This window comes from Campylobacter sp. RM16704 (genome assembly GCF_000816245.1).
Taxonomy (GTDB): domain Bacteria; phylum Campylobacterota; class Campylobacteria; order Campylobacterales; family Campylobacteraceae; genus Campylobacter_D.
The window spans coordinates 283,500-341,170 of sequence record NZ_CP007769.1; the positions used below are offsets into that span (position 1 = coordinate 283,500).

The following is a 57,671-nucleotide window of genomic DNA, read 5'->3' on the forward strand; positions in this document are numbered from 1 at the left end:
AATAAAACTTTACTAGCAGGCAATGGAGGAAGTGCAGCTGATGCACAGCATATAGCTGGAGAGTTTGTGAGTAGATTTTATTTTGATAGGCCTGGTATTGCAAGTATTGCCTTAAGTACTGATACGAGTATTTTAACAGCCATTGGTAATGACTATGGTTATGAAAATTTATTTGCAAGACAAGTGCAAGCACAAGGTGTGAATGGAGATGTATTTATAGGAATTTCTACAAGTGGAAATAGTAAAAATATCTTAAAAGCTTTAGAAATTTGTAAAGAAAAAGGAATTTTAAGTATAGGTTTAACCGGAGCTAGTGGTGGTGCTATGAATGAACTTTGTGATTATTGTATAAAAGTACCATCATCTTGTACGCCAAGAATCCAAGAAGCACATATTTTGATAGGACATATCATCTGTGCTATAGTAGAAGAAGAACTTTTTGGCAAGGGGTTTGATTGCAAGCTATAGTTTTAGCAGGGGGGCTTGGCACAAGATTAAAAAGTGTGGTGCAAGATCTCCCAAAGCCTATGGCACCCATTAATGGAAAACCATTTTTAGCTTTTGTTTTGGAGTATTTAAAAAAACAAGGAATCACTGAAATTGTTTTAAGTGTTTCGTATAAATATGAACTCATCCAAGAGTGCTTTAAAGATGAATTTAATGGTATGAAAATATACTATAATATCGAAAAAGAGCTTTTGGGTACAGGTGGAGCTATAAAAGATGCTTTGAAATTTATACAAAATCAAGCCTATGTTTTAAATGGAGATACTATTTTTGATATTGATCTAAAAAAACTTGTTTTAAATGATAGTAGAATTTGTATCGCACTAAAACAAATGCAAAATTTTGATAGATATGGTACTGTAAATGTTGATAGCCAAGGCATTGTAACATTTTTTGAAGAAAAGGTATTTAAAAAGCAAGGTTTAATCAATGGCGGTATATACTTGCTGAAAAAAGATATTTTTGATGAGTTTGATTTAGAGAAAAAATTTTCTTTTGAAGAATTTTTACAAGTAAATTACAAAACATTAAAAATTCAAACTCAAATTTTTGATGATTATTTTATTGATATTGGGATACCACAGGATTACCAGAAACTTATCAGTTATTTAAACGGAGCTTAATATTATGACAGCTTATATACATATTGGTAATTGGAAAACAGGAAGTACAACTATACAAAATTTTTTAACTTTAAATTACAATAATTTAATTAATTTAGGATTTTTATACCCTAAAACATTAGGCATGAAAATAAACCATCCATTATTATTAAAAATTTCTAGAGAGCCAAAAATATCTAAGTTGTATATTTTAAATTTAAAAAAAGAAATAAAAAAAAGTGGTTGTAAAAATATTATTTTTTCTCATGAAGACCTTGTTTTATTAGTAAAAAATATAAACTACTTATATGAACTAAAAAATTTTTTAATCTATTCAGGATTTAATAAAATATATATAATTTTATATATAAGAGATACTTATGGTTTTCTAAATTCTTTGTGTTCGCAAGAAGTCAGAGCTTGCCATTTGCATACTGCAAGAAATACTTTAGCTAAAAATTTTGGTATGAAAAATTTATTTGATTACAAAACGATCACTAATTCCTACTCTCAAGTCTTTGGTAAAGAAAATTTAATCATAAAGTTATTTGATAAAAATGAATTTTATCAAGGAGATTTATTAAAAGATTTTTTAAATGTTTTTAATATTAAAATGGATGGTAGTTTTATAAAACCAAACAAAGAAATCAAAAATAAGTCGCTAGATCTACTAGGGATTGAGTTAATGACTAGATTGAGAAAATACCTAGATTTCCCATGGCTTAAAACGCAAAAAATATACAATGAGTATTTTACTTCCAATGATCCTTGTTTAAAATTTCAACCTCCAAAAGAAATAATGCAATCTTACATCGATTATTTTGAAGAATCAAATGAATGGGTAAGAAAAGAATTCTTTCCTCATAAAGAGAGATTGTTTCCTAAGAAAGATTTAAGTAATTATAAAGAAAACTATGAGCTCAAAGAAATGAAACCAGAATATTGGGATAAAATAGCTGAATTTATAGCTGATATTGTTAAAACTAAAAATCAAAATATATATTCTAAATACGACACAGCCAAATCTCGTATCCAAAACCAACTCTCATATAAACTAGGTCAAGCTATGATAGCAAATTCAAAATCTTTCTTAGGTTATATAAGAATGCCATTTGTTTTATCTTATATTTATGATAAACACAAACAAGAACAAAAAATCTACCAAGAAAAAATAAAAAAAGATTCTTCTTTAGTATTACTTCCATTAGAAAGCTATCCTGATTATAAAGAAGCCTTAAAAGAAAAAGAATGCTTAACATATAAGCTAGGTCAAGCTCTTATACAAGCTAATAAACTTGGTATGAGGGGGGGGGTATATCAAATTGCTGTTTGAGATTAGGAAGTTGAAGAAAGAATTTAAGGAAAAAAATGCTTAATTCTCATTTAGAATATTTAGAATCAGATTCTATTCATATTATCCGTGAAGTGATAGCTGAGTTTGAAAAGCCAGCTATGCTTTATAGTATAGGTAAAGATAGCTCGGTTATGCTTCATCTTTTACAGAAAGCATTTTACCCAAGCTTACCTCCACTTCCTTTAGTGCATGTAGATACCACATGGAAATTTAAAGAGATGATAGAATTTAGAGACAAACGTGCCAAAGAGCTTGGCATGGAGCTTATAGTCTATCAAAACCCTAAAATCAAAAAATTAAATCTTTCTCCATTTACACATGGCTCTTCTATGCATACAGATATTGCCAAAACACAAGGTTTAAAACAAATGCTTGATTTGTATCAGTTTGATGCAGTATTTGGTGGTGCAAGAAGAGATGAAGAAAAATCGCGTGCAAAGGAAAGAATTTATTCTTTCCGTGATGAAAACCACTCATGGAATCCAAAAAATCAACGCCCAGAATTATGGGATATCTACAATGGTCGTCATAAAAAAGGTGAATCCATAAGAGTTTTTCCACTGAGTAATTGGACTGAGCTTGATATATGGCAGTATATTTACAAAGAAAATATTCCCTTACCAAGTCTTTATTTTGCTAAAAAGCGACCGGTAGTAGAATATATGGGGGCTAAAATTTTAGTTGATGATGAGCGCATGCCAAAAGAACTTGCCAAAAATGCCAAAGAAGAATCGGTTCGTTTTAGAACCTTAGGTTGCTACCCGCTAACAGGAGCTATAAATTCAAGTGCTAGCAATGTTTTAGAAATCATCGAAGAGCTTTTGCTTTCTAAAACAAGTGAAAGACAAGGTAGGCTTATAGACACTGATGAAGAAGCAAGTATGGAAAAAAAGAAAAAAGAGGGGTATTTTTAATGAAAACAAATGTAGAAAAATACCTAAAAGAACATGAAAATAAAGAGCTTTGTAGATTTATCACTTGTGGTAGTGTAGATGATGGCAAATCTACCCTTATAGGTAGAATGCTTTATGATGCAAAAATGCTTTTTGAAGATCAAATTTTATCTTTAGAAAAAGATAGTAAAAAGCTTGGTAATACAGGAGAAAAGCTTGATTTTGCGCTTTTGGTGGATGGCCTTGCAAGCGAGAGAGAGCAAGGTATAACCATAGATGTAGCATATAGATTTTTCACAAGTGAAAAAAGAAAATTCATCATAGCAGATACCCCAGGCCATGAACAATACACTAGAAACATGGCAACGGGTGCTAGCACAGCTGATATAGCTATCATACTTATAGATGCTAGAAAAGGAGTTTTAACTCAAACTAAAAGGCATTCTTATATAGCGAGTTTGCTTGGTATAAAACAATTTATTATTGCTGTTAATAAAATGGATTTGATTGATTATAATCAAGAAATTTTTAATACAATCTGCAAAAATTATCAAGCAATTTTGCCATACTTAAAAAATCATGAGCATATTAAAACCCATTTTGTTCCTATATGTGCATTAGATGGAGACAACATAGCTTTTAAAAGTATTAATATGCCTTGGTATAATGGAAAAACCTTATCTAAGCTTTTAGATACTTTGCCTATTGCTACTAGTTTAAGCGATGAGTTTATCATGAGTGTGCAATATGTTAATCGTCCTCATTTAAATTTTAGAGGTTTTTGTGGAAATATTGCTAGTGGTAATATAAATACTAAAGATGAAGTTATGATTTTGCCTTCCTTAAAAACGAGTAAAGTAAAACAAATCATCACACCTAACATTAAAAGCCTAAATATACCTGATAAAAATGAAAAAGTTCAAAGTGCTAAAAACGCTAGCTTTCCAAGTGCTATAACTTTAATTTTAGAAGATGAGATAGATATTTCAAGAGGTGATGTAATAGCTTCTAAAAATCATAGCATAGAAATTTCAAATTCTTTCAAAGCTATGGTAATATGGATGAGTGAGGTTAGGTTTAATTTAAATGAAAACTATCTTATCAAAATAGCAAATTTAACCACTAATGTAGTATTTGAAAAAATTGATTTTAAAAAAGACATTAATACTTTCAAAGAATTTCAAAGCGATGAATTAAAACTCAATGATATTGCTAAATGCGCCTTAAAGCTTAATAAAAAAACAGCCCTTAAAGCTTATAAGGACAATAAAACTTTAGGAAGCTTTATCATCATAGATAAATACTCTAATGAAACCTTAGCAGCGGGTATGGTAGAAGAAATTTTAGCAAGCGAAGAAAAGAGTAGAATTTACACTCAAGCAGAAATAGAACTTAATGCTTACATTAGAAAAAACTATCCTGAGTGGGGATGTAAAAAAATATGAAAATTATTGTTGCATTAAGTATTTTAGTTTTGCTTATTTTGTTAATTAGCAATAAAATTAAACCTTTTATTTTATTTGGTAGTGTAGCTGTGCTTTATTATCTTTTGGGGTATTTAAATTTAAATACTTGGCTTAGTTCTTATACAAGTGAATCTTTGATAGTGCTTATTTTGCTTTTACTAATTTCCCTGGCTATAGAAAAAAGCGTTGTGATAAGTTGGTGTTCTAAATTCATCATAGGTAAAAATTATCATCTATCACTTTTAAAGCTTGGAGTTGTTACAGTTGGTATTTCAGCTTTTTTAAATAATACTGCAGTAGTGGCAAGTTTTATGAGTATTATAAAAAATAACAAATTTCAAGTTCCTTCTAAACTACTCATCCCACTTTCATATTTTTCCATAGTTGGTGGAACGATGACTTTGATAGGCACTTCAACTAACTTGATAGTCAATTCTTTTGTAGTGCAAAATGGTTTAGAAAGTTTAAAGATTTTTGATTTTTTTGCGGTGGGTTTTTGTATAAGCATTGGCGTGCTTATAGTGCTTTTGATTTTTAGCTTTTTATTGCCTGAGTATAAAGAAAGAGAAAATGTCATCAATGAGTATTTAATCAATGCTAAAGTATTGAAAAATAGCTCATTAGCGGGGAAAACTATACAAGAAAATGGCTTAAGAAATTTAGAGTTTTTGTTTTTACTTGAAATTCAAAGAAAAGATGAGCTTATCACCCCTGTTAGTCATAATGAGCTTATTAAAGAAGGTGATGAGTTAATTTTTAGTGGAGATGTTACACATTTAGAGACTTTGAAAAAATTCGATGGCTTGCAAATTGGCTCACAAGATTTAAAATTAGAAACATTAAATTTAATAGATGTTGTTATAAATTCTGAGTCAAACTTGATAGGAAAAAGTGTTAGGGAAGCAAACTTTAGAGCTAAATTTGATGCTGGGATTGTAGCTCTAAAAAGGGGCTCAAAAAATATTTCAAAAATTGGTCAAAGTTTATTGCGAGCTGGAGATAGGCTTATTTTAAGCATAGGTAAGGATTTTCACTCAAGAGATAATATCAATAAAAACTTTTATATTATCTCAAATATCATACAAAATCAAAAGTTAAGTAATATCCAAAGTTTTATAGTGATTTTTGCGTTTTTAGCCATTATTGCTTTATCTGCTTTGGAATTAGTGTCTTTGCTTAAAGCGTTACTAGTGTTTCTAGCTTGCTTGTTTATATTTAAAGTCATAAGTTTTGATGAAGTAAAAAGACGCTTTCCTTTGGAAATTTTTATCATAGTAGGATCTTCTTTGGCTATTACTAAAGTTTTAGTTGATAGTGGTTTAGCTAAAGATTTGGCTGAGTTTATTATAGGAACTTTTGGGGTGTATGGATTATATGGTAGTTTTGTAGGGATTTATCTTCTAACTTTGCTTTTAACTGAAATCATCACCAATAACGCTGCCGCAGCTTTAGCTTTTCCTATCGCTTATAGCACTGCTTTAGCGCTTGAAGTTAATCCAACTCTGTTTATATTAGCAGTTGCTTATGGAGCAAGTTGTGCTTTTTTAATGCCGCATGGTTATCAAACTCACTTGATGGTAGGTTCAATTTGTGGGTATAAAACTACTGATTTTATAAAAATAGGATGGATGGTTTCTTTGACTTATTCAGCTATTGTTTTAACTATAACTCCGGTATTTTTTAGCTTTTAAGGAAAAAAATGAGTAAAAATTTAACTTGGCATGCAAATAGCATTACAAAAACTCAAAGAGCTAAACTTAAAAATCAAAAACCATGTGTTTTATGGTTTAGTGGGCTTAGTGGTGGTGGCAAATCTACTTTGGCAAATGCAGTTGAAAAAAAACTTTTTAAGCAAGGTTTTCATACTTATCTTTTAGATGGGGATAATGTGCGTCATGGACTTAATAAAGATTTGGGCTTTGATGAGGTTTCAAGGGTAGAAAACATAAGACGCATAGGAGAAGTATGTAAGCTTTTTGTGGATGCCGGTATGATAGTACTTTGTGCTTTTATATCGCCTTTTGAAAAAGATAGAAAGCTTATAAAAGATCTTTTAGATGGTGATGAATATATAGAAATATTTGTTGATACACCTTTAGAAATTTGCGAAAAAAGAGATCCAAAAGGACTTTATAAAAAAGCAAGAAATGGAGAAATTAAAAATTTCACAGGTATAGATAGTCCTTATGAAAAACCTAAAAATCCACATATACACATAACAAAAGAAGATCTTAATGCGAATATAGATATGATTTTGAGATTTTTAGATGGGAGAGTGTAGATGACTGCTTATGTGCATATAGGAACTCCAAAAACAGGAACTACAACTATACAATATTTTTTAACTCAAAATGCTAGATTGCTTGAATTAAAAAATATAATTTACCCACTTTCTATAGAATCTTTATATCAACATTGGGAGCTTGTTAATCTATGTTCTGAAATTTACCAAAATATAGACTCATTTCATAAAATAATAGAATATTCCGATGTTTTCAGAAAATTATCATTGGAAATATTAAATCATCCAAATAAATCTTTTTTATTTTCAACAGAAGGGTTAACTTGGTGGGTTGATGATGTAAAAAAAATTAAGATTTTAAAAGGAATATTTGATAATTTAGGGTTCAATAAAGTATATATAATAGTATATTTAAGAAATATTTATGATTTTACATTATCTATGACATCGCAGAGTGTTAAAGAAAATTATACTTCACCTTTTGATGTATTTCCTTGGAATTATTTTAAGAGACATATTTTCGATTATAAATTTATATGTAAATGCTACTCTGAAGTTTTTGGCAAAGAAAATATGATAGTAAAATTATTTGATAAAAATGAATTTTATCAAGGAGATCTGTTAAAAGATTTTGTTCATGCTATAGGCTTAGAGTGGAATAATGATTTTACTGTACCTATAAAACAAAATAAAAGTATGGATTTATTAGGAATGGAGTTGTTTAAGAGAATTAATAAATTGTCTTTTGAATATAGTCAAATAAATTCATTTGTTCGAAGTTATTCTGAAAAATATTTTGATTCAAAAGAAATTTTATTACAATACAAACCATCTAAAAAAATAATAGAGTCTTACATCGATTATTTTGAAGAATCAAATGAATGGGTAAGAAAAGAATTCTTTCCTCATAAAGAGAGATTGTTTCCTAAGAAAGATTTAAGTAATTATAAAGAAAACTATGAGCTCAAAGAAATGAAACCAGAATATTGGGATAAAATAGCTGAATTTATAGCTGATATTGTTAAAACTAAAAATCAAATTATTATAGATAAAACTAATATTATTCAAAATAAAGATAAAATTATTATCAAGCAAACCACTCAAATAAATTTTTTACAAACAACTATAAAAGAAAAAGATGATATTATAAATTCTAATATAAATCAGATTAATCAATTACAAAATAATATAAAAGAAAAATCAACCCAACTTGATCAAATTCAATCTAAACTATCCTTCCAAACTAAATATGGTACAACTAAAACAAGAATTCAAAACCAACTTTCATATAAACTAGGCCAATCTATGATAGCAAATTCTAAATCTTTTTTAGGCTACTTAATAATGCCTATAGCGTTATTAAGTATAATAATTTCACACAAGCAAGAACAAAAAATCTACCAAGAAAAAATAAAAAAAGATCCTTCTTTAAAATTACCTCCTTTGGAAAACTATCCTGATTATAAAGAAGCTTTAAAAGTTAAAAACCATCTTTCATATAAACTAGGTCAAGCTCTTATACAAGCTAATAAAAATTGGTATGGGGGGGGGGTATATCAAATTGCTGTTTGAAATTAGAAAGTTGAAGAAAGAGTTTAGACAAAGAAAATAATTTTGATATAATCTTTCTTTATGTTATTAAAGAGAGATTATGAAATTTTACACCACATCTAAAAAACTTAAAGAAAATATTAAAAATTTTTATCAAATAACTTTATATCATTCCTATAAAAATGTCATTAAAGAAGATGTTTTTATGGGTTGGGGTAGAAAAAAGTCAGGTTTAAAAGCCGTAGAGCTAGCTAAAAAGCATGATGCAGAATTTTTGCTTTTAGAAGATGGTTTTTTACGCTCATTAAATTTAGGTGTAGAAAAAAGTCCGAGTTTTTCTATAGTTAAAGATGATGTGGGAATTTATTATGATGCCACAGCTCCATCTAAGCTTGAAGATATTTTAAACACTTATGAGTTTAGCTCTGAAGAACTAGAGCAAGCAAAAAAAGCTATAGAACTTATAAAAAAAGAAAAACTTAGTAAGTATAATAATAACCTTTGTGTGCCAAAAGAGCTTTTTAGTGCTAGTGAAGAACGCGTATTAGTCATCACTCAAGTAGCAAATGATGCTTCGTTAAAATTTGGCTTAGCTGATAGTTTTTCAACCCAAGATATCATAAAAGAAGCTATTAAAGAAAATCCAAATGCTAAAATATACATTAAAATTCATCCTGATGTGTTAAGCGGTAAAAAACAAAGTGATTTTAATGTGCAAGATTTGCCAAATAGATGTGTAGTTATAAAAGAAAATTATAATCCCATAGAATTGCTAAGTTATTTTAAAAAAGTCTATACTAAGACTTCTGGCATGGGCTTTGAAGCTTTGATGTTAGGACGAGAATGTGTGTGTTATGGTATGCCTTTTTATGCAGGCTGGGGTTTAACACAAGATAAGTTAGAGTGTAAAAGAAGATTTAAAAAAAGAAGTTTAGAAGAAGTTTTTTATGCAGCTTATATTTTATATAGTGAGTATTTTAACCCTTATTTAGATCAAAAAAGTGATATTTTCGATACTATTTTTACTTTGGCAAAGTATAAAAAGATAGAACAAGCTAATTCAAATACTTTGTATTTTCTAGGTTTTACTTTGTGGAAGCATTGGTTTATGAAACCATTTTTTAAAGCCAAAAATAATAAAATCATTTTTTTAAACTCACTAGATGAGCTTTATAATGCTAAGCTAAAACCTAAAGATAAAATTTTCATTTGGGGTAAAAAGTATGATAAAGCTTTACTAACTAAAGATTTTAGAAATGAAATTTTCTTAGTAGAAGATGGCTTCTTACGCTCTGTTTTTTTAGGCTCAGACCTTACACGCCCTTTTTCTTTAATAGTAGATAGCAAAGGTTTATATGTAGATCCAAGTAAACCAAGTGATTTAGAAGATATTTTGCAAAATCACATCTTTGATAAAAATTTAAAACAAAGAGCTAAAAATCTCATCGCCACTATCACACAAAATAAATTTTCAAAATATAATGGATTAAAACATGAAAAGCTAAATTTTAGTACAAACAAAAAAGTGATTTTAATCCCTGCTCAAGTGGAAGATGATGCTTCTATGATTTTAGGTGGTGCAGGTTTTGATACTTTAAAACTTTTGCAAAGTGTAAGAGTGGCAAATGAAAATGCTTTTATAGTTTTTAAACCTCATCCTGATGTTTTAAGTGGTAATCGCAAGGGTTTAAAAGATAAAAGCATTATTTTAAAATACTGCGACGAAATTATCGAAAGTGTTAGCATAGATAGTGCTATAAATGCGAGTGATGAAGTACATACTATAACTTCTACAAGCGGTTTTGACGCTCTTTTGCGTGGTAAAAAAGTAGTAGTGTATGGTATGCCTTTTTATGCAGGCTGGGGTTTAACCCAGGATTTACATAAAATTCCAAGACGCACAAGAGTACTTAGTCTAGAAGAGCTTGTTGCGGGAGTTTTGATCCTTTATCCAAGGTATATTCATCCAAAAAGTAAAAATTTATGTGAAGTTGAGCTTGCATTAGATATAATGTTAAAAATGCAAAAAGATTATTTTTCTAAGTTTTATTTGCGTTGGTTTATAGATATAAGAATTTATGCATTAAGAAAAATAAGAAGATTGATAGAATTTATTTTGATTAGATGAAATTAAGTAAGAAATTAAAAAATTTTTCTGGTAAAAATGTTTTATTACTCCAAGGACCTGTGGGAAGTTTTTTCCGTAAAATTGCCACAAAAATCCCAAAAGCTAAGGTTTATAAAGTAAATTTTAATGGTGGAGATTTTTTCTTTTATCCTTTTAAAAGCATTAATTATACTAAAAGCTTAGCTGAGCTTGAAGATTTTTATAAAAAGCTTTTTGAAGAAAAACAAATTCAAATTATCATTATGTATAATGATTGTAGAAAGGTGCATGAAATAGCCATTAATGTAGCTAGGCAAATGGGTATTGAAGTGTGGATTTTTGAAGAAGGTTATATAAGACCAAATTTTATTACTTTTGAAAAAGATGGAGTTAATGCAAACTCTAGCTTGCCAAGAAGCAAAGAATTTTATTTAAGTCAGAAAAAATTTGACAAAGATTATAAAATTAAAACTTTTTCAAATACTTTTAGAAATATGGCTTTTACTTCATTTTTATATTGGCTTTTTGCCTTTTTATTTTCTTGGTATTTTAATAATTCTTTGCACCATAGAAGTTTAAAATTATTTGACTTTTTACCCTGGCTTTGCTCGGTGTATAGAAAAAATAAATATAAAATCACAGAAAAAAGTTTAAATGAAAAAATTCTTTCTTTAAAACAAAAGTATTTTTTGGCTATCTTGCAAGTGCATAATGATACTCAACTGTCTCATCATTATAAAAAAACTACAGAAAAATTTATAGAAGAAGTGATTGTTTCTTTTGCTAATCATGCTAAGGCAAAGTCTTATTTGGTTTTTAAACATCATCCTATGGATCGTGGTTATAGAGATTACACTAAACTTATAGAGGATTTGAGTTTAAAATATAATGTCGAGGGTAGAATTTTATATGTACATGATTTGCATTTGCCTATACTTTTAATCAATGCAAGAGGTACTATAGTTATAAATAGTACAGTAGGACTTTCTGCTTTATATCACAATAGTCCTTTAAAAGTTATGGGAAAAGCATTTTATGATATAGAAGGTTTGACTTATCAAAAAAGTTTACATACTTTTTGGAAAGAATGTAGAGCATATAAACCTGATGTAGTTTTACATACTAAATTTAGAAATTATGTGATATATAAAACTCAAATCAATGGAAGTTTTTTTACAAGTACTGGTTTAGATTAAAATTTCTTTTTATAATTTTTAGCAATCTTTCTAAGTTTAAATGGCAAGTTTAAATAGCCTATTTTAAAAGGAGTTCTAGAAGCTTGCAAAAGTGCATTGCCTAAAAGATAAGGCAAGTGTGTTTTAGCTATTTGAGCGTGTTTATAGTCTGCATAAGCTTTTAGCGGTGGTAGGTTTTTTTGCTCTTTTTGGTGTTTAAAATACTCTTTTTTAACTTTTCTTAATTCAAAAGGTATTTTTAGACACCCTATATATGTTTTGCTATTTTTTACAATAATTTCACCGAGTTTATAGCTTAATCTTTCTTTTATCCTTAAACTTGCTCCATAAAGTTTGCTATTTTGGTTAATATATATTTCATATTCATTTTTTAAGTCCTTTAGATTTAAAAAACACAAAAGATTATGGTTTTGGCTCTGTAAAAATGTTTGTGTATCAAGTTTGATTAGTTCGTGGTATTCTAATATTAATTCTTTATAAAATGCTATAGGTGGGATTAAAATTTCATTAGCATCCATGATATGATGGTAGTGGGAGGGGGTAATTTTGTATTCATTTTTTTCATTGCTTTCTTTTTTTACAAGTAAAATTCCTATCAAATCTACATAATCAAGTCTAGGGATATTTTCGTTTGCCAAGCTTAAACCTGAACTTTCTTCACTTTGCTTGGTGATTTGTGTATTAACACATAAAAAAGTTTGTTCATCACAAAATGCTTTTTCATTTTGTATATCTTGAAAAGTATTAATAAGTCCAAAATTTTTAGTAAGATCAAAGGATGAATTTTTAATACTTATAGATGATATGGTATGAGTTGTTAGATTGGTTTGATTCCAAGTATGTATGCCTAAAATTTGATAGTTATTTAGTTCTTTTGGAAAAATGATTTTTTCATTAGCCTTAATCCTTACCACTTTTTCACAAAAAAATGAGTTTTTATGCTCTATCTTAGACAAATTTGATGGTGTAAATACATAAAATTCTTTATTAGAACAAGTGATATTTTCTTTGGATTTTTTAAAAGTATGCAAATTTTTTATAATATTTTTTCCAAGTTCTTGCATAGCTAATGGCATAGGATGGAATTTATAATTTTGATCAAAATCATATAGGTTGTTTTTTTGATAGTAAAGATCCACATCAATTAAGTTAAATCCATAATAAGCACAATTTTTTCGATGTGTTTCATTGATGGCTTTTGATTTATCATTACAAGCTGGTATAGGAAGTATGAGTACTATGGTGGTTTTATTTGCTTTATAAAGTTCTTCATAAAAATAATCAATATTTCTAAGTATAACTTTTAAGTTCATAGGACTTAGATAATCATTAATATTTGATTCACTAATGATATAATCACTTTTGTATATATTTTCTCTATGGCGTATTAACTCATAAAGATTTTGCAAGGAAGTACTAAGTCCTAAAGCATAATTACATAATGTAATATCTTTATCTTCAAGGCCTATTCGAAGTCCATTTTTGACTACACTATTACTTCCACCTAATAAAACTATATTCATTAATTTCTTCTTTGTTGATACTTTTATTTATTTTATAAAATATTTTTTAATGAATAATTTAAGAGTAAAAACACCCCATTTTACCTTTAAATAAGCATTTGACAAAGATAATAACTTTAGCTATATTTTTAAAATTCATTTTAGATTTATGTGGGATTTGATGGATAAAATATGCAAAAAAAGAGATGTTTTTTATATAGCTGGTTATGACCCTAGAGGATATAGGCATTATTATACTATATTTAAAAAAAATCTTTTTTTGCAAAATGAGCTTTTATCTTATGATTATACTTTATCAAAAAGTCAAGTTAAAGAAAATACTTACCCATTTTGGCAAATTCAAACTTCATATACAAACATTACTTATACTTTTTTAAATTGGAATGATATAGTAAAAAAAAACTGGTCAGAAGGTATTAAAGATGCTTTGAGTGATTGTTATAGTTTTTTTAGAATTTACACTATTACAGGACTTTTTTTAAAATTTGGCAAAGAGTCGCCTTATCAGCTTATTACAGGGTATTATCCATTTTTTTATGTGTTTTTGAGTTTGATTTTTACTTTAGTTTGTGCTTTTAGCATTTTTATTTATTTGCAAAATTTTCATGTTATTTTAGGAATTTTAGCTTGTATTTTTTCATTGGTATTTTTACCAAGAATACTTTATAAACTAGGAAAAAAACTATCTGTTTTTTGGATAGCTAGAATTTGCTCTTTTTGTGCTAATTGGGAAAAAAATGCCCAAGGTAAGCTTGAATTAAGAATGAATAATTTTGCTAAGGTTATTTTTGAAAAATTAAAAGAAAATATGAATGATAAAAATTATGAGCTCATCTTAAGCGCTCATAGTGTAGGAACAGTTCTTTGTATAGATGTCTTAGCAAAAGTGCTTAGAAAATGTGAAAAAGAAAATATCCCTTTTGAAAATTTAAAGGTTTTAACCTTGGGTGAATGTATACCTTTGGTAAGTTATCAAAAAAGATCACTTGATTTTAGAAAAGACTTAGAATATTTAGGAAGTAAAAATTTAATATGGTATGATTTTACTTCTATTATTGATGGTGCTTGTTTTGCACAAGTTGATTTTATGCACACAAGTGGAATAAAAGCTGATTTTAGCCCAAGATACCTTTCAGCTAAATTTCATACTTTATATAAAAGCAAAGATTATAAAAAAATTAAAAAAGATAAATACAAAGCACATTTTTTGTATTTATTTGCTACACAAATTCAAGGAACATATAATTTTTTTGAATTTATTGTAGGTAAAAATAAATTAGAAGAAAAAATAAAATAGGAGAAAACTATGGGTCAATGTCCTTTTCATCCCAAACCTTATAAAAACAAGGCTTCTACACTAACCACTTTTTTATTAAAAAGAAGATCGTGGCTTGATGGGCTTTATGAGCGAAGCTATAAGATGATGATGGGTAGAGTTAAAATGCCCGGTTTTGATCTTTATGTGGTAAATGATCCAAAAGAAGTTAGGCGTATTATGGTAGATGAAGTTAGAGAGTACCCAAAAAGCCAACTTTTGCATGAGCTTCTTGAACCACTTTTGGGTATAAGTATTTTTACGACAAATGATAGAGTATGGGAAAAGCAAAGAGAGCTTTTAAGACCATCTTTTGAAATGACTAGAATTTCTAAAGTTTTTGATTTGATGAGTGATGCTGCTTCTGATATGATGGCTAGATTTAACAAATACGAAGATGGTGCTACTATCGAAGTAGATGAAGCAATGACTTTTGTAACTGCTGATGTGATTTTTAGAACTATCATGTCTTCAAAACTAGATGAGCAAAAAGGAAAAATTGTTTTAGATGCTTTTGTAACCGTGCAAGAACAAACGGTTAAAACAGCTATGCGAAGAATGTTTCGTTTTCCAACTTGGCTTTCAAATCTTTTAGGAGAGAAAAAAAGATTAAAAGCAGGAACAACTATACGAAAAGTTTTATCAGATATTATAAAACCAAGATATGATAATGCTTTAAATGATCAAGGAAAATACGAAGATATTTTATCATCATTACTCATGGTAGTCGATGCAGACACTAATGAAAGATTTTCTTTTAATGAAATTTTAGATCAAGTTGCTATGCTTTTTTTAGCAGGACATGAAACTACCGCAAGCTCTCTTACATGGACATTGTATATTTTGAGTATGTCACCAAACGAACAACAAAAAGCTTACGAAGAAATTATGCAAATTGCAGGTAAAGAAGAGTTTAAAATAGAACATATCAAAGCTATGAAATATCTTACAAATATTTTTAAAGAAAGTTTGAGACTTTATCCTCCAGTAGGATTTTTTGCTAGAGAAGCAAGAAATGAAAGCAAAATGAGAGATAAACTCATCAAAAAAGGTTCAGGTGTAGTAGTAGCTCCATGGCTTATACACAGACATGATAATTTTTGGGAAAATCCACATGAGTTTGATCCAAGTCGCCATGATGATAAAAGTAAAATAAAAAAAGACACTTATATGCCTTTTGGTATGGGTGAGCGTGTGTGTATAGGACAAGGTTTTGCTATGCAAGAAGCAATTTTAATTTTAGCTAATATTTTAAGGACTTATAAGTTAGAATTAGAAGAAAATTTCGTGCCTGATATTGTAGGAAGACTTACTATAAGATCGGCAAATGGTATGAATATAAGATTTATCAAAAGGTAAAAATGAAAGAAAAATTAGCAGGAACAATATTACTTTGTGCTATTGTTCCTTTAGCAGTAATTAGTTATCTTTTTATTGTTATAGTGGGTACTTTTGGTAATCCTGCTAGAGTTAGGCAAGGTGTAAGAGCACTTGATCATTTTGTTAATGCTACTTTGTTTAATGGATATGCTTGGGAGTCTTTATCTTCTCATGCTTGGAGAGAGCGTGATAAAAAATGGGCAAAAATAGTTATAAAAATAACAGATTTTTTTGACAAAGATCATTGTCAAAAAGCTAATAAAAGAGAACAAGAAATTGTGGATCTAGCTTTAAAGAAAAAACTTACCGAACAAACTGTCGGCAAGCAGCTTTAGTTTAGTTTTCTCCAAATAAAGCTTTAAGGTTTTTAAATGCTTCTTCTTTATTAGTGGTTTTTTCTTCAGAAGTAATTTCGTTTAATTGTATTTCATAACCGAGTAACATACTAGCCAAGCGTATATTAATTCCATTTTTTCCTATGGCTTTACTTTTTTGTTCACTATTTATAGTTACTATGGCTTTTTTATCTTCAATACTAACTGAATTAATAATAGCTGGAGCTAAGCTTCTAGTGATTAAAATTGCCATTTCATTAGAATACTCAATACAGTCAATATTTTCGTTTTTTAACTCTTTACTTACAGCATTAATTCTAACTCCTTTTATACCAACTGTTGCACCTACTGCATCAATACTAGAACTATTGGTTTGTAATATAATTTTTGCTCTTTCACCTGGAATTCTTGCACTTGCATAAATATTAATAAGCCCATCCTTAATTTCAGGAACTTCAGCTTTTAATAGAGCTTCTAAAAATTTAGGACTAGTTCTGCTAAGTTCCATTCTTATACCAGATTTGTCAATATATACGTGTCTAATAACGGCTTTAATTACATCACCAACTTTAAATTTTTCACCTTTAATGCGATTTTTTCTTGGCAAATAGGCACGAAATTCATCAATTTCTACATAAGTATTTTCTTCACTATCTACCCTTACTACGCTACCAAATACCATATGCCCTACCATTTTTTGATATTTTTCATAGATTTTTTCTTCTAAGAGTTTTTGAATATTGTATTCTAATTCTTTGTGTAAAGTATTTACTGCAGTACGACCTAAATTTTCTAAAGAACACTCATAAGTTAACTCATCACCAATTTCAACATCTTTAGCTTCAACTCTTGCTTTACTTAAAGCGATAAAATGCTCATTTTCATTTTGCAATCTCTCATCATTATCAGCTACTACAATAATTTTTTGATAAAGCTGTAAATTTTTACCTGAATCAACAAAAAATTCATATTTATCTCCATAAATTTTCTTAGCAGTATTAATAAGTGCTTTTTTAACTCTTTCTCTTACATCTTCTATTTGTAAATTTTTTTCATTAGCAATAGACTCAATTATATCTGTGATTTTTTCCATAATAACAATACAACCTTATTTTGGATTTTTATTTTTGAAGAATAAAATTATATCTTTAATAAGTTTAATTAAAAGTAAAATTTGATATAATTTCAGATTAAAAAAACTTGAGGATGATGATATGGATTTAAAAATAGCAAGAACCTCTGTTGATGAAAAGCCAAAAAGTATAAGTTTAGAGAATATTGAAAAGGCTGTAGATAAAGAAGGTCAGAAATTTTTTTATTTTGATAAAGACAATGCTCATAAGCAACTAATTGCTTTGGTGGAGCATTTTGAAAAAAAAGGGAAATGTGTTTATTATAGAACTATTAAATATGGTTTAGATGATGCAGATTTTATGTATGAGGTGCATATTCTTTGAGTAAAAAGCTTTTTATACAAACTTTAGGTTGTGCCATGAATGTTAGAGATTCAGAGCATATGATAGCTGAACTTAAAGAAAAAGAAAATTATGAATTAACTCAAGATGCTAAAGAAGCAGATTTGATTTTAATTAATACTTGTTCAGTGCGTGAAAAACCTGTACATAAGCTTTTTTCAGAAGTTGGAAGCTATGAAAAAATCAAAAAAGATGGAGCCAAGATAGGAGTTTGCGGTTGTACAGCTTCGCATTTAGGAGATGAAATTTTTAAACGTGCTCCAAATGTGGATTTTGTTTTAGGTGCTAGAAATGTATCTAAAATTACACAAGCAGTTAATACTCCAAAATTTTTAGGAAATGATATAGATTTTGATGAAAGTAGTTATGCTTTTGCGGATTTTCGAAATAGCCTTTATAAAACTTATATCAATATCTCTATAGGTTGTGATAAACATTGTACTTATTGTATAGTACCACATACTAGAGGAGATGAGATTTCAATACCTTTTGAGATTATTAAAAATGAAGTATTAAAAGCTGTTTCAAAGGGTGCTAAAGAAATTTTTTTGCTAGGGCAAAATGTTAATAACTATGGTAAAAGATTTTCAAATACTCATGAAAAAATAAATTTTTCAGATCTTTTGGAAAAATTAAGTGAAATCGAGGGCTTAGAGCGAATTCGTTTTACAAGTCCTCATCCTTTGCATATGGATGATAAATTTTTAGAAGTTTTTTCTAAAAATCCTAAAATATGTAAATCTATGCATATGCCTTTGCAAAGTGGTTCAAGCGAAATTTTAAAAGCTATGAAAAGAGGTTATACTAAAGAATGGTATTTAGATAGGGCTTTAAAGCTTCGTTCTATGTGTAAAGATGTAAGCATTTCCACTGATGTTATCATAGCGTTTCCAGGTGAGAGTGATAAAGATTTTGAAGATACTTTAGATGTACTTGAAAAGGTAAGATTTGAACAGATGTTTTCTTTTAAGTATTCTAAAAGACCACTAACTAAAGCCGCAACTATGCCAAACCAAATTCCTAATGATATAGCTTCAAAGCGATTGAGTATTTTACAAGAAAAACATACTGAAATTTTAGATGAAATTGTTGCCAAGCAAAAAGATAAAGAATTTGAAGTCTTATTTGAAGAATTAAGAAATGATGGTTTTATAGCAGGTAGAAGTGATAATAATTTTTTGATTCAAGTAAAGGGGAGTGAAGAGTTATTAGGACAAATGAAAAAAGTGAAAATCACCAATCCTAGGCGTATGGTGTTAAATGGTGAAATCTTTTAAGATTAATCTTTTAGCTTTTGGAATTTTTTTATTACAATGGTTAATTTTTTTAACATGTAAAAAAGTTTATTTGGGGCAAAAATTATCAAAAAATCCATGTGTGATACTCTTTTGGCATGGAAGACTTGCTTTAATGCCTTTTGCATATCATAAAATGGGGGTTAAAGATAAAAAAGCTTATGTAATGATTTCTCATCATAAAGATGGTGAAATCATCGCTAGAAATATTGCTTTATTTGGTTTGAATACTTTAAGAGGTAGTACTAGCAAAGGTGCTTTATCCTTATTAAAACAATCATTTAAAGTTATTGATCAAGGTGATGATGTTATCATTACTCCAGATGGTCCTAGAGGACCATATCATAGTATTTCAGATGGTTCTGTTATGATAGCTTTAAAAAAAAATGTTCCACTTTTTTTGTTAAATTATGAAGCAAGTTCTTTTTGGGAATTTAAAAGTTGGGATAAAATGGTCTTACCTAAACCATTTTCTAAAATAACCTATAGACTTAGCGAAGAAATTCAGATACAAAATTTGAATTTAAAAGAAGCTAAAGTATTGATAAAAGAAAAATTTGATATGATAAGTCAAATGGATAGAGGATAAATATCATGTTATCTTTTTTTAGAAAGTATATATTACAGCTTTTAGTTTGTATTTGTTATGATGAAAAACAATATATTATAAGATGCCATACCTGGAAGAAATCTCAAGCAATCGACACTTTTGAAAAGAGTTTTGAGGATAAAGAAAAAGCTATAGAATATGTAAAAAATCTAGCTAAAGATTTTCAAATTTATTATATAAGTGCTTTTTTCACCCCCATTACTCAAGGCGTGATTCCAAGTTCTAATTTTAAAGACTTATCAAAATTTGGCGTAGATGAAAATAATGTTAAATGTATTGCATTTAATAATAGCTTATTATATGCTTCTAATACTTCTTTGCATTCTTACCAAGAAGATTATGAGAGTTTTGGAGGATTAGATTTAGTTTATTCTCCTTTTTCTTTGCTTTATTATTGTATAAAAAATAAGGGATTTGAAAAAAAAGTAGGGCTTTATGTATACAGATACCATGATTTTGTAGCTATGTTGATTTGTAAAAATGATTCAATTTTATTTGGTAGCTATTTTAATATAACAAGTCAAAATTATGAAGATGATGAAAATTTTTTAGATGAAATTAAAGAAGAATATTCTGCATTAGATATAAACGATGAAGATGATGAAGACGATAATGAACAAAATTATGATTTAAAAAGTCTAGAAGAAATGGGTCAAGATCTTGATAAATTGAATGAGTTAGAAGAAGAGCAAGAAGAAATTCCAGCAGAATCTTTAGAAACTTTTAGTTCTGATATGAAGATGATAGAATATATTATTTCAAGCGTGAAAGAGTTTTATGATAATCCTTTATATGAAAATAGTTTTCTAGAAGAAATACTTATATTTGATGAGGAGAATTTTAGTCATACCTCTTTGGATTATTTAGAAAATGAGCTTTTTATTAAGCCAAAGGTAGAGCTTGTTGATACTTTAAATTTGATGAATGAACTTATGGTAAGGGACTTAAAATTATGAAATATAGTCTAATTAAACCTAAGATAAAACCTGTTTTTAATCTTTTTACACGAATTTGGATTTATTTTACTAGTATTAGCATTTGCTTAATTTTTACAGCATTTATAGTAATTATATTTAAAAATTACTATACTTTAGCACAACTAAATAGCAAAAAAGAAGAGTTAAATCAAATTATAGCTCAAATTAATACTAACAAACTCAAATATCAAGAATTAGTTAGACAAAACAATAAAGCAGAAATTGTTTTAGGTAATTTTGAACAAGAAAGAGAAAATGGTAAAAATAGAGTTTTGTTAAAAAGTATCCAAAATCTTTTTACTTTAGTCCCTAAAAGTATTTCTTTAGATGAAGTACTGATAGAAGATAGTTCATTAACTATAAGAGGTATAACTCCTACCAAAGAAATGTTTGCTTTACTATTAGAAGCTCCATTAAGAAGTATTTTTTCAAATTCTCAAACAAGTTATTATCAGTTAGAAAATGGTTGGTATCGCTTTGTTAGTGTAAATATTATTATTCCAGAGGAAATGTATGAACAAAAATGATAAAAGCTTAGAAGAAGCAGATATACTAAAGATATTAATTTACTCTTTTTCTTTTGTTGTAATATGTGCAATATTAATTTTATTTTTAATTGTTCCTTTTTTAAAAGATTATAAAATGGAATATTCAAGATTAGTAAAGCAACAAATTCAAAACACTAAAGCATTAAATGAATTGCAAGCTATAGAAAATGTTATTACAAAATTTCAAAATACCAATGCACAAAAATTATCTCAGCTTAATGCTGATTTTTCTCAAAAAGAATTTACTGATTTTATGAAAAATTATTTTGATGATGTAAAAATGACTTTAATCCCTATAAAAAAAGAACAAGAATATTTAAAATATCAATTCAGTATAAATGCTAAAATGAAAAATCCACAAGCTTTTTACTCATTTTTAAATGATCTACAAAAATATAAAAACTTAATAGAAGTTTCTACACCGGTAGAATTTAAATCAGAAGAGCAATACATAAATGTTAAATTCAAAATTAAAGTATTTTTTGCTTCTTCTGTTATTCAAAAATAATAACTTCATTGTTTTTATAAGGATTTGTGTTTTCTTGTATATTTGTCTTATTGATAAGTTCTTCTTCTTGATATTCTAATTTATCATCATTTGTTTTGTTTTCATCTTTAAATTCTTGTATATTTGCTTTTAAATTTGATGTAATTTCTTTATAGAAAGCAATAAATACTTTATCAATTTCTAAAGCACTAGCTGCAATACTTTCATTCATTTGCGTTGGAACGGCACTATAAACTTGTCTAAAACTTTCTATTGTAACATCACCTTTGGTAGGATAATTCAAATTTATTGGCTCATTTAATTTTGTAGAGCTTGTTGTAGTATTAAATGTTTGGTCTTGTTTTAAATTGATAAAATTGTTTTGAGCTTCTAAAATAATCATAAAAGAAGATTCAATATTGTTACCACCTAGAGTTGAATTTCTTAAAACTTTATCTTCGTATAAATTTGCACTAATAATGGTACTAAAAGTATAATCAGGATTTTGATCATCTATAATATAGCCTTTGCTTTGAAGTAATGCTTTACTATCTTCTAAAAGTTGTTTTTTGAGTAATTCTAAGCTTTTATTGATTCTTTGATTTAGAGTAGATTGTTCAAAATATGAACTATAAAAAGTATTTTTTATTATCTCAACATCAGAAATTTTAACTTTTGGGCCGTTTTTATTTATATTATTATGTTTTTCAAATGTATTTTTAAAATTTGGCATAGATATATAATAAGTTTTTTGATTGCTAGTACATGCACTAAAAAATAAAACCATACTTAAAAAAAATAGTATTTTTTTCATATTCTTCTCCTTGTATTTTCATAATTATAACAATTTTTTGTTATATTATGAGTTTTATATCAAGGGTATTTTTATGGATTTTTGGCAGAATATTTATACAAATTTTGATGTAGTGGCTTTTGAAATTTTTGGTTTAAAAGTGCATTGGTATGGTATTATGTATGTATTAGCTTTGCTTGTTGCTTTAATGGTTGCAAAATACTATGCTATTAAAGATAATATGGGAATTTCTAAAACCATGCTTGATAGTTATTTTATATGGGTAGAAATTGGGGTGATTTTGGGTGCAAGAATAGGTTATATTTTAATCTATGATGCACATACTTTGTGGTATCTTACTCATCCTTGGCAGGTTTTTAATCCTTTTTATAATGGAGAATTTGTAGGGATTAGAGGTATGAGTTATCATGGAGCTGTTGTGGGATTTTTAATAGCTACTTATGCTTTTTGTAAAAAAAATAAACAAAATTTATGGAAATATTTAGATTTAGTAGCTATTAGTGTGCCATGTGGCTATATTTTTGGGCGTATAGGAAATTTTTTAAATCAAGAATTATTTGGCAGAGTTACTGATGTGTCTTGGAGTATTTACGTAGATGGAATGTTGCGTCATCCTTCACAGCTTTATGAGGCATTTTTGGAAGGCTTTGTGGTTTTTACTATTTTATTATTGATAAAAAAATATAAAAAGTATAATGGAGAATTGATTGCTTATTATACGATTTTATATGCTATAGCTCGTTTTGTATGTGAATTTTTTAGAGAGCCTGATTTTGATATAGGCTTTGTTGCTTTTGGTATGAGTATGGGTCAAATACTAAGTATATTGATGTTTTTATTAGGACTATTTTTATCTTTTTATTTAAGAAATATTAAAAAGAATTTATAAATTTTTATTTTTTTTAAGAATAAAAGTTATACAATTGCTCCGATATTAAAATTTATCAATATTTTAAAAGGAGTAAATATGAGCCAACTCATTGAAGGTTTTTTAGGCAAGAATATTGATGGTAAAAAAAGTAAAATGCCAGCAAAACTTGACTATATTCAAAGTGCAACAGGCTTGATTTTAGGTTTGTTTATGTGGGCACATATGTTTTTTGTTTCTACCATTTTGGTTAGCGATGATTTTTTTGATTCAGTAGTTCATTTTTTAGAGCTTAAATTTATCATTAATAGTCCTATGATGAGCTATATTACTTCTTTCTTAGCAGCCTGTGTTTTAGTTATTTTCTTTGTACATGCAGGTCTTGCAATGAGAAAATTTCCAATTAACTTCAGACAATATCAACTTTGTAGAACACATTTAAAATACATGAATCACGGTGATTCTTCTTTATGGTGGGTTCAAGCGGCAACTGGTTTTGTAATGTTTTTCTTAGGTTCTGCACATTTGATTTTTGTAATCACAAATGCAGATAAAATTAGTGCTGATATGTCAGGTGATAGAGTTATAAGCCATTTTATGTGGTTATTTTATATTGCTTTGTTAATCTGTGTTGAATTGCATGGAAGTATTGGTCTTTATAGACTTTGTGTAAAATGGGGTTGGTTTGAAGGAGAAAACGCTAAAGAAAGTCGTAAAAAACTAAAAAAAGCAAAATGGTTTATCAGTGTTTTCTTTTTAGTTTTAGGTGTATTAAGCTTAGCTGCTTTTGCAAAAATAGGCTTTAGCAATTATCAAAATAATTCTGTAGCACAAATAGTAAAAACTTATGATGGAGCTAAATATGAATATACAATATAGTGATGCTTTAGTTATTGGTGGTGGTCTTGCAGGTTTAAGAGCTGCTATTGAAGTTGCAAAAAGCGGTCAGAGTGTAACTTTATTAAGTATTTGTCCAGTTAAAAGATCTCACTCAGCTGCTGTACAAGGTGGTATGCAAGCTAGTTTAGGAAATAGTGTTAAAGGTGAAGGTGATAATGAAGATGTGCATTTTGCAGATACAGTAAAAGGGTCTGACTGGGGCTGTGATCAAGAAGTTGCAAGAATGTTTGCCCAAACTGCTCCAAAAGCTGTGCGTGAGCTTGCTGCTTGGGGTGTGCCTTGGACTAGGGTTACAAAAGGACCTAGAACTGTAGTTATCAATGCTCAAAAAACAACTATAGAAGAAAAAGAAGAAGCACATGGTCTTATAAATGCAAGAGATTTTGGTGGTACTAAAAAATGGAGAACATGTTATATTGCTGATGCAACAGGACATTGTATGTTATATGGTGTGGCAAATGAAGCGATTAAACATCAAGTTAAAATCATTGATAGAATGGAAGCAGTAAGAATTATTCATGATGGTAAAAAATGTCTAGGAGCTATTGCTAGAGATTTAACTAATGGAGAATTAATCGCTTATGTTGCTAGAGGAACTATGATTGCAACTGGTGGTTATGGTAGAATTTACAAACAAACTACAAATGCTGTTATTTGTGAAGGTACAGGAGCTGCTATTGCACTTGAAACTGGACTTTGCAGACTTTCAAATATGGAAGCAGTTCAATTTCACCCAACTCCAATCGTTCCAAGTGGTATCTTACTAACTGAAGGTTGTAGAGGTGATGGTGGTATCTTAAGAGATGTTGATGGTTACCGTTTTATGCCTGATTATGAGCCTGAGAAAAAAGAACTTGCAAGTAGGGATGTTGTAAGTCGTAGAATGATGGAGCATATTAGAAAAGGAAAAGGTGTAAAAAGCCCTTATGGAGAACACTTGTGGCTTGATATTTCAATTTTGGGTCGTGCTCATGTTGAAAAAAATCTTCGTGATGTTCAAGATATTTGTAAAACATTTAATGGTATTGATCCTGCTGATGAGGGTCCAAAAGGTTGGGCTCCGGTTTTACCTATGCAACACTATTCAATGGGTGGTATTAGAACAAAACCAACCGGTGAAAGTCAATGGTTAAATGGTCTTTTTGCGTGTGGTGAAGCAGCTTGTTGGGATATGCATGGATTTAACCGCTTAGGTGGAAATTCATGTTCAGAAACCGTTGTAGCAGGCATGATCGTAGGAGATTATTTTGCACAATATTGTAAAGAAAATGGTAATGATATTGATACAAATGTTGTTAAATCTTTCCTTTCTAAAGAGTATGATTATTTAAAATCTCTTGTAAGTAAAGAAGGAAAACATGATGTATTTGAAATCAAAAATAGAATGAAAGATATCATGTGGGAAAAAGTAGCTATCTTTAGAACAGGTCAAGGTCTTGAAGAAGCTGTTAAAGAGCTTGAAGAGTTATATCAAAAATCACTTGATCTAAAAGTGCATGATAAAGAATTAAAATGTGCAAATCCAGAGCTTGAAGAAGCTTATAGAGTTCCAAGAATGTTAAAAATCGCTTTATGTGTAGCTTATGGAGCACTTTTAAGAACAGAAAGTCGTGGAGCACACTATAGAGAAGATTATCCAAAAAGAGATGACTTAAATTGGATGAAAAGAACTAATACTTACTGGGTAGAAGGTGAAAGTATGCCTAGAATTGAGTATGAAGATCTTGACATCATGAAAATGGAAATTCCACCTGCATTTAGAGGTTATGGTGCTAAAGGAAATATTATTGAAAATCCATTGAGTGAAAAACGCCAAGCAGAAGTAGATGCGATCCGTGAAAAAATGGAAGCAGAAGGCAAAGGAAGATATGAAATTCAAAATGCTTTAATGCCTTATGAACTACAAGCTAAATTTAAAGCACCAAATCAAAGAATAGGAGTTGATTATGAGTAGAAAATTAACAATAAGAGCATTTAAGTATAACCCATTAAGTAAAATTTCTAAGCCTCATTTTGTTACTTATGAGCTTGAAGAAACTCCATTTATGACAATTTTTGTGTGTTTAACTCAAATTAGAGAAAAAATGGATGCAGATTTGAGTTTTGACTTTGTTTGTAGAGCAGGGATTTGTGGAAGCTGTGCTATGATGATTAACGGTAAGCCAAAACTTGCTTGTAAAACTTTAACAAAAGATTATCCAGATGGCGTTATAGAGCTCATGCCTTTACCAGCATTTAGACACATTAAAGATTTAAGTGTTAATACAGGCGAGTGGTTTGATGGTATGTGTAAACGCGTTGAAAGTTGGGTACATAATGAAAAAGAAACAGATATTTCAAAACTTGAAGAGCGTATTGAACCAGAAGTAGCTGATGAGACTTTTGAGCTTGATCGTTGTATAGAGTGCGGAATTTGTGTTGCTTCTTGTGCGACTAAATTAATGAGACCTGATTTTATTGCAGCTACCGGTCTTTTAAGAACAGCTAGATATTTACAAGATCCACATGATCATAGAACCATAGAAGATTTTTATGAATTAGTAGGTGATGATGATGGTGTATTTGGATGTATGTCTTTACTTGCTTGTGAAGATAATTGTCCAAAAGAACTACCTTTACAAAGTAAAATCGCTTACATGAGAAGACAGCTTGTCGCTCAAAGAGACAAATAATCCTAGCCCCCAAGAAAAGGGGGCTTTTAAAACACTACTAAAACAAATTTGGCAAAATCATAGCGTATATCTTGATATAAATACTCTTTTTGATGAAAGTTTGGTTGATACTCAAAAAGCAGCAATCATTTTAAGCACTAATCTTGATAATTATGAAAGATTTAGTGCTTTAAATGAATTTAAAAATTTAATGAAAAGTTTAAATTTACGCTTAGATCTTTATAGCATACAATATGCTCAAGTTTGTTTTATTAATGCTTTAAATTTAGGAATTTTAGACAAAAATGAGCTTTTAAAGGCTTTAGAAAAACTTCAAAAAATTACTGATAATACTTTAGTTTATACTTTTGTGTCTAATCAAATAGTTATCCAAAAAGATTATAAACAAGAAGTTAAAAATTCTCATCAAACATTAGATTATATTAATCAAAACTTGCAAGAACTTTGTGAAGATGTAAAAGTTCAAAAACTTTTACAAGATGCTTTGCTTAAATTCAGTAATATTGATTTTTCAATCGCAGTAACTGGAGTGGTAAATGCTGGAAAATCAAGTATGCTAAATGCACTTTTAAAAAAAGATTTTTTAGGTGTTTCTAATGTCCCAGAAACTGCAAACTTAACTATTTTAAAATATGGTCAAAATCAAAGAGCAAAGATTTATTTTTGGGATAATCAAGAATGGCAAAATATTTTAATAAGCTCTAAAGACAATCAAGATATGCAAGAACTTATAAAACAATTAGAGCAAAATTTTAACCTAAATGAGTATATTGAAAAAGAAAATAAAAATATAGAAATAAATTTTGATGAATTAAAAAACTACACTAGTGCAAAAAATAAAATTTCAGCATTAATTAAAAAAATAGAACTTTTTTCAACACTTGATTTTTTAAAAGATAATGTTTATATAGTTGATACTCCAGGACTTGATGATGTTATTATTCAAAGAGAGCTTTTAACAAAGGATTTTATTAAAAAGGCTGATTTTTTAATCCATCTTATGAATGCTTCTCAAAGTCTTAGTCAAAAAGATTGTGATTTTATTATAGAATGCTTGCTAACTTCAAGAGTAAGTAAGCTTTTAATCGTTCTTACTAAGGCTGATTTGCTTAGCCAAAAAGATTTACAAGAAGTAATTGGCTATACTAAAAATAAACTCAAAAATACTCTAATGCAAAAACAATTAAACCAAGAATTATTAGATAGTGTAAATTTTGTGTGTATTTCTTCGAAATTAGCTAATGATTTTTATCAAAATAAAGGTGGCAATTTAGAACAAAGCAATATTTTAACACTACAAGAGCAAATAGCTAAAAGTTTATATAGTAAAAATAAAATTGCTTTAAATGCTTATAAAAAAGAATTATTATTGCATTTAGAAAAAATCGAAGAAAAAATCAATTTTTCTAATAAAATATTAAATTATGAAAATTTTGAACTTGATAAGCAAAATAAAACAATAATTGATGATTTTAAATCAAAAAAAGAAAAATTAAATCAAGTAAAAGCGGAATTAAATGCTATTTTTAATACAAAAAATGAAAATACTCAAGAAGTTTTAACACTTTTACATTTATTAGCTAAGAAGTTAAAAGAAAAACTCATAGATGAGTTGAAGTATAATCAAAATAATAAAATCAAAAACAATACTCAAAGATTAAATACTATCATAGATACGACTTTAAAAGATGGTATTTTTGATCTTTTAAGAGAATTAAAATACCAAAGTGAATATAAAATTAGCGAGATTAAAAATATATTAAGTATTAAATATGATTTTTTAAAAGATATTTTAGAGCAAAATTGTGATGATTTTAAAAGTAAGGTTGAAGCAAAAATAGAAGGTATTTTTAATGATAAGATTTTTTTTGCTTTAAAATCAGATCTTTTAGAAAGCATCATGCAAAATAAAGATATTTATAAATTACAAACTACATTGGAAGATCAAATTTTAAAACAACTACAAACTTTTGGTATAGAAACGATAGCAAATGAGCTAAAAAACAATCAAGAATTTTTTACAAATTTAGAGTATAGTTTAAATTTATATGAAAAAGAACAAGAAGAACAAATTAAAGACTTGAAAGATTTGATTTTACAAATAGAACAAAATGAAAAAAATACCAAAGAGCTTTTAGAAAAAAACAATGCAAAATTACAAAGCTTAAAGACTTTAAAAGCGGAGCTTTTAAATGCAAAGTGATTTGATTAATGAATTTTTAAAAGCTTACGAAAATGCTTATTGTAAAAGTTTTGATGATAGTTTTGAAGGAAAAATCCTTGCGATAAAAAATGCCTTTTTAGAGCCAAGTTTGCATTTAAACGATACTTTTCTTAAAGATCTTGAAATGATTATAGCTAGTTATAAAAAAGCTGTTAATGTAGCTATTATAGGGCAGTTTTCTAGTGGTAAATCTACGCTTTTAAATTTAATTTTGCAAAAAGAATGTTTGCCAACAGGTGTGGTTCCTGTTACCTTTAAGCCTACTTTTTTGCGTTATGCTAAGGAGTATTTTTTAAGAGTTGAATATGAAGATGGTAGTGATGAGGTTGTAGATATAAGTGAGCTTTCTAAATTTAGTGATCAAAGAAATAAACTAAAAGAAACCAAAAGTTTGCATCTTTTTGCACCTATTGAGCTTTTAAAAAATATTACTTTGATAGATACTCCAGGGCTTAATGCAAATGATATTGATACGCTAACTACTTTTAAAGAACTTTCTTTTATGCATAGTGCAATTTGGCTTAGTTTGATTGATAATGCGGGTAAAAAAAGTGAAGAAGATGCCATAAAAGCAAATGCTAAGCTTTTAGAGCGTGGTGGAATTTGTGTGCTTAATCAAAAAGATAAACTAAGTCAAGAAGAGCTAGAAAATGTTTTAAACTATGCACATTTAGTGTTTGATAAATATTTTGAAAAAATCATAGCAATTTCATGCAAAGAAGCAAAGTTTGATTTACAAAAGTCAAATTTGCCTTTGCTTTATGAGTATTTGCAGGAGCTTGATTATGAGCGTATTAAAAAAGATTTTATCAAAGAAAAGCTTAGTGATTTGTGTGAGCTTTTATCAAATCAATATAATTTGTTTCAAAATGCTCTAGAGCAACTAGAGCTTAAATTTAACGCTATTTTACAAACTTTTGAAGCAAATGAGCTTGAACAAAAAATTAAGATTTTAAATCACAATTGTTTAGATAAATTAAAATTAGTGGGTGAAAAAATCTCCCAAGAAATTTTAAAATTTATTAAAGAAAAAGATAGTAGTTATTACAAAGAAGCTAAGGGTTTGTTTAAGAAAAATCTTTATGAGAAAATTGCTTATAAAGCACCGTATCTTTCAAGTGATGATGCATTTTTGGCTATGTTTTATCACTCTGAAACAATGAATAAAGAATTTAAAAAGCTAAAAAATGAAATTGCTTTAGAATTTAGTCAAATTAAAGATGATTTTTCACAACTTTTTACTAATTTAGAAGAACAAATTTTGCTTTTTAAAGCACAATTTTCAAATTTACAAAAAGAAAATGCTTTGGAGAGTGAAAAAGAATTTGCTAGTTTTAGAAGTTTTGCTAGTGCTAGTGAGGAATTTTTTGTAAAAGATTTTAAGCAGTTGTTGTTTAAAAGTCAGCTAGAACTTGATTTATTTTTAGAAAAACTTAATCTAAAAGCATTGGCAAATTATGAAAGTGCTACTAAGCTTACTTTGGGATTTTTTAGTGCTAAAATGAATGCAAGTAAAGAATTTTACGAGCTTGATAGTACAGAATTTAGCTTATACCATCCAAAAGCAAGTGAAGTTCATCAAAGAGTATTAACCGAGCTTAATGTCTATGAGTTTGAAGACTTGCTGTTAAATAAGCCTGTGGTTTTGAAAATTTATAAAAATTATGTGCAAAGTTTTATTGATTTTATCGAAGCTAAAAGGCAGATTATTTTAAATTTAAAAAACGAATTTGAGACTAAAAAATCAATGATTTCTAGCATCAAACTTCAAATTTCTAAACTTTAAAATTTTCTAATAATATTTTTTTTAAGATTTTAAAAATTATATATTTGAGAGTTTTTTTACACCATTTGTTATAAAAGTATGCAAAAGCTTATTTTTTATATTTCTTGAATTTGTAAGTTCTAGTATTTATCTTTATTTGTAGTGGATAAATAGAAATAGGCTAAAGATTTTTTCTAAGCAAAGAGCTGATTTCTAAACTTTTTGCTTTATTTTGAAGTAAAATTTCTTCTAAAATTTCTAAATTCTTTGGCGAAAGAAATTCAAGAAGTTCTAAGAGATTGCTATAGTTTTGGTGAGAAATTTTGTTTTTATAAAGTTTGCGGACAATTTTAAAATTTTCTTCTTTTTTATCACTGAAAAGCTCTTGTTCAAAAACCCCTAAAGCATCAGCAATAAAAGGTATCATATCTGCTTTTATGTCGATATTTCCATTTAAGTAAGCATAAATACTTGAAAGTGTAGGAATTTCTCCTGTTTTATTTGCTCTCATTCCTAAATTTATTAAGCGATTAGCTAGTTCTTTTTTGCTGATGTTTTTCTCTTTTAAAATTTCATTGATTCTATTGACAACTTTCATTTTCCTACTTTTAATCTATAGTTTATCTGTAATTTTAAGCTAGTTTATTATTGTAAAAGTATAATTTAAGTATTGATTATCTATAATATTATAGTTTTTCAATAAAAACTAGGAGTTATATTTGGCAAAATTATCTATCATCATTCCTTTTGGCACAAGTAAAGAGCGTCCTTATATCAAAGAAAGAGTGATAAACAAGGCAAATGAATATAAAAGTGATGATTTAATCGAATATATTTTTGTAGAAGGTTTTTCATCTTTAGAACACAATGAGCTTAAAAGTCTTATTGAAAGTAAAGGACATCGTTATTTTAAAGATGAAATACAGCAAATCAATAAGGCTTTTTCACTAGGACAATGTAGAAATTTAGGCATTATTAATGCAAAAAGTGATGTAGTAATGTCCTTGGATGTTGATTGTGTGATAAGCGAAAAAAATTTAGAAAATATTTTAGAGTTAATAAGTATAAAAGAAATAGATAAAAATCCTAATGCTTTTTTGGTCTTACCTTGTGTATTTTTAAATGAATTTGGAACTGAATTTTATTTAAATCAAAATTTTTACAATAAAGATATATTTTTTAAAAATGATCTCATTAGCGGAAAACGAGAATTTGTTAAATATTCTTTATGAAAGCCTCTTCTTCTGTCATTTTTAATCGCTTTAAATTTTTAGAGCTTGGTGGCTATGATAAAGATTTTAAAGGCTGGGGAAGTGAAGATTTTGATTTTCTAACTAGGCTTTTAAAAAATTGTGCTGAATTTGAAGCAATGCCTAGGGATTTAAGTTATTTTGCTAAAAACTGGGATTTTAATGAATTTAAAGGTTTTAGGGCGTGGTTTTCTTTAGCGGCAGAAGAAGCAATATTGCAAGGAATATATATTTATCATCTTTGGCACATTGAACCCAATCAAAATGGATATTTTAATAATAGAGATTCTAATCATCAAAAATTTTATCAAAGATTAAAAACTTACAAAAATATTTTTGATGGCCCTGATAGCTTAATAGAAAATGAAGCTAAAAATCGCAATGTTTTAGTATTTTTTCGACAAAACTCAAATATGCATAATAGTTTGCGAGCAATAATGCCTTATTTTGAAAAAACCATTTCAGCTAAAGAATACTATTTTTTCGATGAAAAAGATAGATTTGATTCTAAAAGTTTTTTAAAATTTTATCATCAAAATAATATCACACATATCATTTTTTCAAATTCTCACGCTAATGTGTCGGCGGAAAAATAAAAATACACCTTAGAAAAATAAAAATACACTTTTTGGTGTAATTTTAATTTTCCACAAAGCTTAAACTTAAAATGTAATTATTATATTTATTTTACTTTATTTTTCCAAAAATCAATATTTTTTTATCAATTTTGGATTTATTTCAGCTTCTTTTATTAAATCATTTATACAATCAATTCTTTTTTGCCTAGATTTAATGGTTTTTAGTTTCTTAGCGTCTTCATAATACTTAACACATTGATTTTCAAAAAGACTTACATCATAATTATCTTTTAAAAACTGAATGATATCAGCAATTAAACCATAAGCTTTAGGGTGTCTTTTTTGTATTTTTTCTTTCATTTCTAATGCAAGTTTTTCTATCTTCTGCAGTATCTTTATTTTTTGATTTTAAAGCTATATCAACGCTTTCTTCTGCAATTTGAATAAATCTTAACACTTCTACATATTCATCATTTATTATTTAAAAGCAAGTTATGTAAAAATTTTTCTTGCTCATTTATAGAAAGGCTTTTGTATTCTTTATATATTCCTTTATATGAGTCTTCTATTTTTTCTAAATCTTTTTGTTCTTTTTTTATTTTAAATTTCTCATTTATTTTTTGCATTTTTTGCTTATATTTATTCCAAATTTCTTTTAGCGACTTATTTGATATGTCTTTATATAAAGGGTTTAAAGAGTGTAAAATTACTCCATTATCTTGTTTTAAAACTTGTTTGATAAAAAGTCCATCTTTAGTATTGACTACATAAATACTTCTATCTTTGATAATTGGTTCCATGCTTTCACCATAGCAAGTAATAAGCTCACAATCTTTTGTTTTAAAAAAATCTAATATCTTTTGATCTATTAATATGTTTTCAAAGTCTAAAATATCATTAATACCACCTCCACCTAAGCTAGCATTGGTTTTATATAGTTTTAAAATTTTATATTTGTATTCACATTCTAATTGATCTTTTGGAGAGCTTCCATAAAAGAAGTAATTAATACTAATATTTCTTTTTTCTAAGAAATTTAAAATATGTGCATAAGGAATGGAGTTTCTAAACTTCATTGAGTTAAATGTGTCTGGGTGGATACCTAATTCTTTAGCTATATCTTTTGTTTTTAAATTATTTTTGCCTTCACTTGCAAGTATGTCTTTTAACTTCTCAATTACTTCTTGCATTTGCATGTTAAATCCTTTTATTTTAATTTAAAAGAATTTAACAAAAAATTACAAAAAGCAATGAAAAGATTTTATTTTGAAAGGTTTAAATTATTCTATTAGTAGCTTTCTTAATACACTATTTTGTGAATTTATATATTTTAAAACAACACTTTTTTTTATTTTATTTTCATCTAAATCTAAAAAATCTAAATAAGCTTGAAATAAATTATTATTTAAATCATCATCAAATTTATGACTTGCAACCATATTCATAGAAAAATGATTAAAAAATTTCTTACAAAAATCGTTATTATTTTTAAATAGCTGTACTAATTCTTCTTTTTTAAAAAAATTATATTGCTTGATTGATTCGGGATAAAAACTACTTTCTATATTCTCATAGCTATTAATAAAAGCATTAATATTTTCATACTTGCTTGTTTTGTATTTTTCTTTGATATCTTCATAATAACGCTTCCATTTTTCATCTTTTAATAATTTTAAAAGATCTTTATCTGATTTATAATCATCGCGAAAATCAAATTCTAATTCTTCCATAACAAGAGCTTCTATATAGTGTTTATTGATTTTTTCTTCTATGTTGCTTAATTTTTTATTTGTAATTTGCGCATAGGTTGAAAGTAAAATTTGATAAAAACCATAAGAATAATGTGTCATTCCATTTTTTGAATAAAAGTCTATTTTTAGGAGTGAATTTTCAATATCTTTTACAAATTGTTCATCATTTAAATTACCTACCAAATATTCTATCTTGCAGTTTTGAAGTTTATAATAAAGATCAATTTTTAAAGTTTGATAAAAATCGCATCTTAGTTGATATTTTTCTTCTTTATTTAAATAAAACATATTTTTTAGATATTGTTCATAAAGATGGTAGTTTGAGGAAAAGTCATTTTTTTCTATTGTAATAGAAAGATATTTTTTAGTTTGAAATATTAATGATTTATAACTTAATTTTAGAGCATCTGAAAATGTTTTTTTATTATCATACTTGCAAAACAATAAAAAACAATGCTTGTTAAAATAATCTATATGCTCTAACACATGATATAGTAATCTTAGATTTCCATTGCATTGTTCCTTATATCTTTCGAAAATAATATTTTCAATAATATTTCTTATCTCATCTGTAATTTTAGTATATTTATTTACTTTATCTTTGATAATTGCTTTTGCTACTTCATCATTGTTTTTTATGGTTATTTCACAATCAATAACTTTCTCTTTGTATATTTGATACCAGTTTTTACTATTATATTGTTTAGCTTGTTCTTCTTTATTATTTTCAGTCAAAATGCCATCTTGTTCTTTTAATTCTTCCTCGTGAAAAATTACAACAACATTGCATTCTTTTTCTTCTTTGAGTAAATTCACAAGTCCTAAAATTTCTTTCAAAGATAGATTATCAGATCTTCTTTCTATGTTGTCAAAACACACAATAATATTATTAAAATCATCTTTTTTAGCAAAAGAAAAAATAGCATTAGGTTCTATTTTTATAAACTCATAACTTGCTTTTTCTATAAGCTTGCTTACAATATTGGAAGCTTTTTCTGTAATAGAATTATAAGTTCCATATAATTTAAAAACTATTTCTTCTAATATTTGCTTATAACTTTCTTTACCAAAAAGATCTATATAAACAATCTTTTTATCTGCATTTATTTCAGAAAGTTTATTTTCAACTTGCTTCCATAAATAAGTTTTACCTATACCCCAAGATCCATTTATAGCCAAACATTTTTTAGAGTTGCTATCTAAAAAATTTGCAATATTATCAATCTTATTCATTATATATTCCTATAAAATATTATTTATATAATTTTACAAAAATATTTAAGTTTTATATGTAACTATCCTCCAAACCTTAAAGTTATAGATAGTTACATACTATTCTTGTGTAAAAAGTGGTTAAACTATGATTATATAGCGTTTTATAAAGATAGTTACATTAAAAATAAAATATAAGCTTGTTTTAAGTAAAAATGTAACTATCTTTAGAGAGTAAAACATTTTTTAGGATTAAAAAATTTAAAACTAAACTTGCCTTTATCTACCTTTTAAACAACATTTAATCACTTTCTTGGGATAAAACGGATATTTTGGGATATTTGGGATATTTTACGCTTTGGATTTGGAAAAATAAAAAGTCGTTTTTATATGCTCTAAAAGCCTATTATTTGGGAGTTTTGCTAAAATTATTTATAGATAGTTACATATTCTTTTTAAAATACCCCTTACATAATGAAAAAAGACTTGAAATTTTTAATTTTGCAAGAGAAGAAAATTTGCCTTTTATTGTTTATGATAGGTGTGCTTTACCTGATTCTTGGTTTTTTGACGATAAAGGTTTTAATTATGATTCTACTTCTTATGATGAAAAAAATTGGAACAAAGCTTTAAATGAAGAGCAAAAGATCAAAACACTTGCCTACATAGAAGAAGTCTTAAAAGGAGAAAAATTTCTAGAAGAGCAAGGATTAAGCAAAGGAAGTGATAATCTAAAACGAAAATTAGGCTTAAGACATAAAAAGATTTTCTTTGTGCCTTTGCAAGTTGAAGGTGATTCTGTGCTTAAAAATTTTACTTATGAACCATTTTTATATGAGAATTTTTTAAATATTTTAAATGAACTTGCAAAAAAGCTATTTATAGAAAACATTGTATTTGTGGTTAAAAAACATCCTTTAAGTTTGGACTTGGATAAAAAACCTTATGATAATTTAGTTTTTGCACCTGATGATACAAATTTAAACGACCTTTTAGGGCTTTGTGATGCTGTTTTAACTTTAAATTCTGGAGTTGGTGTTTATGCAATTTTAGCTAAAAAACCTTGTATAATTTGTGCAAATGCGTTTTATAGGTTTGATAATCTTAATTTACAAGCAAACAATGAAAAAGAGCTTTTAGAACATATCTTAAGTATATCTCAAGGAAAATTTAATTTTGATGAAGAAAAAGCCTTAAGATTTATATATTATTTAAGATATGAATTTTACAGCTTTGGGAAAAGTTATTATAAAAAAAGTGAAGAAAATGGACGCATTTTTACTAGAGTTTATAGAATAGAATTTTATTCTTTGGTGCTTTTTGGCAAAAAAATACTTGATTTTAATAGCGTAGAAAAACAAAATTATAAACTTAATTCTCCTATTTATAAACCTTATATTTATGAAATTAAAGAAAAAAAATTAAAAGGAAGTTTAAAGGATAATTTAATTGTTACTACACAAGCTAAATTTTCACATTTTAAATTTTACAGACTTTTTAGAAAATTTATCACCAATCCAAAAGATTTCATAATGGATAGCAAAAAACCTTTTATGAAACCTGTCAAATTGATTTTAAGGAGGGCTTTATGAAGTATCCTTTAGGGATTTTGCTTGCTGCTACCAAAGATAGTGCTTTTACCATAGGAACTTTACTTATAAATATCAAAGATAAAATGGATATTTCACAAATGATATTTTATATCATCAATGATGGCTTTAGTCAAAACGATAAAAGAATTATGCAAGAACTTGTGCCAAATATCAAATTTATAGATTTTACAATAGATGATTTTGAGACAAATATTAGAAAATTCAATACTGATTTTAAACTCGATAGACAAAGCACTGTATTAAACCGCTATACTCATATGTCTTATGCAAGATTTGAAGCTTTGAAATTTTTAAAAGAATGTGAAAGTATTGTTTATCTTGACTTTGATATGCTTTTGCTTAAAGGTGTTGATGAGTTAAGAGAAGTTAAAAATAAGGGATATGATATTGCCTGTTTTAGAGGCTCTGCTACAATGAGTATGGGGGGGGGTAAGCTTACTCCTATAAAATTCACTCACACCAATAACTATTCAGCAGGCATCATTGTTTTTAACGATAATCTTAAAAATTCTCAAGAATTTTATGATTTTATTTATCAATTTATTGCTGAAAATGAAGATTATTTTCTTGAAGTTAAACTTGGTGATCAGTTTTTGTTTTCTTTGTATTTGCTAGAAAAAGATTTAAAAATTTACGAATTAGATGATAATTATTATGGCAATATTTCTTGGATAAAAAGTAAAGATGCTTCTATTATACATGCTTGGGGGCAAAATAATCGTTTTTGGAATAATAAACTTTGTGCTCTTGCTTGGCCTTCTTGGAATGTGTATTATCAAAAATGGTTAAGTTTAGGTGGAAGTGCTTATGAGAAAGGTTTTGTAAGTTTTTTAGAAGTTCCACAAAGTGGTGGGGAAGTATTTCAGTATTTTGAAAAAATTGCTTTGGCTAAAAGAATTTCTCAAATCAAATTAGAAAAGCAAGAACTAATTATCGATATTGATTTTAATAAAAAAATTAAATTTCATCTTGCTTTTGTTGAAGATTTTGTCTTTTATGTGTATTCAAAATCAATTTTTACCTTTATACTAGAATGCGAATTTCAAGGTAAAATTGTACAAAGTATTACTATAAAAAGGCTTGAGCTTGAAAAAGCTTTAAAAGAATTTATTATTAGCAATTTAAATAAATATCCAATTTAAGCAAGGAAATTCCTTGCTTAAAAACTTATTTAAATATTGGAATGATAAAAAAGCAATAAATATTTATCTATTAAAAAATCTAATAAAATTTTAAGAATAATTTAATAATTAAAATAATAAAAAGCTATAAAGCCTTATTTAAAAATTTGCAAATTATAGTATTTTATTAGGGAATAGGTTGCAAAAGTTCATGTAAGCTTGTATTAATTTTTCTTTAATGTCCAAAATATTTAGCACTATTAATAATAAATATTTTTCATAATTTTTATTTATAATTACAAACAAATTAAAATTTTATTATAAGATATTATACTAGTGAGAGTTCTAATATAAAGTATTTTAAGAATAATGCATAAAATACTTTATATTTTTTTTGTTATCGCTTTTTTTCTTTATTTTTTTTCCATAAATGAAGTGCAACACCACAGACACCACCAATAATAGCAGCAATGATAAGATTTGTAATAAAATCCATCGTATTCCTTTAAATGTTTTAATTAACAAGATAATTTTACTATAATATATCTTAAAAATATTATATGGATTTATTGTTTATATTTTTTTGATTTTAATATCTTTATATCTTAAATTTATAATAAGGCAAATAAAGGGAAGAAAAATGGTAGAATTGTTAGATGGTATAAATTTGGAAAAATATATGGGTACATGGTTAGAAATGGCTAGAAAACCTGCCTTTTTTCAAAAAACTTGCAAAAGTGCTAAAGCAGAATATGAGCTAGAGTATAAAGGCTCTACGCCTATAATTAAGGTTAAAAATATATGCACAAAGGAAAATGGAGAAATCTCTCATGCAAATGGTAAAGCTAGGGTAAAATCTCCAAGAGCTTTGGCGGTTAAATTTAGCATTTTTATGAATATCTTTAATAAAGCAAACTATGAGATTATTTACATTGATACAAATTATCAAGTTTCTATAGTAGGTAGTCCTGATAAAAAATATTTATGGATTTTATCAAGGCAAATTTTAGCAAAAGAGCAAATAAACTCTTTGCTTGAAATAGCCAAGCAAAGAGGATTTGATATAAGCGATGTGATTTTTGATGAGTATTAATTTTCTGCATTCATATCAATTACATAGCGGAATTTTGCCTTTCCTGAAGTAAGATTTTCATAAGCTTTGTCAATCTCGCTTGGTTTGATGAGTTCTATTTCAGGGTAAATCCCATGTTCTAAAGAAAAATCAAGCATTTCTTGAGTTTCTTTAATGCCCCCAATAAGCGAGCCATATACTTTTTTACCTGCTTTGAATACAAAATTGATGATATTTATACTAGGGCTTACTTCATATGGAGGTAGTCCTACTATAGCCATCTCACCGCCAAATTTTAGTAAATCCATATAAGCTAGTGGATCATAAGGGGTTGGTATGGTTGAGATGATAAGATCAAATCTTTCTTTAACTACGCTTTTGTCTGTACTAGTATAAAAATTACTCACACCCATAGCTAGAGCTTGTGCTTTTTTGTTTTCATTTCTTGCAAAAACACTCACCTTTGCACCCATTTTTACAGCGTATTTTACCGCCATCATACCAAGCCCACCAAATCCTGCTACGGCTACGCTTGAGCCTTCTTTGATGTTTGAAAATTTAAGTGGAGAATAAGTAGTAATACCAGCACAAAGTAGGGGTGCTACTTTTTCAAGTGGAGCGTTTTTTGGCACATTGATAGCAAATTTTTCACTTACTACGATGTTGTTTGAGTAGCCTCCATAGGTGTTTTCATTATCATGAAATACATCTTTGCAGTTATAAGTGTAGATAGTTTTACCATTTTCGCAAAATTGCTCTTGAGATTTTTTACACGCTTCACATTCTCCGCATGAATTTACCATACATCCAACTCCGGCTAAATCGCCTACTTTAAATTTACTTACATTTTCACCCACCGCGATAACTTCACCTGCTATCTCATGCCCAGGTACACAAGGGTAGGTTGCCTCGCCCCATTCGCTTCTTGCGGTGTGAATGTCACTATGGCAAATTCCTGCGTATTTAATAGCAATTAAAATGTCGTTTTTGCCTACTTTATGGCGTGTAAATTCAAAAGGTGTGAATTTAGAATCCTTGCTAAGCATAGCATAGCCTTTGCTTTTAACACGACCATTTTCTAAAAAGATTTTTGAGTCCATTCTAATCTCCTTTGTAATTTTAAAATTTTTAATTAATGATTATTTTAAACATTAAAAATAAACAAATATCATTTAATTATCAAAATTATTGTAAAGCTTCTTCCCATTCCATTAAAGAGCATTTTTTTGCATCGCATGAATTTGCATTTCTTGGATTAAGATTTAACCCATTTCCTCTCCTACCGCGATTACCTTCTCCACTGCAATTATTTTGACTTAGCAAAGAACTTAGTGTATCTTCTATAGGACCTTGCATTTGTATAAAATTTAAAGCTGTTATCTCATAAGAATTATTTGTTGAAAGACGAAGTCTTATTTCTTCTATAGTATTTACCGGTCTTATAAAATCAGCATAATCGGTAAAACTGATCCCTTGAATGTTTGTAGGAACTACTATAACTCCTTGATTTGTTCTAATAATTGGCATAGCATGCCCATCAAATGCAACATTAGGATTTGTATTTAATAAAGCAATAAAAACACTCCCAGTCGGTGCATTTAGCAAATCTTGAATTCTTTCAGCAAATAAATCTCTTGAAAAAACAGGCTCTCCAATTTCCCAATTTCTATGAGGCAAAACTAATCTAGTTACAGCTTCTACAGCTCTAGAAGCTCTAAGATATAATGGTTCGTTAGTATAAAAAGAATCTCCCCAATAATTTAAAGAAAAAAATAAAGTATTGCTTAATGTTGGAGATCTGAGTCTAAAAGATTCTAAAGGATTTGTATTTTCTCTGTAATTAAAAAAATATCCTATATTTCCTATAGGTGCTTGGTTGTTTATTGGAAATACTTCGGTTAAAAGAGCTAAAATTTCATAAGTATGTAATAAACAATACCCGCAAATTCCATTAAATGCGTTATTACCATCGGTTGATGTAGATATATCAAAAAATTTTCTTCTCCATCCTCCTTTTAAAGGATCAAAATTTGCAAGAGAATCATTGATTATATCTCTTTTAAATCTTTTTTCATTGCCACAGGTATCATTTTGGAAAGATATGTTGCGTGCAATAAAATTTCTAAGAGAATTAAAATGTTTATTAAAGATAAAAATTCCACTAAAATCAGAAGTATATAATCCTTGTTTTACAAATTCTTTCTTTGTAATAATAAAAAATTTTCCAAAATCACTCCCCCTAGCAACATCTAAAATATTTCCATTTACATCGAGTATAAAAGAATTAGCTGAAATGTCAAAATTCCAAGCATATGGATCAGTATTAGGTGAAAGATTGATTTGAGGGCAATTTGTCCAAGAGATTGTAGAACTTGTTTTATTGTTAAGGTTGCTTGTTAAACACGAAAAACGAGCATTATTTATATTATAAGTTTTGATATATCCCTTAGTAGGATCATAAAAAAAATCAAATTTTTTTGTTCCTGCACCATTTGGGTTTATAAAAAAAGTTTTAACAACTCTTGTTTGAGGGTTAATTGTATTAAAAGCTATACTAGTTTTAATGTCATAATTTATAGGAGGAGCTAAAGACTCTAACCATTCTTTCATTACAGGTTTAAATAATTTAACTTTATTTCCAAAATTTACTTTACTTGCTAAGATTAAATTATTAAATTCAAATAATTTTATATTTGGATATTTGCTAAGAGAAAATTCATTATTTTTTATATCAAACCATTGAGTATCATCGTTTAGAACACAAGGTCTTAATACTAAATGATCTTTATCTCCTCTTCCCTTTGTTAAACCTTCTCTTAAAGATAAACAAAGCCACTCGTTTTTATATCTAAATGCTATTCTTTTAAATATATCATATCGTGTAATACTTGCACCATTGCATTCTTGAACTCTTAAAAAAATATCACCATCGAAAGATACTGGACTTAGACATCTTGGCCTTTCCCCATGTGTTTGAACCAATAATCTAGAATCTTGTATAATGTTAGCTCTTTTTTGAATAACTGAATTTTGAGCATATAATGTGGCTATTAAAAGTGTTAAAAATAAAATAATTTTCATTTAAACCCTTAGTTTTAATATATTTTATCAAATTATTAATAAATTAATTATCTTAAAATGCTATTAACTATAAATTATCTAATTTGTTTTTGATTTGTTCTTTTTCTCCACTACCAATAGTGCTTAAACGTAATAACGGAATATTGTATTTTTTTAGAATTGAGTTTTTTATTTTATCTCTTTCATATTGTTTGTTATTGTTGTTATGAAAACTATAACCATCTACTTCAATAGCAAGAATAAGATGTTTATCCATTTCATGATAAATTAAAAAATCAATATGCGTTAAAGCGTTATTGATGTATATTTTTTCCGTTGTGTCTAGCAAGTAAGTATCTTTTATTAATGTGCCAAGGCGAATATGATTAACAACTTTAAAGCTAGGATAATCTTGCAGTATCTCTAAAATAGTATGATAAGCTAAATTTTCAGAATCATATAAAGAAATTTTCTTCTTTCCTTTGAGATATTCTTTTCTTGCATTTTTGTTTGCATCATATAACAAATCAAAAATAGAATTAATATTACTTTTTACAACTTCAAAATTGTTATATTGTGCATAGCGTATGAAATCTGATATATTGCTTTTGGTATCTATAATTTCGGAATTTGTTACTAGATATAAAAATTTTTTAGCTCTAGTGATTGATACATTTAGCATCTTTGGATCGTCTATAAAACTACTTGGCTTGTTATCGACAAGACTAATAATAATCCCATCTTTTTCTCTTCCTTGAAATTTATGTATAGTATCTACTTGAATATTTTTATCAAGATATGATTTAAGTTCATCTTTTTGATTATTGTAAGGAGAAATAATTCCTAAATTTTTAAGCTCTATTTTTGTGTTTAATTCAGGAATAATTTCTTCTTTTATAATTTCTATTTCTCTAAAATTGCAATTGTTTTTTGCATGATTACCTGCTTGTGTTAATATCACTTTAATTGCGTCGTTTTGATTATTATCTTCAGAGAAAATAAGCAGCTCGTTGTTGTAAAATTTTTTGTTACAAAAACCAATTATTTTAGGGTGACATCGATAGTGTTCTCTTAATAAAATTTTTGGAGAGTTACGAAAAATTTTACACACTGAATCTAGGAAACTATGTGTTAAGTAATTATATTCCTCTTTAACATTAAATTGCTTGTTATAATTTTTAACTTTCTCTAAAATTTTTGAATCTACAATATATGATAATTGCTTTTTATCTCCTACGATAACAGCATTTTTTGCAATACTTAGGGCTAATGCCCCAGTTACAATATCTACTTGAGAACTTTCATCTACGATAATATAGTCAAACAAGTTATCTTTCATATTTAATGAGCTGATGATAGAATGAGTTGTACTAAATATGATAGGGTATTGTCTTAAGAATTCATCGACATTTGTATTTAAATCTTCAAGAGTAAAAATTTTTCTTTTATTTTGATATTTTGAGACTAGATAATTTTTTAGGAATTTAATAGAGTTGTTTTGTAAATTTTTAATTTTATTTTCGTAATCTAATTGTACAAGTTTGTTTTTGCGTGCTTGGATATCATTTTTTAGTTCATTAATTGAATTGATGTAAAAATAAGATTCTAATGTTTGTAAAATTACTTCCTTTGTATTTTTAAAAAAACTAAAATTTGCAATACCATCAAATAAAATAATTTTTATTTTGTGAAAAAATGAAATGTATTGTAATTCTTCTAGATAAACTTTTACTTTTAATATTTTTTTTGATGAAAAATTTAAGAATTTTTTATTTTGTATAGCATTAAAAAAATTTGTATATTTTTTTTGAGTTTTAAATTCTTCTAAAAGTTCTTTGTCTTTAGCTAATTTATTTTGTAAGATGAATATTTCTTGTATATCTTGATTTAATTGATTTATGATATTAGATGATATTGTGTTATCTTTGAAAGTATCAAAATTTTGCGGTAATTGAGGTTGGTTGCTAATAAAATTTTGTTTATTATCTGCTTTTCCTAAAGTAGCACAAAGAAAATCTAGATTATAGTTTTTTAATTTTTCAAAAACATTTTGTGTGGCTTCATTGTTATTAGAAACTACTGCAACATTTTTTCCTTGTGCAATAAGATTAGCAATGATATTTAAAATAGTTTGTGTTTTTCCAGTTCCTGGTGGTCCTTCTATGATACTAACTTGCGAATTTAAGGCATTTTTAACGGCTTGATATTGAGATTGATTTGTTCCAAATGGAAATAATAAAAAATCTCCATTGTATGATAATGTGTTAGCATTTTTTGTTAAATAAGCGTGTAATGCAGAATGTTTGTTAATATTTTTAATTTTTTTGTAAGATCTTTCAATTATAGATTTTTCATTATCTTGTATAATCATTTCTCTTGCAATGCTTTGATAGTAGTTAAAAATATTATTATCTGTATGTGAGCTTTGTGATAAAGAAGATAAAATCAATTCTGTGCTATCGTCATTGTAAAATATTTTATAATAACAATCAAATTGTAAAATGAATTTTATATTGCAAAAAATAATTCCATTTATTTGATTAGCATTTATTTTTTAGGATTGTCGTAAATTTTACAAGTATTGATATTATAGTTATAAATTTTCTCTGATGTATTAAATTTAATTGATATTGTTTGCTCGCATTTTTTAAATGAATAAATTTTTTCTGTTTCATCTTTACCTTTAATGATTATTAGAAATTTTTCTATATCCATTTTTAGTCCATAAGTGCTATGCTTTACTATCTATTGTATTTTATTTAATTTTTTTTAAAATAAAGTTATACTTACAAATATTATATAAATTTAAATCAAAGGTCTTAAAAATTTAAAAGTTATGAATGCTAAATTATTTTCAGAAGATGATACTAGAGTTAAACTCATAGATGTAAAACTTCACGCTAGTTCTTGGAGTGAAGAAAATATCATAAGAAATTATTATTTTACCGATGGGCGTAAGCTTATAGGAAATAAAAGAGGCGAAAGGAAATTTGCAGATTATTTGCTGAAATTTCAAAACAATAATCTTGCCATCATAGAAGCTAAAAAATTTAGCAAAGATCCTTTAGATGGCTTGTCTCAAGGCATAGAATATGCCAGAATTTTAAATGTAGCATTTGTATACAGCACTAATGGCGATAAAATTTATGAATACAACCTAAAAACTTCAAGCGGTGAGTATATAGAAAAATTTCCAACCCCAAATGAGCTTTTTGCTAGGATTTATGGAAATTTAAAAGAATGGCAATACAAGCTTTTATCACAGCGAGAATTATACATACCCCAAAAAGGATTAAGGTATTATCAAAAGATTGCAGTTGATAAAGTCATAGAAGCTTTAATTAATGGCAAAAATAGAATTTTACTCACTCTTGCTACAGGTACAGGTAAAACCACCATAGCTTTTGCTTTGTGTTATCGTTTGCTTGAAGCTAGGTGGAATAAAACAAATCAAGACAAAAAACCTAAGATATTATTTTTATGTGATAGGGTGAGTTTGAGAGATCAAGCTTTAGGAGAGTTTAATCCTATAGAAGGTGATTGCGTGGCAGTGAGTGCGCAAGAGCTGAGAAAAAATAATGGTAGAGTGCCTACAAGTGCAAATGTGTTTTTTGGAATTTACCAAAGTCTAGCTTCAAATTCAAAAGAACAAGAAAACGCTAATGAAGAGCAAGAAAGCAAATTCTACTTACAATACCCCAAAGACTTTTTTGATCTTATCATCATCGATGAATGTCACAGAGGTGGAGCGAATGAAGAGGGTAGCTGGGCAGGGGTGCTAGAGTATTTTTCATCGGCTACGCATTTAGGACTTACTGCTACGCCTAAAAAAAGTGATAATGTAGATACTTATAGGTATTTTGGTGAGAGTATATATGAGTATAGTCTTAAAGATGGCATAGAAGATGGTTTTTTAACTCCTTATAAAGTTAAGCGTGTTACGACTACGCTTAGCGAAGGCTATGTGTATAACCCTGATGATATCATAGAAGGTGAGTTAGAAAAAGGCTTTTATAAGATCAATGAATTTGAAAGAAATATTCACTTACCTCAATACAACGATTTTCTAGCTAAAGAAATTTTAAAGCTCATCAACCCTATGGACAAAACCATCATCTTTTGTGCTAACCAAGCCCATGCAAGTGAAGTAAAAAGAGCCATTGATAAATTTAAAAGTGTAAAAAGAGATGACTACTGCGTGAGGGTTACAAGCGATGAGGGTAAAATAGGGCTTGAGTACTTAAAGCAGTTTCAAGATAATGACAAAAGCTACCCTGTGATACTCACTAGTTCTAAAATGCTAACCACAGGAGTAGATGCTAGAAATGTCCGCAACATAGTGCTTTTGGCAAATATAGGTTCTATCATAGAATTTAAGCAAATCATCGGAAGAGGCACTAGGGTGTATGAGGGAAAAGACTTTTTTACTATACTAGATTTTACCGGAGTAACAAGACTTTTTTATGATCCTAAATGGGATGGTGAGCAGATCAAAGATGAAGAAAAAACCGAGGTAAAAACTATACAAAACAAAAGAGAGCAAAGCAACCCTAAAGAAGCAACCAAGCAAAAAGAAGTCACCGTGCATTTAAAAGGCACAAAACTAAAAGTGCTTGATATAACGACAAGCTACATAGGAGATAGCGACAAGCCACTTAGCACAAAAGAATTTTTGGAATTTTTAGTAGGAAAGCTAGCAGAATTTTATAACGATGAGACAAGGTTACGCGAGATTTGGAGTAACCAAGCAAGCAGGAAAGAATTTTTACAAAAACTTGAAAAGGACCGCATAAGCGAGCAGGTTTTGGAAGAATTGACAGTGATTTTTGAGCAAAAAGACTGCGATGTGTATGATGTGCTAGCACACTTAAGCTTTAACAGCGAGATAAAAACACGCCATGAACGCGTGCTAAATGTAAAAAATAGTGCATTTTTAAAACGCTTCCAAAAAGAAAAAGCCTTAAAGCTTGTGGAATTTTTACTAGATAGGTATCAAGAGTATGGCATAAAAGACTTTGATAGTGGGTTAAAAACACTTATAGATCTTAGCTCTTTAGGTAGCGTAAAAGAGCTAGTGAGTGAATTTGAAGGTATGGAGAATTTAAAACAATGCATTGATGATTTACAAAGGGAGATTTATTTAAATTAAAGGAGAGAAAATGGAACACAAAGAAATTTATTCAAGAATTTTAGATATTCATAAGCACATCTTTGAACAACTAAAATTTGCAGAAACTAAAAATAATATTTTATTAGTCTTTATTGTGGCTTTTATAGTTATGGGTGTTAGATTTTTGCAATCATCAAATAGCTATGCAGATATCAGAGTGCTTGTAAATTTTATGCTAATAATATTGTTATGTGCTGCTTTTGAGTTGTTATTATCTTTTAAGCCTGTTTTAAATAATAAAGAGAAAAAATATAATTTTCTAGTTCGTATATACATGTATTTTACAAAATCAAAAAACAATTCTAATCCGTGTAATATATATTTCTTTAAAGATTTGGCAAGAATTAACAGCAAAGAATTAATGGAGGTTATTATTAGAGACTTAAATGATAATACAGAAAAAGAAAAAATTCAAAATGATAAAATTATTAATGATTTGCTAAATCAAATTTGTGTACTATCGTTAATTACCTTAAATAAACATAAATGCTTTTTAAATTCATTTTTTTACATAGCGCTGTTATTTATATGTTTTTTTATTATTATAATTATAGAATTTTTTTCCATCATAATAAAAATATTTTAAAAAAAGGAGCAAGAATGGATTATATAGAAAAAATAAATGAGTTATATAACAAAATAACAACTTCTAAAAATATTGAATTTGAAAAATACAACACCATAAATACAAATAATATCCAATTAGAAACCAATAAAGTTGCTGTTATAGATGATGTTACATGTGTATTTGTGGATATGGAAAATTCGACAAAAATGGCTATAGGACAAATTGATAAAGCATTAAATATTCAAATACCATATATAAGAGCTTTAGTGGAAATTTTCCAATTACATAATGCTAAATATATTGATATACAAGGTGATGGCGGATTTGCATTATTCGATGGAAATAATTCGAAGAGCAATGGAATATGTGTAGCTGCAATGATAAATACATTATTCAATGTAAAATTAAATATGAATATTAGGATAGGTATAGATTGCGGAACAGTGTATGTGAAAAAAGCAGGAAAAAGAGGTGAAAATAAAGAAATTTGGCTAGGAAGACCTGTTTGTTTGGCATCAAAATTATGCAATATAGATCTTAATACCATACCTTATCATATTAGATTTAGTAAAGATATTTCCTCTTCTAATGTTTTAATAAAAATTAATCAAATAAGATACAATTCAATAAATAATCTTGGTTGTGTATACGCTTCAGATTTTCCTATCTAAGATATAATGAAAACTAAAACTTGGAAAATAAATAAATTAGAAAAAGTATGTGAAATTTTGGACAATAAAAGAGTTCCAATTTCACAAAAAGATAGAATAAGAGGAATTTATCCTTATTATGGTGCTTCAGGTATAGTTGATTATATTGATAGATATATATTTGATGAAGAATTGGTGTTAATTGGAGAAGATGGAGCAAAGTGGGGTGCTTTTGAGAATTCAGCCTTTATTGCGAGTAGAAAATATTGGGTTAATAATCACGCACATATTTTAAAGCCAAATAATGAGACGTTGATAAATAAATTTTTAGTTTATTTTTTAAATTATTCTAATTTAGAAAAGTATATTACAGGAGCAACTGTTAAAAAGCTTAATCAGCAAAAACTTAAACAAATCGAAATACCTTTACCACCTTTACAAGAGCAAGAAAGGATAGTGGGGATTTTAGATGAGAGTTTTGCAAAGATAGATGAAAGTATTAAAATCTTAGAGCAAGATTTGCTTAATTTAGATGAGTTAATGCAAAGTGCTTTACAAAAGGCTTTCAATCCATTAAAAGACAATGCTAAGGAAAACTACAAACTCCCACAAGGTTGGGAATGGAAAAGCTTAGGGGATATTTGCGAAATTATAGGTGGTGGCACTCCATCGAAACAAATAAAACAATATTGGGAAAATGGAACGATTAAATGGGCTACTGTAAGAGACATGAATACAGAAACTATTGAAGATACAGAATTTCGTATTACAAACTTAGGCTTAGACAATAGTTCTACAAATATTATTAATCAGGATTTTATATTAATTGCAACTAGGGTTGGATTAGGGAAAGTTTGTTTAGTAAAAGACACTTTAGCTATTAATCAAGACTTAAAGGGAATATTGCCACACAAATCACTGAATAAAAAATATTTATTTTATTTTTTTAAGAAAAACAAAGATTTTTTAATAGAAAACGGTATAGGTGCTACTGTCAAGGGTGTATCAGTAGACTTTATCAAATCCCTACAAACCCCACTACCCCCACTCAAAGAGCAAGAGCAAATCACTTCTTATCTAGATGAGCTTTCTTCTCATGTAAAAAATTTAAAGCAAAACTATCAAATGCAGATAAAGAACCTACAAGAGCTTAAAAAATCATTGCTAGATAGAGCTTTTAAAGGAAGATTATAAATGTTAAAAATTCTATCAAATTTTAACACATTAGCTAGATATGTTAAAAATTTTTGATTTTTTTAACATATTTTTTGAAGGATAAAAATGCAAAAAAATATAAAACGAAATCTTGCTATGGATTTTTTAAGCTTTAGCTTGGAAAATCAGGAAGATTTTTTAGAAGTGATTTATAAAGATGATGATATATGGCTTAGCGTATCTTTAATGGCTAAACTATTTGAATGTTCTAGTGATAATATTTATTTACATCTTAGTAATATCTATAAAGAAAATGAGCTTGATAAAAATTCAACTTCCGAGGAAATCTCGGTAGTTCAAAAAGAAGGAAAAAGAGAAGTTAAAAGGAAGATAGCATTTTATAATCTTGATGTTATTATAAGTGTAGGGTATAGAATAAATTCTTATAAAGCCACAAAGTTTAGACAATGGGCTACAGCAATCTTAAAGCAATTTAGCATTAAAGGGTATGTGTTAGATAAAGAGCGTCTGAAAAATGGTAGTGTGATAAATAAAAACTATTTTGATGAACTCTTAGAAGAAATCAGAGAAATAAGAGCTAGCGAAAGGTTGTTTTATCAAAAGATAACAGATATTTATACAACAGCGATTGATTATGACAAAAACGATGAATTGACTAAAGAGTTTTTTGCTAGTGTGCAAAATAAACTCCATTTTGCTACACATGGACACACTGCAGCAGAGCTTATAAAACAAAGAGCAGATCATAAAAAAGAAAATATGGGACTTTATACATGGAAAAACGCCCCTGAAGGAAAAATTTTACAAAGTGATGTGGTGATTGCCAAAAATTATCTTAGTCAAGATGAGCTTTTGGAATTAAATCGTATAGTTGGTATGTATCTTGACTATGCTGAAGATAGAGCAAAGAAAAATATAGCTATGACTATGCAAGATTGGAAAGATAGATTAGATATTTTTTTAGAGTTTAACGAAAGAGAAATTTTAAAAGATAATGGCAAAATAAGTAAAAAATTAGCAGATGATTTTGCTAAGGAAGAATTTTATAAGTTTAGAGTTATTCAAGATAAAAACTACAAGTCTGATTTTGACAAGGTTATTTTAAAAGCTTTAAAGGATAAAAATGCAAAATAAAATCGATAAAATCACAGATATTCTAAGACGCGATGATGGCATAAGCGGTGCTATGCATTATAGTGAGCAGATTAGTTGGGTGCTTTTTTTGAAATTTTTAGATGATTATGAAGAAGAGTTAAAGCTAGAAGCTGAGTTAGATGAAAAGCCTTATAAGGCTATTTTGCAAGAAAAATTCAGTTGGAGAGCTTGGGCAGCACCTAAAACAAGCGAAGGAAAGCTTGATGTAAAAAATGCTTTAAGTGGAAGTGATTTGCTAAGCTTTGTAAATGATGAGCTTTTTCCATACCTAAAAAGTTTTAAAGATAATGAAAATTTCAAAAGCATAGAGTATAAGATAGGCGGAATTTTTGAATTTATAGACAACCGCATAGCTAATGGCCATACTTTAAGAGAAGTTATAAATTTAGTCGATGAGCTAAGTTTTAGCAAAGAAAGTGATGTATTTGCTTTAGGTGAGGTTTATGAGAAGCTTTTAAAAGACATGGGAAGCGATGGGGGAAATAGCGGGGAGTTTTATACCCCAAGACCTTTGGTTAGAGCCATGGTGGAGGTGCTAGACCCTAAAGCAAAAGAGAGAATTTATGATCCTGCGTGTGGGAGTTGTGGGTTTTTAGTAGAGAGTTTTTTGCATATTCTTTATGAAGATAGGGCAAAAAAGAAAAAAGCAAATTTGAGTGTGGAAGAACTTGAATTTTTACAAAATGATGCCTTGTTTGGCAAAGAAAAAACCCCGCTAAGTTATGCAATGGGCGTGATGAATATGATCTTACATGAGGTTAAGTCCCCAAATATCATCAAAACCAATACTCTAAATAAAAAAATCACAGACATAACTGAAAATGAAAAATACGAAGTGATTTTGGCAAATCCTCCTTTTGGTGGCAAAGAAAAAGATCAAATTCAAAATAACTTTCCTATAAAATCAAATGCTACTGAGCTTTTGTTCTTACAGCATATTTTAAAGTCTTTGAAAAATAACGGAAGATGTGCTATAGTAGTGCCTGAAGGAGTGCTTTTTCAAAACTCAAATGCCTTTGTGAGCGTAAAAAAAGACTTGCTAGAAAATTTTAATCTCGAATGTGTTTTAAGCTTGCCAAGTGGGGTATTTTTGCCTTATAGTGCAGTAAAAACTAATGTGCTTTTTTTCTCTAAAGGACAAAGAAGCATTTGTGGTGAAAATGATGAGAGCGTATATTACTATGAGCTCGTGCCACCTTTTAAATTGACTAAAAACAAACCTTTAGAATACACGCATTTGCAAGAATTTTTAAAATGTTATAAAGAAAGAAAAGTCACGGCTAATTCTTACTTGGTAAGTAAAAAAGAACTTGAAGAAAGAAATTATGATTTAAGTGCTAAAAATCCAAACGTAAAAGAAGAAAAAACTTTGCGTGAAGTGAGTGAAATTTTAAGCGAGTTAGAGCAAAATCAAAAACAAGCAAAAATACTTTTTGAAAAAATTCAAAAAGCACTAACTTAAGGCATCAAAATAATATCGACCAAATCATTTTCTCTTATATCATCATTTGCTATCATGAGTGCGGCTTTATGATTAAGGTTGTTGATGATAGCACTTGAACCTTGTTTTTTGCCTTTTAAATTTGCATATATTTTTCCATCTCTAAATTCCACATTACAAGCTATAAATTCTAAATGTGAACTTTTTTTCTTATAGTCAGTATTTGCAAATGCCTTAAATACATAGTCTTTTTCTTGTAAAAGCCAAGCGTTTAAAAGTTCTCTCACATATAAATTAAACATTACCATCGCTGAATATGGAAAGCCAGGCAAAGCAAAGATGAATTTATCTTCACATTTGGCTATTTTGATGTGTTTACCGGGTTTAACATTAACTTTATCTAAAATAATTTCATATTCTTTGATTGCTTGTTTTAAAAAGTCAAAATCCCCCATAGAAACTCCACCAGTGGTAACTAAAATATCACATGCGTTAAGTGCTTGTTTTAAAGTGGAATTTGTTTTTTCTTTATCATCTTTTAAAAGTGGAAAAATTCTAGCTTCAGCACCAAGTTTTTTTGCCATATTTACTATAGCTACATGATTTGATGAGCGAATTTGAGCAGGGTTTTCTAAGCTTTCTCCAAGATCTTTTATCTCACTACCGCTACTTAAAACTCCCACGATAGGCTTTATAAATACACTGATATGAAAATATCCAAGCTCGGCTAAAAGTGCTATTTCACTATAATTTATTTTTGTGCCTTTTTTTAGCAAAATTTCACCTTTTTTATAGCTTTCTCCTATTTTTCTTACGGCAAAGCCTTTGCTAACTTTTTCTTTTATGATTAAAATATTTCCCTTTACTTCTACTTTTTCTATAGGCACTAAAGTATCGCTACCTTCACTCATTAATGAACCTGTAAAGGTTTTAACACATTCTTTATCTTTTAAATTAAAACTAGGAAAAATTCCTGCTGGCACTTCTCCTATGATTTTTAAATTTTCATCTTGATCATCAAATTTTATAGCATATCCATCCATAGAAGCAGTTGGAATTTCAGGATAATTTTCTAAAGCTATTATATCTGTGGCTAAAATTCTATCTAAACACTCTGTTAAAGCTATTTTTTCTATCTTTTCATAAGAATTTATAACATTTTTTAAACTTTTTAAACCATCTTCATAAGATTGCATTTTAATCCTTTAAAATTCCAGCACCTTTAAGCTTTAAAGAGCGTTCTTTGGCATAAATTTTTTCTCCATTTATCACATCGTATTTCCAAATAGGTGCACTAGCTTTAAAATCTTCTACAAAATCATTTATAAGTTTTAATCCCAGCTTTCTTTGTTTGCTTAAAACTCCAGCAAAATAAGAACTCTCATGAATTTTAACTTCACCAATAGAATGAGCAAACATTAATATAACATTATCATTTTTTACTCTTTGACACCATTTTTCAAACCAATTTTTAAGCAAAGGCTCGTATATATCAAAGTTTAATGCACTTATGCTATCTTCGGCTCTTACTATACCGCAAAATGTTATTAAAGCTCCGCAATTTTGATTTTTGGAAAATTCATACCATTTTGCATAAATTTTATTTATATCTAAAGATCCATTATATAGTTCAAACATTTATCAACCTCCACAAACTGGCGGAAGTAAGCAGATTTTATCTCCATCTTTAAAATTTATATTTTCATCAAATACCATTTCATCATTTAAAGATATAGCACAAAGTTCTAGCCATTCTTTTAAACTTTCATCTTTTTGTAAAAATTGTTTGAGTTCTTTTAAATTTTTTATGTCAATTTCTATACTATCTTTGCTTATCGGACCTAAAAATTCAATTTTTACCACTAATTTTCCTTAAAATTATTTATTAATTTATATAATATCAAAAATCAAATAAAAAAGGTCATTAATGCAAATTAAAAATTATTTAGATAATGATTTTAAAACACCAGCTTATGTAGTAGAAGAAAATAAACTTAGAAAAAATTGTGAGCTTTTAGCTAAAGTAGGTGAGCAAAGTGGTGCAAAAATTTTACTTGCTTTAAAAGGTTTTGCTTTTTCAGGAACTATGGATATAGTAGGTGAGTATTTATCAGGATGTACTTGCAGTGGGCTTTGGGAAGCAAAATACGCAAAAGAATTTATGGATAAAGAAATTCATACTTTTTCACCTGCTTTTAAAGATGATGAAATAGATGAGATAATAAAACTTTCAAATCATTTAGTTTTTAATTCTTTTAATCAATTTAACAAATATAAAGAAAAAGCAAAAATAAAAAGCATAGGATTAAGAGTAAATCCTGAAATTTCACTAGCTCCAAAAGAAATTTATAATCCTTGTGGAAGATATTCAAGACTTGGTATCCGTGCTATTGATTTTGAAAATAAAGATTTAAGTGAAGTAAGTGGTTTGCATTTTCATGCATTATGTGAAGAAAGTGCATATTCTTTAGAGCTTGTATTAAATGCTTTTGAAGATAAATTTGAAAAATATATTAAAAAAATGAAATGGATAAATTTTGGTGGAGGCCATCATATAAGCAAAGAAGGTTATGATGTGCAAAAGCTTATAGATTTATGCAAAAGCTTTGCTGATAAATATGGGGTGCAAGTTTATCTTGAGCCAGGAGAAGCAGTTGGGTGGCAGTGTGGAACTTTAGTTGCAAGTGTGGTTGATATAGTAGAAAATGAGAAAAAAATAGCTATTTTAGATACTTCAAGTGAAGCACATATGCCAGATACTATAATAATGCCTTATACTAGTGAAGTTTTAAATGCAAGAATTTTAGCAAGTCGTGATGGGGAAAGAAATAGTGATTTAAAAGAAAATGAATTTGCTTATTTGCTCGGGGGAAATACTTGCTTAGCAGGTGATATAATGGGAGAATATGCTTTTAAAGAAAAATTAAAAATAGGCCAAAAAATAGTTTTTTTAGATCAAGCACATTATTCTATAGTTAAAAATACAACATTCAATGGTGTTGTTTTGCCAAATTTAATGTTCTTAGATAAAAATGGAAGATTAAGTATAGTTAGAGAATTTGGATATGAGAATTATTCAAAAAGAAACTAAAAGTAATATTTCTTTAAAGTTTTTTTTAAATTTATGTTTTTTAAATAAAACTTTTTTTAAAATAGAAATGGAAACTAAAAATTAATAAAACTACAACACCACTTCAGTGGATTTGTAATGTTTAGGAGTGATTGATGCATAGGGTTATGTTAGCTCTTTTAGCCTGTTTTAACTTTCTATTTGCTCAAGATATGATTGAGACAAAAAGTACTCAAATTTGGGATATTCAAAGAGTGATGAATATAGAAAGTTATCAAAATTTTGGTGCCTTGTGGACTAAATTACAAGGTGAATATATAGCAAGTGCTGTTTTGATTATACTTATAGTAGTTATTTCAGCTTTTGCATTGCATTATATGGTTATAGGACCAAAAAAATTTTCTCATGATGGAAAGAAAATTTATGCTTTTTCTGTTTTTGAAAGATTGTTTCACTTTGTAGCTGCTATTTCTTGGATTATTCTTGTACCAACTGGACTTATAATGATTTTTGGTTCATATTTTGGTGGGGGATTTTTTGTAAGAATGTGTAAAAACTTACACGGTATTGCTACTATTTTATTCATAATTTCTATTATTCCTATGTTGTTGTGTTGGATTAAAAGAATGCTTCCTGCAAGTTATGATTTAAGATGGATGATGATAGTTGGTGGTTATTTAAGTAAAGAAAAAAGACCTGTTCCAGCAGGTAAATTTAATTTTGGACAAAAATCTTGGTATTATATAGCTGTTTTTGGTGGCTTTTTGATGATAATCACCGGTGCATTTATGTTTTTCCTTGATTTTAACTCTACTTCACTTCAATCATTTTTTGGAATTTCTCATATAGATATTTTAAGAGCTTCAGCTATCATTCATAATATCTTGGGAATTTTATGTGCAGTATTTTTTGCTGTTCATATTTATATGGCTGTGTTTGCTATTAAAGGAAGTATTCATTCTATGATTAATGGCTACAAAGAAGAAGAGGAAGTTTATATTTTACATTCTTATTGGTATAAAGAATTAAGTGATAAAAAACAAATTAATCCTTCTTTTAGTTACGATTCAAAAACAAAATTTTAATTTTTCTTGATTTTTTTAAATTTTCCTTGTTATAATCTAATAAAAATATAACAAGGAAAATTAATGATACAAGATATTGATCTTTCGCGTAAATATTTTTATGAATTTTTTTCAAAAGCCTTTAATTTTATTGATGAAAATGAATTTAAAATTTGGCATAAACAAGTTTTGGTTTTAGCTCAAAGTCCTTTAGATGATAGTTTAAAGCCAGATTTTGAAAAACTCAGTGCTTGTAGTTTTACTAGTTTTAAAGAAGAACAAAATGAAGTTTTTTTTGATTTTTCTTATGTAAATGTACCTGTTAGTGCTTCTTTTTATGATGAGGGCAGAGATGATGGTAAAATGAAAATACAAGCTTGTGACATTATTAGAAAAACAAAATTTAGAAAAAGTGAAGAGTGCAAACAAAGTGAAGATGAATTTGGATTTTTATTTGCTTTTATGGCAAGTATTATAGAACATGACTTAAAAATAGCAGAGCAATTGTTTCGCTTTGTGATTAATCCAGTTATTGATGAATTTATAGAAAAACTTCAAATTCATAAAAATTCAAATCTTTATATATCCATAGCAAATATTATGAAAATTTTTTT

At 27.8% G+C, this 57,671-nt stretch carries 49 protein-coding genes and 3 pseudogenes (2 of these 52 cut by a window edge); 39 read left to right on the forward strand and 13 right to left on the reverse strand.

The genetic code is table 11. The features are described 5' to 3' along the window. The 10 genes and pseudogenes from gmhA2 to kpsS form a co-directional block, all read left to right on the forward strand. Window positions 1–468: the 3' portion of a D-sedoheptulose 7-phosphate isomerase gene (gene gmhA2, locus CAQ16704_RS01575; RefSeq protein WP_039666595.1), read on the forward strand. It extends 138 nt beyond the left edge of the window; only the last 468 of its 606 coding nucleotides appear in the window; its start codon lies off the left edge, out of view; it ends in the stop codon at window positions 466–468. Beyond that, on the forward strand, window positions 456–1,130 hold the full coding sequence (hddC, locus tag CAQ16704_RS01580; protein ID WP_039666596.1) for a D-glycero-D-manno-heptose 1-phosphate guanosyltransferase: 675 nt from the start codon (window positions 456–458) through the stop codon (window positions 1,128–1,130). The genes gmhA2 and hddC overlap by 13 nt, the downstream gene beginning before the upstream one ends. Before the next feature lie 997 nt (window positions 1,131–2,127). Continuing rightward, window positions 2,128–2,485: pseudogene (locus tag CAQ16704_RS08580) on the forward strand (glycosyltransferase); the annotation flags it as partial. Then, on the forward strand, window positions 2,478–3,377 hold the full coding sequence (cysD, locus tag CAQ16704_RS01590) for a sulfate adenylyltransferase subunit CysD (protein ID WP_039666597.1): 900 nt from the start codon (window positions 2,478–2,480) through the stop codon (window positions 3,375–3,377). The pseudogene CAQ16704_RS08580 and the gene cysD, both read left to right, overlap by 8 nt. Continuing rightward, on the forward strand, window positions 3,377–4,801 hold the full coding sequence (gene cysN, locus CAQ16704_RS01595) for a sulfate adenylyltransferase subunit CysN (RefSeq protein WP_039666598.1): 1,425 nt from the start codon (window positions 3,377–3,379) through the stop codon (window positions 4,799–4,801). The genes cysD and cysN overlap by 1 nt, the downstream gene beginning before the upstream one ends. Further along, a complete protein-coding gene (locus CAQ16704_RS01600; protein WP_039666599.1) occupies window positions 4,798–6,513 on the forward strand; it encodes an SLC13 family permease in 1,716 nt (571 codons plus the stop codon). Before cysN ends, CAQ16704_RS01600 begins: the two co-directional genes overlap by 4 nt. 8 nt (window positions 6,514–6,521) lie before the next feature. Further along, window positions 6,522–7,103, forward strand: coding sequence for an adenylyl-sulfate kinase (gene cysC, locus CAQ16704_RS01605; protein WP_039666600.1), 582 nt, complete (start codon window positions 6,522–6,524; stop codon window positions 7,101–7,103). Next, window positions 7,104–8,636, forward strand: a complete 1,533-nt coding sequence (locus tag CAQ16704_RS08330) for a hypothetical protein (RefSeq protein WP_039666601.1) — start codon at window positions 7,104–7,106, stop codon at window positions 8,634–8,636. Between the two features lie 79 nt (window positions 8,637–8,715). After that, window positions 8,716–10,743: a capsular polysaccharide export protein gene (locus CAQ16704_RS01615; protein WP_039666602.1), complete on the forward strand. Its 2,028-nt coding sequence runs from the start codon at window positions 8,716–8,718 to the stop codon at window positions 10,741–10,743. Further along, complete coding sequence (kpsS, locus tag CAQ16704_RS01620) at window positions 10,740–11,918, forward strand: capsule polysaccharide modification protein KpsS (RefSeq protein ID WP_039666603.1); 1,179 nt, start codon at window positions 10,740–10,742, stop codon at window positions 11,916–11,918. Before CAQ16704_RS01615 ends, kpsS begins: the two co-directional genes overlap by 4 nt. Here the strand turns inward: kpsS and CAQ16704_RS08335 are convergent. Then, entirely contained in the window at window positions 11,915–13,441 is a 1,527-nt protein-coding gene (locus CAQ16704_RS08335; RefSeq protein WP_052244961.1) for an SGNH/GDSL hydrolase family protein, read from the reverse strand. The genes kpsS and CAQ16704_RS08335 overlap by 4 nt on opposite strands. A 160-nt stretch (window positions 13,442–13,601) precedes the next feature. Between CAQ16704_RS08335 and CAQ16704_RS01630 the strand changes: the two genes are divergently transcribed. From CAQ16704_RS01630 to CAQ16704_RS01640, 3 genes are read left to right on the forward strand one after another with little or no spacing between them, the layout of a single operon-like run. Then, window positions 13,602–14,738, forward strand: coding sequence for a hypothetical protein (locus CAQ16704_RS01630; protein ID WP_039666604.1), 1,137 nt, complete (start codon window positions 13,602–13,604; stop codon window positions 14,736–14,738). A 9-nt stretch (window positions 14,739–14,747) separates the two neighbouring features. After that, window positions 14,748–16,115 carry a cytochrome P450 gene (locus CAQ16704_RS01635; RefSeq protein WP_039666605.1) on the forward strand — a complete coding sequence of 456 codons (1,368 nt, stop codon included), beginning with the start codon at window positions 14,748–14,750 and terminating at the stop codon, window positions 16,113–16,115. Between the two features lie 2 nt (window positions 16,116–16,117). After that, window positions 16,118–16,471 carry a membrane protein gene (locus CAQ16704_RS01640; protein ID WP_039666606.1) on the forward strand — a complete coding sequence of 118 codons (354 nt, stop codon included), beginning with the start codon at window positions 16,118–16,120 and terminating at the stop codon, window positions 16,469–16,471. Between the two features lies 1 nt (window position 16,472). On the opposite strand, the gene nusA is transcribed toward CAQ16704_RS01640, so the two are convergent. Beyond that, window positions 16,473–17,564, reverse strand: a complete 1,092-nt coding sequence (gene nusA / locus CAQ16704_RS01645) for a transcription termination factor NusA (protein WP_039666607.1) — start codon at window positions 17,562–17,564, stop codon at window positions 16,473–16,475. 121 nt (window positions 17,565–17,685) lie between these two features. Between nusA and CAQ16704_RS01650 the strand changes: the two genes are divergently transcribed. Genes CAQ16704_RS01650 through CAQ16704_RS01675 form a run of 6 tightly spaced genes read left to right on the forward strand, consistent with a single transcriptional unit; the run spans window position 17,686 to window position 21,884 of the window. Further along, the gene (locus tag CAQ16704_RS01650; protein ID WP_039666608.1) at window positions 17,686–17,928 is read left to right on the forward strand and encodes an HP0268 family nuclease; all 243 of its coding nucleotides are present in this window, start codon (window positions 17,686–17,688) and stop codon (window positions 17,926–17,928) included. Next, window positions 17,925–19,223: a tRNA (N6-isopentenyl adenosine(37)-C2)-methylthiotransferase MiaB gene (gene miaB / locus CAQ16704_RS01655; RefSeq protein WP_039666609.1), complete on the forward strand. Its 1,299-nt coding sequence runs from the start codon at window positions 17,925–17,927 to the stop codon at window positions 19,221–19,223. The genes CAQ16704_RS01650 and miaB overlap by 4 nt, the downstream gene beginning before the upstream one ends. Then, complete coding sequence (locus CAQ16704_RS01660; protein ID WP_039666610.1) at window positions 19,207–19,830, forward strand: lysophospholipid acyltransferase family protein; 624 nt, start codon at window positions 19,207–19,209, stop codon at window positions 19,828–19,830. The genes miaB and CAQ16704_RS01660 overlap by 17 nt, the downstream gene beginning before the upstream one ends. Before the next feature lie 5 nt (window positions 19,831–19,835). Next, window positions 19,836–20,807, forward strand: a complete 972-nt coding sequence (locus CAQ16704_RS01665) for a hypothetical protein (protein ID WP_039666611.1) — start codon at window positions 19,836–19,838, stop codon at window positions 20,805–20,807. Further along, entirely contained in the window at window positions 20,804–21,355 is a 552-nt protein-coding gene (locus CAQ16704_RS01670; RefSeq protein ID WP_039666612.1) for a hypothetical protein, read from the forward strand. Before CAQ16704_RS01665 ends, CAQ16704_RS01670 begins: the two co-directional genes overlap by 4 nt. After that, the gene (locus tag CAQ16704_RS01675) at window positions 21,342–21,884 is read left to right on the forward strand and encodes a hypothetical protein (RefSeq protein WP_039666613.1); all 543 of its coding nucleotides are present in this window, start codon (window positions 21,342–21,344) and stop codon (window positions 21,882–21,884) included. Before CAQ16704_RS01670 ends, CAQ16704_RS01675 begins: the two co-directional genes overlap by 14 nt. Here the strand turns inward: CAQ16704_RS01675 and CAQ16704_RS01680 are convergent. Continuing rightward, on the reverse strand, window positions 21,871–22,677 hold the full coding sequence (locus tag CAQ16704_RS01680; RefSeq protein WP_039666614.1) for a hypothetical protein: 807 nt from the start codon (window positions 22,675–22,677) through the stop codon (window positions 21,871–21,873). The genes CAQ16704_RS01675 and CAQ16704_RS01680 overlap by 14 nt on opposite strands. 73 nt (window positions 22,678–22,750) lie before the next feature. Here CAQ16704_RS01680 and lgt point away from each other — a divergent pair, with 73 nt between their 5' ends. The 6 genes from lgt (at window position 22,751) to CAQ16704_RS01710 (ending at window position 31,127) form a co-directional block, all read left to right on the forward strand. Continuing rightward, on the forward strand, window positions 22,751–23,566 hold the full coding sequence (gene lgt / locus CAQ16704_RS01685) for a prolipoprotein diacylglyceryl transferase (RefSeq protein ID WP_039666615.1): 816 nt from the start codon (window positions 22,751–22,753) through the stop codon (window positions 23,564–23,566). 78 nt (window positions 23,567–23,644) lie between these two features. Continuing rightward, window positions 23,645–24,424 carry a fumarate reductase cytochrome b subunit gene (locus CAQ16704_RS01690; protein ID WP_039666616.1) on the forward strand — a complete coding sequence of 260 codons (780 nt, stop codon included), beginning with the start codon at window positions 23,645–23,647 and terminating at the stop codon, window positions 24,422–24,424. Next, window positions 24,408–26,399, forward strand: a complete 1,992-nt coding sequence (locus CAQ16704_RS01695; protein WP_039666617.1) for a fumarate reductase flavoprotein subunit — start codon at window positions 24,408–24,410, stop codon at window positions 26,397–26,399. Before CAQ16704_RS01690 ends, CAQ16704_RS01695 begins: the two co-directional genes overlap by 17 nt. Continuing rightward, window positions 26,392–27,117 carry a fumarate reductase iron-sulfur subunit gene (locus tag CAQ16704_RS01700; protein WP_039666618.1) on the forward strand — a complete coding sequence of 242 codons (726 nt, stop codon included), beginning with the start codon at window positions 26,392–26,394 and terminating at the stop codon, window positions 27,115–27,117. Before CAQ16704_RS01695 ends, CAQ16704_RS01700 begins: the two co-directional genes overlap by 8 nt. Then, complete coding sequence (locus tag CAQ16704_RS01705) at window positions 27,095–29,320, forward strand: dynamin family protein (protein WP_052244962.1); 2,226 nt, start codon at window positions 27,095–27,097, stop codon at window positions 29,318–29,320. Before CAQ16704_RS01700 ends, CAQ16704_RS01705 begins: the two co-directional genes overlap by 23 nt. Further along, complete coding sequence (locus CAQ16704_RS01710; RefSeq protein WP_039666619.1) at window positions 29,310–31,127, forward strand: dynamin family protein; 1,818 nt, start codon at window positions 29,310–29,312, stop codon at window positions 31,125–31,127. The genes CAQ16704_RS01705 and CAQ16704_RS01710 overlap by 11 nt, the downstream gene beginning before the upstream one ends. Window positions 31,128–31,287: 160 nt before the next feature. On the opposite strand, the gene CAQ16704_RS01715 is transcribed toward CAQ16704_RS01710, so the two are convergent. Then, entirely contained in the window at window positions 31,288–31,704 is a 417-nt protein-coding gene (locus tag CAQ16704_RS01715; protein WP_039666620.1) for a helix-turn-helix domain-containing protein, read from the reverse strand. A gap of 121 nt (window positions 31,705–31,825) precedes the next feature. On the opposite strand from CAQ16704_RS01715, the gene CAQ16704_RS08495 reads away from it, so the two are divergent. Next, window positions 31,826–32,338, forward strand: a complete 513-nt coding sequence (locus tag CAQ16704_RS08495) for a glycosyltransferase (protein WP_052244963.1) — start codon at window positions 31,826–31,828, stop codon at window positions 32,336–32,338. Continuing rightward, entirely contained in the window at window positions 32,335–32,952 is a 618-nt protein-coding gene (locus CAQ16704_RS08500) for a galactosyltransferase-related protein (protein ID WP_052244964.1), read from the forward strand. The genes CAQ16704_RS08495 and CAQ16704_RS08500 overlap by 4 nt, the downstream gene beginning before the upstream one ends. A gap of 86 nt (window positions 32,953–33,038) precedes the next feature. Here the strand turns inward: CAQ16704_RS08500 and CAQ16704_RS08550 are convergent. The 3 genes and pseudogenes from CAQ16704_RS08550 to CAQ16704_RS01735 form a co-directional block, all read right to left on the reverse strand. Beyond that, window positions 33,039–33,479, reverse strand: a pseudogene (locus CAQ16704_RS08550) (hypothetical protein); the annotation flags it as partial. 114 nt (window positions 33,480–33,593) lie between these two features. Beyond that, window positions 33,594–34,130, reverse strand: a pseudogene (locus CAQ16704_RS08285) (S24 family peptidase); the annotation flags it as partial. Between the two features lie 84 nt (window positions 34,131–34,214). After that, window positions 34,215–35,918 (reverse strand): KAP family P loop domain protein, encoded by a 1,704-nt coding sequence (locus CAQ16704_RS01735; protein ID WP_039666621.1) that lies wholly within the window; start codon window positions 35,916–35,918, stop codon window positions 34,215–34,217. A 389-nt stretch (window positions 35,919–36,307) separates the two neighbouring features. Here CAQ16704_RS01735 and CAQ16704_RS01740 point away from each other — a divergent pair, with 389 nt between their 5' ends. The 3 genes from CAQ16704_RS01740 to CAQ16704_RS01750 all read left to right on the forward strand — a co-directional run bounded on the left by CAQ16704_RS01740 (window position 36,308) and on the right by CAQ16704_RS01750 (window position 39,724). Continuing rightward, window positions 36,308–37,489: a capsular polysaccharide export protein, LipB/KpsS family gene (locus CAQ16704_RS01740; RefSeq protein WP_158336260.1), complete on the forward strand. Its 1,182-nt coding sequence runs from the start codon at window positions 36,308–36,310 to the stop codon at window positions 37,487–37,489. Beyond that, the gene (locus tag CAQ16704_RS01745) at window positions 37,486–38,652 is read left to right on the forward strand and encodes a glycosyl transferase family 8 (protein WP_052244966.1); all 1,167 of its coding nucleotides are present in this window, start codon (window positions 37,486–37,488) and stop codon (window positions 38,650–38,652) included. The genes CAQ16704_RS01740 and CAQ16704_RS01745 overlap by 4 nt, the downstream gene beginning before the upstream one ends. 619 nt (window positions 38,653–39,271) lie before the next feature. Then, complete coding sequence (locus CAQ16704_RS01750) at window positions 39,272–39,724, forward strand: lipocalin family protein (RefSeq protein ID WP_039666622.1); 453 nt, start codon at window positions 39,272–39,274, stop codon at window positions 39,722–39,724. Here CAQ16704_RS01750 and CAQ16704_RS01755 read toward each other — a convergent pair. From CAQ16704_RS01755 to CAQ16704_RS01765, 3 genes are all read right to left on the reverse strand, one after another. Beyond that, a complete protein-coding gene (locus CAQ16704_RS01755) occupies window positions 39,721–40,803 on the reverse strand; it encodes an NAD(P)-dependent alcohol dehydrogenase (protein ID WP_039666623.1) in 1,083 nt (360 codons plus the stop codon). The genes CAQ16704_RS01750 and CAQ16704_RS01755 overlap by 4 nt on opposite strands. An 85-nt stretch (window positions 40,804–40,888) precedes the next feature. After that, window positions 40,889–42,784: a DUF1561 family protein gene (locus CAQ16704_RS01760; protein ID WP_039666624.1), complete on the reverse strand. Its 1,896-nt coding sequence runs from the start codon at window positions 42,782–42,784 to the stop codon at window positions 40,889–40,891. A gap of 67 nt (window positions 42,785–42,851) precedes the next feature. Then, window positions 42,852–45,212: an AAA domain-containing protein gene (locus CAQ16704_RS01765; RefSeq protein ID WP_052244967.1), complete on the reverse strand. Its 2,361-nt coding sequence runs from the start codon at window positions 45,210–45,212 to the stop codon at window positions 42,852–42,854. Between the two features lie 387 nt (window positions 45,213–45,599). On the opposite strand from CAQ16704_RS01765, the gene hsdR reads away from it, so the two are divergent. The 6 genes from hsdR (at window position 45,600) to CAQ16704_RS01795 (ending at window position 52,944) form a co-directional block, all read left to right on the forward strand. Then, on the forward strand, window positions 45,600–47,912 hold the full coding sequence (gene hsdR, locus CAQ16704_RS01770; protein WP_039666625.1) for an EcoAI/FtnUII family type I restriction enzme subunit R: 2,313 nt from the start codon (window positions 45,600–45,602) through the stop codon (window positions 47,910–47,912). A gap of 10 nt (window positions 47,913–47,922) precedes the next feature. After that, window positions 47,923–48,519 (forward strand): hypothetical protein, encoded by a 597-nt coding sequence (locus tag CAQ16704_RS01775; RefSeq protein WP_039666626.1) that lies wholly within the window; start codon window positions 47,923–47,925, stop codon window positions 48,517–48,519. 14 nt (window positions 48,520–48,533) lie between these two features. Then, a complete protein-coding gene (locus CAQ16704_RS01780) occupies window positions 48,534–49,172 on the forward strand; it encodes an adenylate/guanylate cyclase (protein ID WP_039667686.1) in 639 nt (212 codons plus the stop codon). Between the two features lie 6 nt (window positions 49,173–49,178). Further along, complete coding sequence (locus CAQ16704_RS01785; protein WP_039666627.1) at window positions 49,179–50,345, forward strand: type I restriction/modification system, S subunit; 1,167 nt, start codon at window positions 49,179–49,181, stop codon at window positions 50,343–50,345. A gap of 87 nt (window positions 50,346–50,432) precedes the next feature. Beyond that, a complete protein-coding gene (locus CAQ16704_RS01790; protein WP_039666628.1) occupies window positions 50,433–51,461 on the forward strand; it encodes a virulence RhuM family protein in 1,029 nt (342 codons plus the stop codon). Further along, window positions 51,451–52,944 (forward strand): class I SAM-dependent DNA methyltransferase, encoded by a 1,494-nt coding sequence (locus tag CAQ16704_RS01795; RefSeq protein ID WP_039666629.1) that lies wholly within the window; start codon window positions 51,451–51,453, stop codon window positions 52,942–52,944. The genes CAQ16704_RS01790 and CAQ16704_RS01795 overlap by 11 nt, the downstream gene beginning before the upstream one ends. Here the strand turns inward: CAQ16704_RS01795 and CAQ16704_RS01800 are convergent. From CAQ16704_RS01800 to CAQ16704_RS01810, 3 genes are read right to left on the reverse strand one after another with little or no spacing between them, the layout of a single operon-like run. Next, window positions 52,941–54,119 carry a molybdopterin molybdotransferase MoeA gene (locus tag CAQ16704_RS01800; protein ID WP_039666630.1) on the reverse strand — a complete coding sequence of 393 codons (1,179 nt, stop codon included), beginning with the start codon at window positions 54,117–54,119 and terminating at the stop codon, window positions 52,941–52,943. The two genes, CAQ16704_RS01795 and CAQ16704_RS01800, sit on opposite strands and share 4 nt — an antisense overlap. Window position 54,120: 1 nt before the next feature. Continuing rightward, entirely contained in the window at window positions 54,121–54,561 is a 441-nt protein-coding gene (locus tag CAQ16704_RS01805; protein ID WP_039666631.1) for a molybdopterin synthase catalytic subunit, read from the reverse strand. 3 nt (window positions 54,562–54,564) lie between these two features. Further along, on the reverse strand, window positions 54,565–54,786 hold the full coding sequence (locus CAQ16704_RS01810) for a molybdopterin synthase, small subunit (RefSeq protein WP_039666632.1): 222 nt from the start codon (window positions 54,784–54,786) through the stop codon (window positions 54,565–54,567). Between the two features lie 64 nt (window positions 54,787–54,850). Here CAQ16704_RS01810 and nspC point away from each other — a divergent pair, with 64 nt between their 5' ends. The 3 genes from nspC to CAQ16704_RS01825 all read left to right on the forward strand — a co-directional run. Next, window positions 54,851–56,014: a carboxynorspermidine decarboxylase gene (gene nspC, locus CAQ16704_RS01815; protein ID WP_039666633.1), complete on the forward strand. Its 1,164-nt coding sequence runs from the start codon at window positions 54,851–54,853 to the stop codon at window positions 56,012–56,014. 146 nt (window positions 56,015–56,160) lie between these two features. Further along, window positions 56,161–57,078 (forward strand): formate dehydrogenase subunit gamma, encoded by a 918-nt coding sequence (locus tag CAQ16704_RS01820; protein ID WP_235361671.1) that lies wholly within the window; start codon window positions 56,161–56,163, stop codon window positions 57,076–57,078. 63 nt (window positions 57,079–57,141) lie between these two features. Then, window positions 57,142–57,671, forward strand: partial view of a TorD/DmsD family molecular chaperone gene (locus CAQ16704_RS01825; RefSeq protein WP_052244968.1) — the 5' portion only. 151 nt of this gene lie beyond the right edge of the window; only the first 530 of its 681 coding nucleotides appear in the window; the start codon lies at window positions 57,142–57,144; the stop codon falls past the right edge of the window.

What these genes read in the sequence shown, in the direction of transcription:
- cysD (WP_039666597.1), top strand. Translation starts at nt 2,478, where the DNA reads ATGCTTAATTCTCATTTAGAATATTTAGAATCAGATTCTATTCATATT.
- cysN (WP_039666598.1), top strand. Translation starts at nt 3,377, where the DNA reads ATGAAAACAAATGTAGAAAAATACCTAAAAGAACATGAAAATAAAGAG.
- CAQ16704_RS01600 (WP_039666599.1), top strand. Translation starts at nt 4,798, where the DNA reads ATGAAAATTATTGTTGCATTAAGTATTTTAGTTTTGCTTATTTTGTTA.
- cysC (WP_039666600.1), top strand. Translation starts at nt 6,522, where the DNA reads ATGAGTAAAAATTTAACTTGGCATGCAAATAGCATTACAAAAACTCAA.
- CAQ16704_RS08330 (WP_039666601.1), top strand. Translation starts at nt 7,104, where the DNA reads ATGACTGCTTATGTGCATATAGGAACTCCAAAAACAGGAACTACAACT.
- CAQ16704_RS01615 (WP_039666602.1), top strand. Translation starts at nt 8,716, where the DNA reads ATGAAATTTTACACCACATCTAAAAAACTTAAAGAAAATATTAAAAAT.
- kpsS (WP_039666603.1), top strand. Translation starts at nt 10,740, where the DNA reads ATGAAATTAAGTAAGAAATTAAAAAATTTTTCTGGTAAAAATGTTTTA.
- CAQ16704_RS08335 (WP_052244961.1), bottom strand. Translation starts at nt 13,441, where the DNA reads ATGAATATAGTTTTATTAGGTGGAAGTAATAGTGTAGTCAAAAATGGA.
- CAQ16704_RS01630 (WP_039666604.1), top strand. Translation starts at nt 13,602, where the DNA reads ATGGATAAAATATGCAAAAAAAGAGATGTTTTTTATATAGCTGGTTAT.
- CAQ16704_RS01635 (WP_039666605.1), top strand. Translation starts at nt 14,748, where the DNA reads ATGGGTCAATGTCCTTTTCATCCCAAACCTTATAAAAACAAGGCTTCT.
- CAQ16704_RS01640 (WP_039666606.1), top strand. Translation starts at nt 16,118, where the DNA reads ATGAAAGAAAAATTAGCAGGAACAATATTACTTTGTGCTATTGTTCCT.
- nusA (WP_039666607.1), bottom strand. Translation starts at nt 17,564, where the DNA reads ATGGAAAAAATCACAGATATAATTGAGTCTATTGCTAATGAAAAAAAT.
- CAQ16704_RS01650 (WP_039666608.1), top strand. Translation starts at nt 17,686, where the DNA reads ATGGATTTAAAAATAGCAAGAACCTCTGTTGATGAAAAGCCAAAAAGT.
- CAQ16704_RS01660 (WP_039666610.1), top strand. Translation starts at nt 19,207, where the DNA reads ATGGTGAAATCTTTTAAGATTAATCTTTTAGCTTTTGGAATTTTTTTA.
- CAQ16704_RS01665 (WP_039666611.1), top strand. Translation starts at nt 19,836, where the DNA reads ATGTTATCTTTTTTTAGAAAGTATATATTACAGCTTTTAGTTTGTATT.
- CAQ16704_RS01670 (WP_039666612.1), top strand. Translation starts at nt 20,804, where the DNA reads ATGAAATATAGTCTAATTAAACCTAAGATAAAACCTGTTTTTAATCTT.
- CAQ16704_RS01675 (WP_039666613.1), top strand. Translation starts at nt 21,342, where the DNA reads ATGAACAAAAATGATAAAAGCTTAGAAGAAGCAGATATACTAAAGATA.
- CAQ16704_RS01680 (WP_039666614.1), bottom strand. Translation starts at nt 22,677, where the DNA reads ATGAAAAAAATACTATTTTTTTTAAGTATGGTTTTATTTTTTAGTGCA.
- lgt (WP_039666615.1), top strand. Translation starts at nt 22,751, where the DNA reads ATGGATTTTTGGCAGAATATTTATACAAATTTTGATGTAGTGGCTTTT.
- CAQ16704_RS01690 (WP_039666616.1), top strand. Translation starts at nt 23,645, where the DNA reads ATGAGCCAACTCATTGAAGGTTTTTTAGGCAAGAATATTGATGGTAAA.
- CAQ16704_RS01695 (WP_039666617.1), top strand. Translation starts at nt 24,408, where the DNA reads ATGAATATACAATATAGTGATGCTTTAGTTATTGGTGGTGGTCTTGCA.
- CAQ16704_RS01700 (WP_039666618.1), top strand. Translation starts at nt 26,392, where the DNA reads ATGAGTAGAAAATTAACAATAAGAGCATTTAAGTATAACCCATTAAGT.
- CAQ16704_RS01710 (WP_039666619.1), top strand. Translation starts at nt 29,310, where the DNA reads ATGCAAAGTGATTTGATTAATGAATTTTTAAAAGCTTACGAAAATGCT.
- CAQ16704_RS01715 (WP_039666620.1), bottom strand. Translation starts at nt 31,704, where the DNA reads ATGAAAGTTGTCAATAGAATCAATGAAATTTTAAAAGAGAAAAACATC.
- CAQ16704_RS08500 (WP_052244964.1), top strand. Translation starts at nt 32,335, where the DNA reads ATGAAAGCCTCTTCTTCTGTCATTTTTAATCGCTTTAAATTTTTAGAG.
- CAQ16704_RS01735 (WP_039666621.1), bottom strand. Translation starts at nt 35,918, where the DNA reads ATGAATAAGATTGATAATATTGCAAATTTTTTAGATAGCAACTCTAAA.
- CAQ16704_RS01745 (WP_052244966.1), top strand. Translation starts at nt 37,486, where the DNA reads ATGAAGTATCCTTTAGGGATTTTGCTTGCTGCTACCAAAGATAGTGCT.
- CAQ16704_RS01750 (WP_039666622.1), top strand. Translation starts at nt 39,272, where the DNA reads ATGGTAGAATTGTTAGATGGTATAAATTTGGAAAAATATATGGGTACA.
- CAQ16704_RS01755 (WP_039666623.1), bottom strand. Translation starts at nt 40,803, where the DNA reads ATGGACTCAAAAATCTTTTTAGAAAATGGTCGTGTTAAAAGCAAAGGC.
- CAQ16704_RS01760 (WP_039666624.1), bottom strand. Translation starts at nt 42,784, where the DNA reads ATGAAAATTATTTTATTTTTAACACTTTTAATAGCCACATTATATGCT.
- hsdR (WP_039666625.1), top strand. Translation starts at nt 45,600, where the DNA reads ATGAATGCTAAATTATTTTCAGAAGATGATACTAGAGTTAAACTCATA.
- CAQ16704_RS01775 (WP_039666626.1), top strand. Translation starts at nt 47,923, where the DNA reads ATGGAACACAAAGAAATTTATTCAAGAATTTTAGATATTCATAAGCAC.
- CAQ16704_RS01780 (WP_039667686.1), top strand. Translation starts at nt 48,534, where the DNA reads ATGGATTATATAGAAAAAATAAATGAGTTATATAACAAAATAACAACT.
- CAQ16704_RS01785 (WP_039666627.1), top strand. Translation starts at nt 49,179, where the DNA reads ATGAAAACTAAAACTTGGAAAATAAATAAATTAGAAAAAGTATGTGAA.
- CAQ16704_RS01790 (WP_039666628.1), top strand. Translation starts at nt 50,433, where the DNA reads ATGCAAAAAAATATAAAACGAAATCTTGCTATGGATTTTTTAAGCTTT.
- CAQ16704_RS01795 (WP_039666629.1), top strand. Translation starts at nt 51,451, where the DNA reads ATGCAAAATAAAATCGATAAAATCACAGATATTCTAAGACGCGATGAT.
- CAQ16704_RS01800 (WP_039666630.1), bottom strand. Translation starts at nt 54,119, where the DNA reads ATGCAATCTTATGAAGATGGTTTAAAAAGTTTAAAAAATGTTATAAAT.
- CAQ16704_RS01805 (WP_039666631.1), bottom strand. Translation starts at nt 54,561, where the DNA reads ATGTTTGAACTATATAATGGATCTTTAGATATAAATAAAATTTATGCA.
- nspC (WP_039666633.1), top strand. Translation starts at nt 54,851, where the DNA reads ATGCAAATTAAAAATTATTTAGATAATGATTTTAAAACACCAGCTTAT.
- CAQ16704_RS01820 (WP_235361671.1), top strand. Translation starts at nt 56,161, where the DNA reads ATGTTAGCTCTTTTAGCCTGTTTTAACTTTCTATTTGCTCAAGATATG.